General features: G+C 71.6%; 55 protein-coding genes (2 of these 55 only partly in view). 13 read left to right on the forward strand and 42 right to left on the reverse strand.

Translation table 11 applies throughout. The annotated features are described in order from the left end of the window. The 7 genes in view from ABZ478_RS23710 to ABZ478_RS23740 are tightly spaced (at most 15 nt apart) and all read right to left on the reverse strand, a layout consistent with a single transcriptional unit that may run on beyond the window. A protein-coding gene (locus ABZ478_RS23710; protein WP_359552489.1) for an NADH-quinone oxidoreductase subunit G crosses the window boundary here: on the reverse strand, positions 1 to 1986 show its 5' portion. The gene continues 519 nt to the left of window position 1, outside the view; the window shows 1986 of its 2505 coding nt (coding positions 1-1986); it begins with the start codon at positions 1984 to 1986; its stop codon lies beyond the left edge, outside the window. Then, positions 1983 to 3332, reverse strand: coding sequence for an NADH-quinone oxidoreductase subunit NuoF (gene nuoF, locus ABZ478_RS23715; RefSeq protein ID WP_359552491.1), 1350 nt, complete (start codon positions 3330 to 3332; stop codon positions 1983 to 1985). The genes ABZ478_RS23710 and nuoF overlap by 4 nt, the downstream gene beginning before the upstream one ends. Continuing rightward, positions 3329 to 4198, reverse strand: coding sequence for an NADH-quinone oxidoreductase subunit NuoE (gene nuoE, locus ABZ478_RS23720; RefSeq protein ID WP_359552493.1), 870 nt, complete (start codon positions 4196 to 4198; stop codon positions 3329 to 3331). Before nuoE ends, nuoF begins: the two co-directional genes overlap by 4 nt. Then, positions 4195 to 5574 (reverse strand): NADH-quinone oxidoreductase subunit D, encoded by a 1380-nt coding sequence (locus tag ABZ478_RS23725; RefSeq protein ID WP_359552495.1) that lies wholly within the window; start codon positions 5572 to 5574, stop codon positions 4195 to 4197. Before ABZ478_RS23725 ends, nuoE begins: the two co-directional genes overlap by 4 nt. Then, positions 5571 to 6335: an NADH-quinone oxidoreductase subunit C gene (locus tag ABZ478_RS23730; protein WP_359552497.1), complete on the reverse strand. Its 765-nt coding sequence runs from the start codon at positions 6333 to 6335 to the stop codon at positions 5571 to 5573. The genes ABZ478_RS23725 and ABZ478_RS23730 overlap by 4 nt, the downstream gene beginning before the upstream one ends. Then, positions 6332 to 6886: an NADH-quinone oxidoreductase subunit B gene (locus ABZ478_RS23735; protein ID WP_007383964.1), complete on the reverse strand. Its 555-nt coding sequence runs from the start codon at positions 6884 to 6886 to the stop codon at positions 6332 to 6334. Before ABZ478_RS23735 ends, ABZ478_RS23730 begins: the two co-directional genes overlap by 4 nt. A gap of 15 nt (positions 6887 to 6901) precedes the next feature. Next, positions 6902 to 7261 (reverse strand): NADH-quinone oxidoreductase subunit A, encoded by a 360-nt coding sequence (locus ABZ478_RS23740; RefSeq protein WP_003992243.1) that lies wholly within the window; start codon positions 7259 to 7261, stop codon positions 6902 to 6904. 767 nt (positions 7262 to 8028) lie between these two features. Between ABZ478_RS23740 and ABZ478_RS23745 the strand changes: the two genes are divergently transcribed. Beyond that, a complete protein-coding gene (locus ABZ478_RS23745; RefSeq protein WP_359552499.1) occupies positions 8029 to 8850 on the forward strand; it encodes a C40 family peptidase in 822 nt (273 codons plus the stop codon). A gap of 184 nt (positions 8851 to 9034) precedes the next feature. Here the strand turns inward: ABZ478_RS23745 and ABZ478_RS23750 are convergent, their stop codons facing one another. Then, positions 9035 to 10327, reverse strand: coding sequence for a geranylgeranyl reductase family protein (locus ABZ478_RS23750; RefSeq protein ID WP_359552501.1), 1293 nt, complete (start codon positions 10325 to 10327; stop codon positions 9035 to 9037). Positions 10328 to 10424: 97 nt separating this feature from the next. Here ABZ478_RS23750 and ABZ478_RS23755 point away from each other — a divergent pair, with 97 nt between their 5' ends. Both ABZ478_RS23755 and ABZ478_RS23760 read left to right on the forward strand, forming a co-directional pair. Further along, positions 10425 to 10931 (forward strand): GNAT family N-acetyltransferase, encoded by a 507-nt coding sequence (locus tag ABZ478_RS23755; protein WP_359552503.1) that lies wholly within the window; start codon positions 10425 to 10427, stop codon positions 10929 to 10931. Positions 10932 to 11023: 92 nt separating this feature from the next. Then, positions 11024 to 11359, forward strand: a complete 336-nt coding sequence (locus ABZ478_RS23760) for a PASTA domain-containing protein (RefSeq protein ID WP_359552505.1) — start codon at positions 11024 to 11026, stop codon at positions 11357 to 11359. 24 nt (positions 11360 to 11383) lie between these two features. Here ABZ478_RS23760 and ABZ478_RS23765 read toward each other — a convergent pair whose 3' ends face one another. Genes ABZ478_RS23765 through ABZ478_RS23780 form a run of 4 tightly spaced genes read right to left on the reverse strand, consistent with a single transcriptional unit; the run spans position 11384 to position 15890 of the window. Further along, entirely contained in the window at positions 11384 to 12079 is a 696-nt protein-coding gene (locus ABZ478_RS23765) for a demethylmenaquinone methyltransferase (RefSeq protein ID WP_199211538.1), read from the reverse strand. Further along, entirely contained in the window at positions 12076 to 13185 is a 1110-nt protein-coding gene (locus ABZ478_RS23770) for an acyltransferase (protein ID WP_359552506.1), read from the reverse strand. The genes ABZ478_RS23765 and ABZ478_RS23770 overlap by 4 nt, the downstream gene beginning before the upstream one ends. A gap of 31 nt (positions 13186 to 13216) precedes the next feature. Beyond that, entirely contained in the window at positions 13217 to 15472 is a 2256-nt protein-coding gene (locus ABZ478_RS23775) for a glycosyltransferase (RefSeq protein ID WP_359552508.1), read from the reverse strand. Positions 15473 to 15491: 19 nt separating this feature from the next. After that, complete coding sequence (locus ABZ478_RS23780) at positions 15492 to 15890, reverse strand: hypothetical protein (RefSeq protein ID WP_359552510.1); 399 nt, start codon at positions 15888 to 15890, stop codon at positions 15492 to 15494. Between the two features lie 261 nt (positions 15891 to 16151). Here ABZ478_RS23780 and ABZ478_RS23785 point away from each other — a divergent pair, with 261 nt between their 5' ends. Further along, positions 16152 to 17132, forward strand: coding sequence for a chitinase (locus ABZ478_RS23785; protein WP_359552512.1), 981 nt, complete (start codon positions 16152 to 16154; stop codon positions 17130 to 17132). 6 nt (positions 17133 to 17138) lie between these two features. On the opposite strand, the gene ABZ478_RS23790 is transcribed toward ABZ478_RS23785, so the two are convergent. The 5 genes from ABZ478_RS23790 to ABZ478_RS23810 form a co-directional block, all read right to left on the reverse strand. After that, entirely contained in the window at positions 17139 to 17738 is a 600-nt protein-coding gene (locus ABZ478_RS23790) for a hypothetical protein (protein WP_359552514.1), read from the reverse strand. Between the two features lie 7 nt (positions 17739 to 17745). Next, entirely contained in the window at positions 17746 to 18945 is a 1200-nt protein-coding gene (gene mqnC / locus ABZ478_RS23795) for a cyclic dehypoxanthinyl futalosine synthase (RefSeq protein WP_359552516.1), read from the reverse strand. Between the two features lie 70 nt (positions 18946 to 19015). After that, positions 19016 to 19843, reverse strand: coding sequence for an A24 family peptidase (locus ABZ478_RS23800; protein ID WP_359552518.1), 828 nt, complete (start codon positions 19841 to 19843; stop codon positions 19016 to 19018). A 36-nt stretch (positions 19844 to 19879) separates the two neighbouring features. After that, positions 19880 to 21670: a serine/threonine-protein kinase gene (locus tag ABZ478_RS23805; protein WP_359552519.1), complete on the reverse strand. Its 1791-nt coding sequence runs from the start codon at positions 21668 to 21670 to the stop codon at positions 19880 to 19882. A gap of 70 nt (positions 21671 to 21740) precedes the next feature. After that, positions 21741 to 22589 (reverse strand): menaquinone biosynthesis protein, encoded by an 849-nt coding sequence (locus ABZ478_RS23810; protein WP_359552521.1) that lies wholly within the window; start codon positions 22587 to 22589, stop codon positions 21741 to 21743. Between the two features lie 287 nt (positions 22590 to 22876). Between ABZ478_RS23810 and ABZ478_RS23815 the strand changes: the two genes are divergently transcribed. From ABZ478_RS23815 to ABZ478_RS23825, 3 genes are all read left to right on the forward strand, one after another. Further along, entirely contained in the window at positions 22877 to 23080 is a 204-nt protein-coding gene (locus tag ABZ478_RS23815; RefSeq protein WP_003974443.1) for a cold-shock protein, read from the forward strand. Positions 23081 to 23261: 181 nt separating this feature from the next. Further along, the gene (locus ABZ478_RS23820; RefSeq protein ID WP_359552523.1) at positions 23262 to 23648 is read left to right on the forward strand and encodes a hypothetical protein; all 387 of its coding nucleotides are present in this window, start codon (positions 23262 to 23264) and stop codon (positions 23646 to 23648) included. 166 nt (positions 23649 to 23814) lie between these two features. Further along, positions 23815 to 24015: a hypothetical protein gene (locus tag ABZ478_RS23825; protein ID WP_359552525.1), complete on the forward strand. Its 201-nt coding sequence runs from the start codon at positions 23815 to 23817 to the stop codon at positions 24013 to 24015. A 414-nt stretch (positions 24016 to 24429) separates the two neighbouring features. Here the strand turns inward: ABZ478_RS23825 and ABZ478_RS23830 are convergent, their stop codons facing one another. The 5 genes from ABZ478_RS23830 to ABZ478_RS23850 all read right to left on the reverse strand — a co-directional run bounded on the left by ABZ478_RS23830 (position 24430) and on the right by ABZ478_RS23850 (position 33106). Then, a complete protein-coding gene (locus tag ABZ478_RS23830; protein ID WP_359552527.1) occupies positions 24430 to 27477 on the reverse strand; it encodes a BTAD domain-containing putative transcriptional regulator in 3048 nt (1015 codons plus the stop codon). Positions 27478 to 27621: 144 nt separating this feature from the next. Beyond that, positions 27622 to 28416 (reverse strand): AfsR/SARP family transcriptional regulator, encoded by a 795-nt coding sequence (locus tag ABZ478_RS23835; protein WP_359552529.1) that lies wholly within the window; start codon positions 28414 to 28416, stop codon positions 27622 to 27624. 87 nt (positions 28417 to 28503) lie between these two features. Beyond that, positions 28504 to 29340 carry a hypothetical protein gene (locus ABZ478_RS23840; RefSeq protein WP_359552531.1) on the reverse strand — a complete coding sequence of 279 codons (837 nt, stop codon included), beginning with the start codon at positions 29338 to 29340 and terminating at the stop codon, positions 28504 to 28506. A 265-nt stretch (positions 29341 to 29605) separates the two neighbouring features. Further along, the gene (locus ABZ478_RS23845) at positions 29606 to 31549 is read right to left on the reverse strand and encodes an AMP-dependent synthetase/ligase (RefSeq protein ID WP_359552533.1); all 1944 of its coding nucleotides are present in this window, start codon (positions 31547 to 31549) and stop codon (positions 29606 to 29608) included. Between the two features lie 258 nt (positions 31550 to 31807). Beyond that, positions 31808 to 33106 carry an acetyl-CoA C-acetyltransferase gene (locus tag ABZ478_RS23850; RefSeq protein ID WP_359552535.1) on the reverse strand — a complete coding sequence of 433 codons (1299 nt, stop codon included), beginning with the start codon at positions 33104 to 33106 and terminating at the stop codon, positions 31808 to 31810. A 91-nt stretch (positions 33107 to 33197) separates the two neighbouring features. Here ABZ478_RS23850 and ABZ478_RS23855 point away from each other — a divergent pair, with 91 nt between their 5' ends. Together ABZ478_RS23855 and ABZ478_RS23860 are read left to right on the forward strand one after the other, a co-directional pair. Beyond that, positions 33198 to 34499 carry a 3-oxoacyl-ACP reductase gene (locus tag ABZ478_RS23855; RefSeq protein ID WP_359552537.1) on the forward strand — a complete coding sequence of 434 codons (1302 nt, stop codon included), beginning with the start codon at positions 33198 to 33200 and terminating at the stop codon, positions 34497 to 34499. Between the two features lies 1 nt (position 34500). Then, on the forward strand, positions 34501 to 35367 hold the full coding sequence (locus ABZ478_RS23860) for a MaoC/PaaZ C-terminal domain-containing protein (RefSeq protein ID WP_359552539.1): 867 nt from the start codon (positions 34501 to 34503) through the stop codon (positions 35365 to 35367). A 36-nt stretch (positions 35368 to 35403) separates the two neighbouring features. Here the strand turns inward: ABZ478_RS23860 and ABZ478_RS23865 are convergent, their stop codons facing one another. The 9 genes from ABZ478_RS23865 to ABZ478_RS23905 all read right to left on the reverse strand — a co-directional run bounded on the left by ABZ478_RS23865 (position 35404) and on the right by ABZ478_RS23905 (position 42571). Next, positions 35404 to 36054, reverse strand: coding sequence for a TetR/AcrR family transcriptional regulator (locus ABZ478_RS23865; protein WP_358928347.1), 651 nt, complete (start codon positions 36052 to 36054; stop codon positions 35404 to 35406). 58 nt (positions 36055 to 36112) lie between these two features. Continuing rightward, positions 36113 to 36412 (reverse strand): DUF4229 domain-containing protein, encoded by a 300-nt coding sequence (locus tag ABZ478_RS23870; protein ID WP_359552540.1) that lies wholly within the window; start codon positions 36410 to 36412, stop codon positions 36113 to 36115. A 110-nt stretch (positions 36413 to 36522) separates the two neighbouring features. Continuing rightward, positions 36523 to 37047, reverse strand: a complete 525-nt coding sequence (locus ABZ478_RS23875) for a GNAT family N-acetyltransferase (protein WP_359552542.1) — start codon at positions 37045 to 37047, stop codon at positions 36523 to 36525. A 16-nt stretch (positions 37048 to 37063) separates the two neighbouring features. Further along, entirely contained in the window at positions 37064 to 37720 is a 657-nt protein-coding gene (locus ABZ478_RS23880) for a UdgX family uracil-DNA binding protein (protein ID WP_359552544.1), read from the reverse strand. 32 nt (positions 37721 to 37752) lie between these two features. After that, on the reverse strand, positions 37753 to 38916 hold the full coding sequence (gene mqnE / locus ABZ478_RS23885) for an aminofutalosine synthase MqnE (protein ID WP_359552546.1): 1164 nt from the start codon (positions 38914 to 38916) through the stop codon (positions 37753 to 37755). A 38-nt stretch (positions 38917 to 38954) separates the two neighbouring features. Continuing rightward, positions 38955 to 39410, reverse strand: a complete 456-nt coding sequence (locus ABZ478_RS23890) for an Lrp/AsnC family transcriptional regulator (protein ID WP_358928358.1) — start codon at positions 39408 to 39410, stop codon at positions 38955 to 38957. Between the two features lie 61 nt (positions 39411 to 39471). Continuing rightward, on the reverse strand, positions 39472 to 40146 hold the full coding sequence (locus ABZ478_RS23895) for a UbiX family flavin prenyltransferase (protein WP_359552548.1): 675 nt from the start codon (positions 40144 to 40146) through the stop codon (positions 39472 to 39474). 68 nt (positions 40147 to 40214) lie between these two features. Further along, positions 40215 to 41117, reverse strand: coding sequence for a menaquinone biosynthesis prenyltransferase MqnP (gene mqnP, locus ABZ478_RS23900; RefSeq protein WP_359552550.1), 903 nt, complete (start codon positions 41115 to 41117; stop codon positions 40215 to 40217). Next, positions 41114 to 42571 (reverse strand): menaquinone biosynthesis decarboxylase, encoded by a 1458-nt coding sequence (locus tag ABZ478_RS23905; RefSeq protein ID WP_359552551.1) that lies wholly within the window; start codon positions 42569 to 42571, stop codon positions 41114 to 41116. The genes mqnP and ABZ478_RS23905 overlap by 4 nt, the downstream gene beginning before the upstream one ends. Positions 42572 to 42646: 75 nt before the next feature. On the opposite strand from ABZ478_RS23905, the gene ABZ478_RS23910 reads away from it, so the two are divergent. Both ABZ478_RS23910 and ABZ478_RS23915 read left to right on the forward strand, forming a co-directional pair. After that, positions 42647 to 42952: a PLD nuclease N-terminal domain-containing protein gene (locus tag ABZ478_RS23910; RefSeq protein ID WP_359552553.1), complete on the forward strand. Its 306-nt coding sequence runs from the start codon at positions 42647 to 42649 to the stop codon at positions 42950 to 42952. 4 nt (positions 42953 to 42956) lie between these two features. Beyond that, positions 42957 to 43838, forward strand: a complete 882-nt coding sequence (locus ABZ478_RS23915; protein ID WP_359552555.1) for a LysR family transcriptional regulator — start codon at positions 42957 to 42959, stop codon at positions 43836 to 43838. On the opposite strand, the gene ABZ478_RS23920 is transcribed toward ABZ478_RS23915, so the two are convergent. Both ABZ478_RS23920 and ABZ478_RS23925 read right to left on the reverse strand, forming a co-directional pair. Further along, positions 43735 to 44682, reverse strand: coding sequence for a DMT family transporter (locus ABZ478_RS23920; protein ID WP_358928370.1), 948 nt, complete (start codon positions 44680 to 44682; stop codon positions 43735 to 43737). The two genes, ABZ478_RS23915 and ABZ478_RS23920, sit on opposite strands and share 104 nt — an antisense overlap. A 110-nt stretch (positions 44683 to 44792) precedes the next feature. After that, positions 44793 to 45116, reverse strand: coding sequence for a transcriptional regulator (locus ABZ478_RS23925; RefSeq protein WP_359552556.1), 324 nt, complete (start codon positions 45114 to 45116; stop codon positions 44793 to 44795). A gap of 120 nt (positions 45117 to 45236) precedes the next feature. On the opposite strand from ABZ478_RS23925, the gene ABZ478_RS23930 reads away from it, so the two are divergent. Next, positions 45237 to 46211 (forward strand): zinc-binding dehydrogenase, encoded by a 975-nt coding sequence (locus ABZ478_RS23930; protein WP_359552558.1) that lies wholly within the window; start codon positions 45237 to 45239, stop codon positions 46209 to 46211. Positions 46212 to 46250: 39 nt separating this feature from the next. Here ABZ478_RS23930 and ABZ478_RS23935 read toward each other — a convergent pair whose 3' ends face one another. From ABZ478_RS23935 to hemL, 8 genes are all read right to left on the reverse strand, one after another. Beyond that, entirely contained in the window at positions 46251 to 46700 is a 450-nt protein-coding gene (locus ABZ478_RS23935) for a hypothetical protein (RefSeq protein WP_359552559.1), read from the reverse strand. Positions 46701 to 46725: 25 nt separating this feature from the next. Next, on the reverse strand, positions 46726 to 47826 hold the full coding sequence (ccsB, locus tag ABZ478_RS23940; RefSeq protein WP_359552561.1) for a c-type cytochrome biogenesis protein CcsB: 1101 nt from the start codon (positions 47824 to 47826) through the stop codon (positions 46726 to 46728). After that, positions 47823 to 49520 (reverse strand): cytochrome c biogenesis protein ResB, encoded by a 1698-nt coding sequence (locus ABZ478_RS23945; protein WP_359552563.1) that lies wholly within the window; start codon positions 49518 to 49520, stop codon positions 47823 to 47825. Before ABZ478_RS23945 ends, ccsB begins: the two co-directional genes overlap by 4 nt. A 3-nt stretch (positions 49521 to 49523) precedes the next feature. Then, positions 49524 to 50285, reverse strand: a complete 762-nt coding sequence (locus tag ABZ478_RS23950; protein ID WP_359552602.1) for a cytochrome c biogenesis protein CcdA — start codon at positions 50283 to 50285, stop codon at positions 49524 to 49526. A 16-nt stretch (positions 50286 to 50301) separates the two neighbouring features. Next, a complete protein-coding gene (locus ABZ478_RS23955) occupies positions 50302 to 50892 on the reverse strand; it encodes a TlpA disulfide reductase family protein (RefSeq protein WP_359552565.1) in 591 nt (196 codons plus the stop codon). A 103-nt stretch (positions 50893 to 50995) separates the two neighbouring features. Further along, complete coding sequence (locus ABZ478_RS23960) at positions 50996 to 52309, reverse strand: hypothetical protein (RefSeq protein WP_359552567.1); 1314 nt, start codon at positions 52307 to 52309, stop codon at positions 50996 to 50998. 114 nt (positions 52310 to 52423) lie between these two features. Next, on the reverse strand, positions 52424 to 53128 hold the full coding sequence (locus ABZ478_RS23965; RefSeq protein WP_359552569.1) for a histidine phosphatase family protein: 705 nt from the start codon (positions 53126 to 53128) through the stop codon (positions 52424 to 52426). After that, positions 53125 to 54444 (reverse strand): glutamate-1-semialdehyde 2,1-aminomutase, encoded by a 1320-nt coding sequence (gene hemL / locus ABZ478_RS23970; protein ID WP_359552604.1) that lies wholly within the window; start codon positions 54442 to 54444, stop codon positions 53125 to 53127. Before hemL ends, ABZ478_RS23965 begins: the two co-directional genes overlap by 4 nt. A gap of 300 nt (positions 54445 to 54744) precedes the next feature. On the opposite strand from hemL, the gene ABZ478_RS23975 reads away from it, so the two are divergent. Then, positions 54745 to 55386 carry a hypothetical protein gene (locus tag ABZ478_RS23975; protein ID WP_359552570.1) on the forward strand — a complete coding sequence of 214 codons (642 nt, stop codon included), beginning with the start codon at positions 54745 to 54747 and terminating at the stop codon, positions 55384 to 55386. A 74-nt stretch (positions 55387 to 55460) separates the two neighbouring features. On the opposite strand, the gene ABZ478_RS23980 is transcribed toward ABZ478_RS23975, so the two are convergent. Continuing rightward, positions 55461 to 55823, reverse strand: partial view of a site-specific integrase gene (locus tag ABZ478_RS23980; protein ID WP_359552606.1) — the 3' end only. Its footprint extends 942 nt past the window's final position; the window shows 363 of its 1305 coding nt (coding positions 943-1305); its start codon lies beyond the right edge, outside the window; the stop codon is at positions 55461 to 55463.

Raw genomic sequence — 55823 nt, forward strand, 5'->3', positions numbered from 1 at the left:
GCGGCGGGTCATCTGGTCGGGCTTGAGCGCGGCCTCGAAGAAGCGCACCCTGCCCTCCCAGTTCAGGAAGGTGCCCGCCTTCTCGGCGACCGCCGCGACCGGCAGGACCACGTCGGCGTGGCCGGTGACCTCGCTGGGCCGCAGCTCCAGCGACAGCAGGAAGCCGACGTTCGCGAACGCCTCACGCGCGCGTGCCGGGTCGGGCAGGTCGCCGACCTCCACACCGGCGACCACCAGCGCGGACAGTTCGCCGGTGGCGGCCGCCTCGATCATCTGGTGGGTGTCCCGGCCGTGACGGGCGGGGAGTTCGGCGAGCCCCCAGACCGCGGCGACCTCCTCCCGCGCACGCGGGTCGGTCGCCGGGCGGCCGCCCGGCAGCAGCGACGGCAGCGCGCCGGCCTCGACCGCACCGCGTTCGCCCGCCCGCCGCGGGATCCACACCAGCTGGGCGCCGGTGGCGGCGGCGGCGCGTACGGCGGCGGTGAGTCCGCCCGCGACCGAGGCGAGCCTCTCCCCCACGACGATCACCGCGCCGTCGGCGCGCAGGGCCTCGGCGGCCTTCGTGCCGGGCTCCTCCAGGCCGACGCCGCTCGCGAGGGCGTCCAGCCACTCGGTCTCGGTGCCGGGCGCGGCCGCCAGCAGCGTGCCGCCCGCTTTCTCCAGGCCGCGCGTCGCGTGCGTGGCGAGGGAGAACACCCGCTGCTTGTGCTTGCGCCAGGCCTTGCGCAGTCGCAGGAAGACGCCGGGCGCCTCCTCCTCCGACTCGAACCCTGCGAGCAGGACGGCGGGCGCCTTCTCCAGCGCGGCGTAGGTGACGCCGGTGCCGTCGAGGTCACGGCCGCGGCCCGCCACCCGGGCCGCGAGGAAGTCGGCCTCCTCGGCGCTGTGCACGCGCGCGCGGAAGTCGATGTCGTTCGTGCCGAGCGCCACGCGCGCGAACTTGCTGTAGGCGTAGGCGTCCTCGACGGTCAGCCGGCCGCCGGTGAGGACACCGGCCCGGGAACGGGCGGCGGTCAGCCCGCGCGCGGCCGCTTCCAGTGCCTCCGGCCAGGAGGCGGGCTCCAGAACGCCTTCGGCGTTGCGCACCAGCGGGACGTCGAGGCGGTCCTTCGTCTGCGCGTACCGGAACGCGAAGCGTCCCTTGTCGCAGATCCACTCCTCGTTGACCTCGGGGTCGTCGGCGGCGAGCCGCCGCATGACCTTGCCGCGCCGGTGGTCGGTGCGCGTCGCGCAGCCGCCCGAGCAGTGTTCGCACACCGACGGCGAGGAGATGAGGTCGAAGGGCCGGGAGCGGAAGCGGTAGGCCGCCGAGGTGAGCGCGCCCACCGGGCAGATCTGGATGGTGTTGCCGGAGAAGTACGACTCGAACGGGTCGCCCTCACCGGTGCCGACCTGCTGCAGCGCGCCCCGCTCGATCAGCTCGATCATCGGGTCGCCCGCCACCTGGTTGGAGAAGCGGGTGCAGCGGGCGCACAGCACGCACCGCTCGCGGTCCAGGAGCACCTGCGTCGAGATCGGCACGGGCTTCTCGTAGGTCCGCTTGCGGCCCTCGAAGCGGGACTCCGCGTTGCCGTGCGACATGGCCTGGTTCTGCAGGGGGCACTCGCCGCCCTTGTCGCAGACCGGGCAGTCCAGCGGGTGGTTGATGAGCAGCAGCTCCATCACACCGTGCTGCGCCTTCTCGGCGACCGGCGAGGTGAGCTGGGTCTTCACCACCATGCCGTCCGTGCACGTGATGGTGCAGGACGCCATGGGCTTGCGCTGGCCCTCGACCTCGACGATGCACTGGCGGCAGGCGCCGGCCGGGTCCAGCAGGGGGTGGTCGCAGAACCGCGGGATCTCGATGCCGAGCTGCTCGGCGGCCCGGATGACCAGGGTGCCCTTGGGCACGCTGATCTCGACGCCGTCGATCGTCAGCGTGACGAGGTCCTCCGGCGGGACCGCCGCCTCTCCCCCTCCGGAGGGAGCACTGGTGGTCACGGTCATGCGTTCACCTCCGGGCGGTCCGCCCAGGCCGTCGACTTGGCCGGGTCGAAGGGGCAGCCCCGGCCCGTGATGTGCTGCTCGTACTCCTCGCGGAAGTACTTCAGCGAGGAGAAGATCGGTGATGCGGCGCCGTCACCGAGGGCGCAGAAGGACTTGCCGTTGATGTTGTCGGCGATGTCGGCGAGCTTGTCGAGGTCGGACATGGCGCCCTTGCCGGCCTCGATGTCCCGCATCAACTGCACGAGCCAGTACGTTCCCTCGCGGCACGGGGTGCACTTGCCGCAGGACTCGTGGGCGTAGAACTCGGTCCAGCGGGTCACCGCCCGCACCACGCAGGTCGTCTCGTCAAAGCACTGCAGGGCCTTGGTGCCGAGCATGGAACCCGCGGCACCGACCCCTTCGTAGTCGAGGGGGACGTCGAGGTGCTCGTCGGTGAACATCGGGGTGGAGGAGCCGCCCGGGGTCCAGAACTTGAGGCGGTGGCCGGGCCGCATTCCGCCGCTCATGTCGAGGAGCTGGCGGAGTGTGACGCCGAGCGGCGCCTCGTACTGGCCGGGGCTCGCGACGTGGCCGCTGAGCGAGTAGAGCGTGAAGCCCGGGGACTTCTCGCTGCCCATCGACCTGAACCAGTCTTTCCCGTTTTTGAGGATGGCGGGAACCGACGCGATCGACTCGACGTTGTTCACAACAGTCGGGCAGGCATAGAGCCCTTCGACGGCTGGGAAAGGGGGACGGAGCCGCGGTTGACCACGGCGGCCTTCGAGCGAGTCGAGCAGTGCGGTCTCCTCACCGCAGATGTACGCGCCGGCGCCGGCGTGCACGGTGAGGTCGAGGTCGAGTCCGCTGCCCAGGATGTTCTCGCCGAGGTAGCCCGCCGCGTAGGCCTCGCGCACGGCCTCGTGCAACCGCCGCAGAACGGGGACGACCTCACCACGCAGATAGATGAAGGCATGCGAAGACCGGATGGCGTAACACGCGATCACGATGCCCTCGATGAGGCTGTGCGGGTTCGCGAAGAGGAGCGGGATGTCCTTGCAGGTTCCCGGCTCCGACTCGTCGGCGTTGACAACTAGATAGTGCGGTTTTCCATCACCCTGGGGAATGAACTGCCATTTCATTCCCGTCGGGAATCCCGCGCCGCCGCGCCCGCGCAGACCGGACTCCTTGACGTACGCGATCAGGTCGTCCGGTGACATGGCGAGCGCCTTGCGGAGCCCCTCGTACCCCTCGTGCCTCCGGTAGACGTCCAGGGACCAGGACCGGTCCTCGTCCCAGAAGGCCGACAGCACGGGTGCGAGCAGCTTCTCGGGGCTCGTGTCCTTGAGTTCGGGTGCCACGGTCATCACTCCCCCTCCTCGGCGGCGGGCCCTGCCGGGTGGGCCGGGTCGGAGGCCGATGTCTGCTGCGGCGCGTCATGAGAACTGAGGTGCTCGGCCGTCGACGGCCGGTGCGCCCGGTCCTGCGGTTCGTCATGCGGACCGCCGTCGCGCGGATGGACCACGCGCGCGGGTGCGGCCTCTCCCTTTGCCAGGCGAAGGCCCACCAGCGACGCGGGTCCCGCACTGCCGCCCTCCTCGACGGCTCCGGGCCGCTCGTCGGGGAAGCCGGCCAGGATCCGCGCGGTCTCCTTGAAGGTGCACAGGCGCGCCCCGCGCGTGGGCTGTACGGGCCGCCCCTCGCGCAGGTCGTCGACCAGGCGCTTGGCGCTGCCGGGGGTCTGGTTGTCGAAGAACTCCCAGTTGACCATCACGACCGGCGCGAAGTCGCAGGCCGCGTTGCACTCGATGTGCTCCAGGGTGACCTTGCCGTCGCCGGTGGTCTCGCCGTTGCCGACGCCCAGGTGTTCCTGGAGGGTCTCGAAGATCGCGTCGCCGCCCATCACCGCGCACAGGGTGTTGGTGCAGACGCCCACCTGGTAGTCGCCGGAGGGCTTGCGCCGGTACATGGTGTAGAAGGTGGCGACGGCGGTGACCTCGGCCGTGGTCAGGTCCAGCATGTCCGCACAGAACTGCATGCCGGTGCGGGTGACGTGGCCCTCCTCCGACTGCACGAGGTGGAGCAGCGGCAGCAGGGCCGACCGGGAGTCGGGGTAGCGGGCGATCACGTCGCGCGCGTCCGTCTCCAGCCGGGCCCGGACGTCGTCCGGGTACGCGGGTGCGGGCAGTTGGGGCATGCCCAGGCTGACGCCCCGCTCCGAAGAACTGGTGGTCACCGGTCGACGCCTCCCATCACGGGGTCGATGGACGCCACGGCGACGATGACGTCGGCGACCTGGCCGCCCTCGCACATCGCCGCCATGGCCTGCAGGTTGGTGAAGGACGGGTCGCGGAAGTGGACCCGGAAGGGGCGGGTGCCGCCGTCGGAGACGGCGTGGACCCCGAGTTCGCCCTTGGGCGATTCGACGGCCGCGTACGCCTGTCCCGGCGGTACCCGGAAGCCCTCGGTGACGAGCTTGAAGTGGTGGATCAGGGCCTCCATGGAGGTGCCCATGATCTTCCTGATGTGGTCGAGGGAGTTGCCGAGCCCGTCCGGTCCCAGGGCGAGCTGGGCGGGCCAGGCGATCTTCTTGTCGGCGACCATGACCGGGCCGGGCTGGAGCCGGTCCAGGCACTGCTCGACGATGCCGAGCGACTGGCGCATCTCCTCCAGGCGGATCAGGAAGCGCCCGTAGGAGTCGCAGGAGTCGGCGGTCGGGACGTCGAAGTCGTACGTCTCGTAGCCGCAGTACGGCTGGGTCTTGCGCAGGTCGTGCGGCAGGCCGGTGGAGCGCAGGATCGGGCCGGTGGCGCCGAGGGCCATGCAGCCGGCCAGGTCGAGGTGGCCGACGTTCTGCATGCGGGCCTTGAAGATGGGGTTCCCAGTGGCGAGCTTGTCGTACTCCGGGAGGTTCTTCTTCATCTTCTTCACGAACTCGCGGATCTGGTCCACCGCGCCGGGCGGCAGGTCCTGGGCGAGTCCGCCGGGGCGGATGTACGCGTGGTTCATCCGCAGGCCCGTGATGAGCTCGTAGATGTCGAGAATCATTTCACGATCACGGAATCCGTAGATCATGATCGTGGTGGCGCCGAGCTCCATGCCACCGGTGGCGATGCACACCAGGTGGGAGGAGAGCCGGTTCAGCTCCATCAGGAGGACCCGGATGATCTTGGCGCGCTCGGTGATCTCGTCCTCGATGCCGAGGAGCTTCTCGACGGCGAGACAGTAGGCGGTCTCGTTGAAGAAGGACGTCAGGTAGTCCATGCGCGTCACGAACGTGGTGCCCTGCGTCCAGGTCCGGTACTCGAGGTTCTTCTCGATGCCGGTGTGGAGGTAGCCGATGCCGCAGCGGGCCTCGGTGACCGTCTCGCCCTCGATCTCGAGGATCAGACGGAGCACCCCATGGGTGGACGGGTGCTGGGGACCCATGTTGACGACGATGCGCTCGTCGTCGGCGCGGGCCGCGGACTGGACGATCTCGTCCCAGTCGCCGCCGGTGACCGTGTAGACGGTGCCCTCGGTGGTCTCTCGAGAAGAACTCTCCGTCCCGGAGGGACCCGATGAGGGGTGGTGGCCGGGCGACGGGCGGGCTGATGCTGACTGCGTGCTCACGAGTACGACCTCCGCTGGTCCGGAGCCGGGATCTGGGCGCCCTTGTACTCGACGGCGATGCCGCCGAGGGGGTAGTCCTTGCGCTGCGGGTGGCCCTGCCAGTCGTCCGGCATCATGATCCGGGTCAGGGCCGGGTGGCCGTCGAAGACGATCCCGAAGAAGTCCCAGGTCTCGCGCTCGTGCCAGTCGTTGGTCGGATACACGGAGACCAGGGACGGGATGCGCGGCTCGCTGTCGGGGGCGCTCACCTCCAGCCGGATCAGCCGGTTGTGGGTGATCGAGCGCAGGTGGTAGACGGCGTGCAGCTCGCGGCCCTTGTCTTGCGGGTAGTGGACGCCGCTGACGCCGGTGCACAGCTCGAAGCGCAGGGCGGGGTCGTCGCGCAGGGTGCGGGCGACGCGGACCAGGTGCTCGCGTTCGATGTGGAAGGTCAGTTCGCCGCGGTCGACGACCGTCTTCTCGATGGCGTTCTCCGGCAGGAGCCCCTGTTCCTCCAGGGCACCCTCGAGTTCGTCGGCCACCTCGTCGAACCAGCCGCCGTAGGGCCGGTTCGCCGGTCCCGGGAGGCGGACCGAGCGGACGAGGCCGCCGTAGCCGGAGGTGTCGCCGCCGTTGTTGGCGCCGAACATGCCGCGCTGGACGCGGATCTCCTCGCCGCCCTGGGCGCGCTGGCCGGGGAGGTTGGAGGCGGCGAGGTCCTTCTCGGGGTTCACCCCGTCCGAGGACCCGTTGACGCCGTTGGTGCCGTGTCCGTCGCTCACCGCAGCAGCCCCTTCATCTCGATCGTGGGCAGGGCCTTGAGCGCCGCCTCCTCCGCCTCACGGGCGGCTTCCTCGGCGTTCACGCCGAGCTTGGAGGACTGGATCTTCTGGTGGAGCTTGAGGATCGCGTCCATCAGCATCTCGGGCCGCGGCGGGCAGCCGGGGAGGTAGATGTCGACCGGGACGATGTGGTCGACGCCCTGGACGATCGCGTAGTTGTTGAACATGCCGCCCGAGGAGGCGCAGACGCCCATGGAGATCACCCACTTGGGGTTGGGCATCTGGTCGTAGACCTGCCTGAGGACCGGCGCCATCTTCTGGCTGACCCGGCCGGCGACGATCATCAGGTCCGCCTGGCGCGGTGAGCCGCGGAAGACCTCCATGCCGAAGCGCGCGAGGTCGTAGCGTCCGGCGCCGGTGGTCATCATCTCGATGGCGCAGCAGGCGAGGCCGAAGGTGGCCGGGAAGACGGACGCCTTGCGCACCCAGCCCGCGGCCTGCTCGACGGTGGTCAGCAGGAAACCGCTCGGCAGTTTTTCTTCGAGTCCCATGTCGTTAAAGGCCCCTCAGTCCCATTCCAGGCCGCCGCGCCGCCATACGTACGCGTACGCCACGAAGACGGTGAGCACGAAGAGCAGCATCTCCACGAGCCCGAAGATCCCCAGGGCGTCGAAGGTGACGGCCCAGGGGTAGAGGAAGACGATCTCGATGTCGAAGACGATGAAGAGCATCGCCGTCAGGTAGTACTTGATGGGGAAGCGCCCGCCGCCGGCCGGCGTGGGGGTCGGCTCGATACCGCACTCGTAGGCCTCGAGCTTGGCGCGGTTGTACCGCTTCGGACCGATCAGCGTGGCCATGACCACGGAGAAGATCGCAAAGCCTGCCCCGAGGGCTCCCAGTACGAGGATGGGCGCATACGCGTTCACCGCTCCTCGCTCCTCTCAGTCGGCACTGACTGCTGGCGGTTGCACCGGGCTCACGTCCGCCCCACCGGTCCCACGAACCCCGCTCGTCCCGGGCGAAGATCGAGAACATGTGAAGCAGGTCACAAGCCCAACTGCCTCGCATCTTATGCCTGCCGCTCTGTGATCTGCGACACGGGGTATTACACAACCTTTGTGATCTCCACCACCTGACGAAGGATCATGAAGTCGGATGATCGGTGATCTTCGTACGCGAAGCGTCCAGCTGATCACCAGAAGTGACATTTTCGCTCGTCGCCGCAGGTGAAAGAGGTCGTCTCAATATCAAGAGAGTTCCGCTGCATGCAAATTGGCTCTGGACTGGGCGCCCTGATAGAGGACCGCGTTCACACATCAGAGGGAGGTCCGGGGCGAGGTGTGGACGCGGCGGGGGCGCGTGCACGCGTTCACGAACTCCCCTCCGCCTTTCACTCACCCCCCACCCGCGCGGGACGCCGTCCTTCCGATGACCGTTCCGTGACCTCCGCCACATTGATGAGAGGTGTCTGAGAGCGGGGCTTGGCCAACGACCCGAACGAGTGGTAGGTGCAGGGCAATTCGGACGTAATGATCAAAGACCGTGATCAAGGGCTTGATCGCGGGCGTCCGCAATGTCCGTTACGGCGTCAATAAAGGGTGACGCGCCGGGCTTTTGAGGCCCCCGTTGAACAACTGTGGCGCACCACACGTTTCTTGAAGATATGAAGGAGCCCCTGGTACCGGTTGTTCCCATGTCCCACACCGCTCACATACGCAGCCACCGGAAGCCCCGCCGCAGCGCGTCGACCCTCGCGATGCGGGCCGGAGTCGCCGGTGGCGTCCTCAGCACCCTGGCAGTAGCCGGGGCGTCCGGATCGGCGAACGCTGCCGAGCCGGTGACGCAGACCCTCGAACTGCCCACGCTCACGGCCGACCTGGCCGCTCAGGTCGCCCAGTCCGCGGACGCCACTCAGCAGGCCGCGGCCAACTACGAACTGCAGGCCGAGCGCGACGCGGCCGCCGCGAACGCCGCGAAGCAGGCCAAGTCGGACCTCGCCGAGGCCAAGCAGAAGGCGGCCGAGGCCAAGAAGAAGGCTCAGGAGGCCGCCCGCAAGGCCGCCGCCGCCCGCGCCGCCCGCAGCGCCGAGCGCACGACGCTCTCCACCACGGCGAGCACCGGCGTCTCCGCCGGCACGAGCACGAGCACGTCCACCGCCACCGGTTCGGCGGCGTCCATCGTCTCCTTCGTGAAGGCTCAGGTCGGCAAGGCCTACGTCTCCGGCGCCACCGGCCCCTCCGCGTACGACTGCTCCGGCCTGGTGCAGACGGCGTTCAAGCAGGTCGGCATCAGCCTGCCGCGTGTCTCCCAGGACCAGTCGACGGCCGGCACCCAGGTGTCGCTGAGCAACCTGCAGCCCGGCGACATCCTCTACTGGGGCAGCGCGGGCAGCGCGTACCACGTGGCGGTGTACGTCGGCGACGGCATGTTCGTCGGCGCCCAGAACCCCTCCAGCGGCGTCCAGGAGAAGCCGCTGTCGTACGACCCGCCCACCGGCGCGGTGCGGGTGCTCTGAGCGCTCCACACGCCTTCAGGGACGTCAGGGGCCGCAGCCGCTCGGGGGCAGCGGCCCTCACGTCCGCTCCTGTCCAGGGGCACGACGGCAACGGCGGCGGCCCGGCGGACGAGTTCCTCGTCCGCCGGGCCGCCGCCGTCCGCGTCTGCGCTCACGCGCCCCGGTCACGTCCCGGGCGCGGTCCTCACGCCTTCGGCGCGACCCTGCTCAGGCCGTTGATGATGCGGTCCATCGCGTCGCCGCCCGTGGGGTCGGTGAGGTTCGCCAGGAGCTTCAGCGTGAACTTCATCAGGACGGGGTGGGTCAGACCGCGCTGGGCGGCGATCTGCATGACCTTCGGGTTGCCGATGAGCTTCACGAAGGCGCGGCCCAGGCTGTAGTAGCCGCCGTAGGTGTCCTTGAGGACGCGCGGGTAGCGCTGCAGGGCGATCTCGCGCTGGGCGGGTGTCGCGCGCGCGTGGGCCTGCACGATGACGTCGGCGGCGATCTGGCCGGACTCCATGGCGTAGGCGATGCCTTCACCGTTGAAGGGGTTCACCAGGCCGCCCGCGTCGCCGACGAGCAGCAGCCCCTTGGTGTAGTGCGGCTGGCGGTTGAAGGCCATGGGCAGGGCGGCGCCGCGGATCGGGCCGGTCATGTTCTCGGGGGTGTAGCCCCAGTCCTCGGGCATGGACGCGCACCAGGCCTTGAGGATCTCGCGCCAGTCCAGCTCCTTGAAGGCGGCCGAGGTGTTCAGCACGCCGAGGCCGACGTTGGAGGTGCCGTCGCCCATGCCGAAGATCCAGCCGTAGCCGGGCAGCAGACGCTCCTGGGCGCCGCGCCGGTCCCACAGCTCCAGCCAGGACTCCAGGTAGTCGTCGTCGTGGCGGGGGGAGGTGAAGTAGGTGCGCACCGCGACGCCCATCGGGCGGTCCTCTCGGCGGTGCAGGCCCATCGCGAGGGACAGGCGGGTGGAGTTGCCGTCGGCGGCGACGACGAGCGGCGCGTGGAAGGTGACCTCACGCTTCTCCTCGCCGAGCTTGGCGGTCACACCGGTGATGCGGCCGGTGCGGTCGTCGACGACGGGACCGGAGACGTTGCAGCGCTCGAAGAGGCGGGCGCCGGCCTTCTGGGCGTTGCGGGCGAGCTGCTCGTCGAAGTCGTCGCGCTTGCGGACGAGGCCGTAGTCCGGGAACGAGGCGAGATCGGGCCAGTCGAGCTGGAGACGGCTGCCGCCGCCGATGATGCGCAGGCCCTTGTTGCGCAGCCAGCCGGCCTCTTCGGAGACGTCGATGCCCATCGCCACGAGCTGCTTGACCGCGCGCGGGGTGAGGCCGTCGCCGCAGACCTTCTCGCGCGGGAACTCGGTCTTCTCCAGCAGGAGGACGTCGAGCCCGGCCTTGGCGAGGTGGTACGCGGTGGTGGAGCCGGCCGGCCCCGCGCCGACGACGATCACATCGGCGGTGTTCTCGGAGAGGGGCTCAGTCACGACTGTCACGGCGGGATCTCCCCAAGTTCGAAATCTGCGTGCCGACCGGCACTGGACATGGGCAGTCTATTCAGCAGTACTGATCACCCGGCTGAAGGGCTGCCCCGTGAACCGAGCTCTCCCCGCTGTACGGCTGCGTGTGCCCACCGACGAGGACGCGTTCTCCTGGCACCGGGTCTTCGACGACCCGGAGGTCATGGAGTTCCACGGGGGCCGGTCCGCCGAGGTGTCGGTGTACGAGGAGCTGACCGCGCGCCAGCGCCGGCACGACGCGGAGCGGGGGTTCTGCCTGTGGTCGGTGCTGGACGACGAGGACGGCATGGTCGGCTTCACCGGGGCCCAGCCGTGGCCGCACGCCTGGGGACCCGCGGGCGAGATCGAGATCGGCTGGCGGCTGGGCCGGGCGCACTGGGGACGGGGGTATGCCACGGCCGCCGCCGAGGAGACGCTGGACCGGCTGCGGGCGGCCGGGGTGGACCGGGTGGTGGCGATGGTCGACGCGCGCAACGAACGCTCCATCGCGGTCACCCGGCGCCTCGGCATGCGGCTCGCGGAGACGTTCACGACGCCGGCCTCGGCACGGCAGGGGCACTGCTACCGACTTGATCTGTGACTCGGAGTAACCAACTGTCACAGAAAGCCACATGTCGCTTCCGGGTGGCCCGGGCCCGCGTTACCCTTCCAGTACCGCTGGGGGTGACATCTGTGCGTATAACACCCAAAACACCCGAAGCGCGCGTTCCTCGTCTGGTCGGCCTCATGGCCATGGACGCGCGCGAAACGGCCCGGGCCCGAGGGCTGTTCCTCAACGCGCCGGACCGCCCGGACTTCGCGCACACGGTGGTCGAGTACGTCGTACGCCAGTATCCGCAGCCCGGGGCCGAGGTGCCGCCGGACTCCGTGGTGTACGTGTGGTTCGACTTCGGTGAGGGCGAGGGCGGCGGGGGCGTGCGCGAGCCACGCATCCCGCGGCCGCCCACGGGCGGGATGCGACGCGAACTCGGCGAGACCGGCGACGCCTTCGAGATGATCAACCGGTGAGCGGCGGTCACCCGCCGGCGGGACTCAGCTCTCCTTGAAGCCCCGGTGCAGCGCGACCACACCGCCGGTGAGGTTGCGCCAGGCCACCTTCGACCAGCCCGCCTTGCGCAGCCGCTCGGCGAGGCCGGGCTGGTCGGGCCAGGCGCGGATGGACTCGGCGAGGTAGACGTAGGCGTCCGGGTTGGAGGAGACCGACCGGGCGACCGGCGGAAGCGCCCGCATCAGGTACTCGGTGTAGACCGTCCGGAAGGGCGCCCAGGTCGGGTGCGAGAACTCGCAGATCACCACGCGCCCCCCGGGCCGGGTCACCCGGTACATCTCGCGCAGCGCCGCGTCCGTGTCCTGCACGTTGCGCAGCCCGAAGGAGATCGTCACGGCGTCGAAGGTGTCGTCCTTGAACGGCAGCCTGGTCGCGTCGCCCGCCGTGAACGGCAGCCAGGTGTGCTTCCTCTTGCCGACCTGGAGCATCCCGAGGGAGAAGTCGCACGGGACGACGTAGGCGCCGGTGCGCGCGAAGGGGAGCGAGGAGGTCGCCGTGCCGGCCGCGAGGTCGAGGACCTTCTGCGCGGGACGCGCGTCGACCGCCTTCGCCACCTCCTTGCGCCAGCGCCGGTCCTGGCCGAGCGACAGCACATCGTTCGTCAGGTCGTACCGTTCCGCCACGTCGTCGAACATCGAGGCGACTTCGTGCGGCTGCTTGTTCAGAGAGGCGCGGGTCACCCGCCCATTGTTGCAGCACGCCCTCCCGGGATCAGTCGCGGCTTCTTCCCGGCGGCCACGTCCTCCACCCAGCCGCACGCCGGCACGGCCACGGCGATCAGGACCCAGCCGACCCCGAACATGAACCACTGGCTGTCGAGCGGCAGGTACCGCTCGAAGGCGGGCACGTCCCAGAAGCGGTCGATCAGCGGGACCGCCAGGATCAGCGCGATCTCGTGCCAGAGGTAGATCGTCACCGCGCGCGCGTTGAAGACCGTGACCGTCCGGTCCAGGCGCCTGAACCGGGTGAGCGGGGCGAAGTCGATCCGGAAGCGCGCCTTCGCCCACATCAGCGGAGTCACGAACCCGGCCGACCAGAAGGCCTGCGCGAGCGGGTTCTCGTCGAGGTCGTACGTGCCGGACTCCGCCCGGTGCGCGAGGGCGTACCAGCCGCCGTAGCCGAGGGCGGCGAGCGCGAGGACGCCGACCAGGGCCGGCCGCATCCGCTGGAGCACGCCGTCGCGGTGGGCGAAGCCGAGGATCCAGCAGAAGAGGTAGGTCGCCAGGTCCCACAGGGCGCTGCCGAAGCGGTTGTCCGGGACCGCCCGGACGGAGTTCAGCACCAGGACGGGGGCGAGGGACAGCAGCAGTACGGGGACGGGAGCCTTGCGGAAGATCCACAGCAGGGCCGGGGACAGCAGGACGAACCAGAGGTACGTGCGCAGGTACCAGAGGATCTCCCAGGCCTGCTCGCCCCAGGCGTTGCCCGGGGGATCGCCGAGCGGCACGACCCAGTAGACGATCTGCCAGCCGGGCATCCAGCCGTGGACCAGCATCGCGAGGACGACGAAGACGCCCCAGAACCAGAAGGGGGGCAGCAGGCGTCTGAGGCGGCTGCGCAGCACCGTGCGGGCGGGCCGTCGCAGGGACTTCGCCATGAGGGTGCCGGCCAGGGCGAACATGATGCCCATCGAGGGGAAGGCCATGCCGCACCAGGGCCAGCCGAAGGTGTGGTAGGTGACGACCCGGATCAGGGCAAGGGCCCTGAGAGTGTCGAAGTAGCGGTCCCTCGACGGTGCCAGTGCCGCTGTCCGCGGCGGCCGGCCGGTACCCGGCGTCGCGGGCACCGCACCGGCCGTTCTGCTGTGCGCTCCCACCTCAGCTCACCCCCGCCGGGGTTCCGACCTCGCCGGTGCGCTTCAGCTTCTGCCAGCGGAGGCGGCCGCCGGTGAGGGCGGTGACGCAGGAGTGGATGAGGACGAGGTACATCATCTGGCGGTAGGCCAGTTGCTGCAGGGGCATCATCAGCAGGTAGCGGTACTTCTCGCGGTCGAGGCGGAACGCGTAGGCGGCGCAGACCAGTTGGATGCCGAGGACCGCCAGCCAGGCGAGCAGGGCGGCTCGGAAGGCGACAAAGACCATCGAGTAGACGGTGAAGACGTCGATGAGCGGGGCGAAGACGGGCGTGACGATCTGGAAGATCACCACCAGCGGCATGCCGACCCGCCCGAAGCGCCCCGAGGGGCCCCTGTCCGTCAGGGATCCTCGGTGCTTCCACAGGGCCTGCATGGTGCCGTACGACCAGCGGTAGCGCTGGGACCAGAGTTGCCTGAGCGATCCGGGCGCCTCCGTCCAGGCCCGGGCGTGCTCCTGGTAGACGACGCGCCAGCCGGCCCGGTGCATGGCGATGGTGATGTCGGTGTCCTCGGCGAGGGTGTCCTCGCTCATCCCGCCGGCCCCCAGCACGGCGTCCCCGCGGAACGCGCCGATGGCGCCGGGGATCGTCGGCATGCAGCGCAGCAGGTCGTACATGCGCCGGTCGAGGTTGAAGCCCATCACGTACTCGATGTGCTGCCAGGCGCCGATGACCGTGTTCCGGTTGCCCACCTTGGCGTTGCCGGCGACCGCGCCGACCCCGGGATCGGCGAACGGCTGGACCAGTCGCCGCACGGTGTCGGGCTCGAAGACGGTGTCTCCGTCCATCATCACGACGATGGGGTGCCGGGCGCTGCGGACACCGTTGTTCAGTGCCGCCGGTTTGCCCGCGTTCTCCTGGCGGATGACCCGGACGTTCGTCATGCCGAGCGAGTCGGCCGCGGCGCGCGCGATCTGGGACGTGCCGTCGGTCGAGCCGTCGTCGACCACGATGATCTCGATGGGGTGGGTGCTCCTCGCCAGTGACGCCAGGGTGTTGGCGATGCACTCCTTCTCGTTGTACGCGGGAACGATCACGCTCACCGGTTCGGTGACCGGCGGCCCCCAGCCGAACCCGCGTCTGTTGCGCTGTCTGTAGTGGCGCCGGGCGAGCAGCAGCATCATGCCGAAGCGGCCCATGACGGCCACGCCCACGACGACCAGCCCGGCCGAGAGCGCGGGCACCGTCCACTCGGCGACCGCGACGGCCGCGACGAGGGCCTTGCCCTCGTAGAGGGGCGTGCCGGTGGCGGTGCGGTGGGCAGCCTGGAGACCGGCGGCGGAGGCGTCGTCCTGCCGCACCGGAGCGGTGCCGGTGCCGGGCTGGGCGCCGGCCGCGCGCTGCTTCGCCAGGACCCCGCTGATGGTGGTGAAGGTGTAGCCCTTCGCCTTCATCCTCTCGATGTACGTGGGGAGAGCCGCGATCGTCTGCGAACGCTCGCCGCCCGCGTCGTGGAAGAGCACGGAGGCGCCCTTGGTGCCCTTGGGCGTCGCCCACTTCACGATGTCGGACACGCCCGGCTTCTTCCAGTCGTCGCTGTCGGTGTCGACGAACACGCTGGTGTAGCCGTCCCGGCCGAGCTTCTTGTAGACCGGCCAGCTGTAGTCGTCGATGGCGTCCGTCTCGGAGGAGTACGGCGCGCGGAACAGGGTCGTGGTGATGCCCGCCGCGCCGGCCAGGGCGAGCTGCGTCTGCTCCATCTCCCGCCGGACGCGCGAGGCGCTCTGGTACGACAGGTCGACGTGCGTGAAGGTGTGGACGCCGACCTCGTTGCCCTGCTGGACCATCGTCCGCACGATGTCCGGGTAGCGCGACACCATGGAGCCGACCAGGAAGAACGTGCCCGGCACGTCGTAGTGGCGCAGGATTTTCAGGACCTGCGGGGTCCAGGTCGGGTTCGGGCCGTCGTCGAAGGTGAGCGCGATGGTCCTGGACGGGACCGAGACCGTGGTGGCCTGTCCGCCGCGGAAGGTGAGGATCGGGCCGCCGTCGAGGACGCTGTCGGGGACGTCGCCGGAGCCGGCGCCGGTGCGCACCCGCTGGTCGCCGCCGACCTCGGCGCGCAGATAGCCGTCGAGCAGCATCACGCAGGTCAGGGCGAGCAGGAGCAGCAGGGCGAGGATGACGCGCGGGCGCTGGAGCGCCGCGGCCCTGCCGGCCGCCCGCTCGATGCGGGTGGGCGCGCGCCGGCGTCCGCGGGAGGGGGTTCGGGTCGTCATGACTGCCGCCCGCGCCCGCTCAGTTCGCGTCCGCGTCGGCGGACACGGACGCGGAAGCGGAAGCGGACGAGGTGGTGGCGCCCGGGGGCGGTGCCGACGGGGTGCCGCTCGGGAGGACCGCCTGGCGGCCGACACCGCCCTGCGGGCGGACGCCGCCGGGCGCCCGGTCGCCCTGGGCGGAGCCGAAGGGGATCAGCGAGGACGGGTTGAGGGAGGTGCCCCAGCCCATGAAGGCGGCGCCGAGCACGCCCGTGTACGCGAGGCAGACGACGCCGACGAGCGTTCCGATCCGGCGCAGCACCTTGGACCGGCGTCCGGTGGAATCGACGAACACGGGTCCCTCGGCGGACCCGTTGCCATGTTTGCGGCGGCGACCACGCCCGGTGGCGCGACTTTCGACGGCGGGTTCGGATTGCATTCCTCGGATATTAGGGAGGCTTTATATGACCCTTTCTCGGGAATTCTTGTGAGCCGCCCATGAAACCGCCCCCAGCCTGTCGGTTTCCTGAGGAACCCAAGGAGCCTATTTTTACCCCTTCGGACAAAAGGTGCCCACCAAGCGGGCAATCAACGCATAAAGCCCTGCGGAGTCGAACGGGAACGTGTGAGAGATTTCCCCTGGGAAACAGGAATCCGTTTCCGCCCTGAGACGGAGATCACGAGAGCGGGTGCGTATGCGATGAGGCGTTTCCGGAAACGCATGACTGGGTTCACCTGCCTGTTTGCACTCGCTGCCACAGGCTGCTCCGGGCACTCCGGGAGCACGTCGTACACCCCCGCCTACGCCCCCGCGTACGCCCCCTACGTCAGCGCCACGGCGAGCTCCGCCACCGACTCCGCCGGTTCCCCGGCGACATACAACCTCGCCTTCGTGATCTCCGGTGACGACGACTGCGTCCCGGAGTGGAACGGCACCGAGGCGGTCGGCGCCGCCTCGGTGAAGTCCCGGATCGCCGGGCTGAAGCAGGACGGCGCCACGGTCCGGGTGTCCTTCGGCGGGGCCTCGGGCAAGGAACTGGCCGCCACCTGCGACAGCGCCGCCGCCCTGGCCACCGCCTACGCGAAGGCGCTGGACGCGGCCGGCGCCACCCGGGCCGACTTCGACATCGAGGGCGACGAGCCGGCCGACTCCGCTTCGGTGGACCTGCGTTCACGGGCGATAGCCCGGCTGCAGCGCGAACGGCCGGACCTGAAGGTCTCGTTCACCCTTCCGGTCATGCCCTCGGGACTGGACGCGGACGGCCTCGCCCTGCTGGAGTCCGCGAACAGCCACGACGTCCAGGTCTCCACCGTCAACCTCATGACGATGAACTACGGCGAGTCGTACGCCGGTGACATGGGCGACTACGCCCTCACCTCCGCCAGGGCCGCGCACGCCCAGCTGAAGAAGGTGTTCGGGCTGTCCGACGCGGGCGCCTGGCGGGGCATGGCGCTCACCTCGATGATCGGCGTCAACGACGTGGCCGGGGAGACGTTCACGCTCTCCGACGCGGCCCAGGTGCGGGCGTTCGCCGAGAAGAAGGAGATCGCCTGGGTGTCGATGTGGTCCACCTTCCGCGACCGGCGGTGCGAGGAGGGTTCCGCCACGGACGACGCGGCGACCGACTGCAGCGGGGTGAACCAGGGTTCAGGAGCGTTCGGGAGGCGCTTCTCCGGTTGAGACCGGTCAGCGGCCGCGGTACACCAGCCGCCCGCCGATCACGGTCGCCACGCAGGTCCCGGCGCCGCGCCGGACCAGTTCGGCGCGGTCCGCGACGTCGAACACGGCGAACCGGGCGGGGCCGCCCGGCACCGGCCCCGGCAGCAGGATCAGCGGGGTCGGGGACAGCGCCGCCGGGCCCGGGAGCCGGTCCGGCCGCTGTCCCACCGCGAGTCCGGCCCTGCGCACCGCGTCCACCGCGGCCCGCGACCGCAGCTCCCCGGCCACCGCCACCGTGCCGTGCGCCAGCATCCGCTGCACCCCGCGCCGCGCGCTCGCACCGAGTCGTGCGGGGTCGGCGCGGAAGATCTCCCGCGCCCGCGCTCCGGCGATGGGCTCGGTGCCGAGCACATCGGCCTCGCGCGGGTCGGGGTGGTAGGTGGCCTCCAGCAGCTCCGGGCCGTACGGGTTCAGCAGCCCCGGGGTGAGGATGCCGGGCCAGCGCCGGACCCTCGCCCGGGGTTCGGCGGCGGCCAGTTCCTCGTACGGGCCGACGGCGGCGATGGACGCCCCGTCGACCAGGACAGCCGTCTCCGGGGACCGTTCGGCGAGGTGGAGTGTCAGCACGGCAGGGTCAGTTGGACGCCAGCAGCTTCAGTTCCGGGTGTGCCGTGCCGCCGTCGATCGCCGTGGAGGAGATGTGGGAGACCACGCGGTCGTCGACCGGGTCGTTCGCCGGGTCGTCGTGCACGACGAGGTGCTCGTACGTCGTGGCGCGCTGGGCCGGGACGCGGCCCGCCTTGCGGATGAGGTCGATGATCTCGAGCCGGTTGGAGCGGTGCTTGGCGCCCGCCGAGGAGACCACGTTCTCCTCCAGCATGATCGAGCCGAGGTCGTCCGCGCCGTAGTGCAGGGAGAGCTGGCCGACCTCCTTGCCGGTGGTCAGCCACGAACCCTGGATGTGCCGGACGTTGTCCAGGAAGAGCCGCGCGATGGCGATCATCCGCAGGTACTCGAAGAGAGTGGCCTGGGTGCGGCCCTTCAGGTGGTTGTTCTCGGGCTGGTAGGTGTACGGGATGAAGGCGCGGAAGCCGCCCGTGCGGTCCTGCACGTCGCGGATCATGCGCAGGTGCTCGATGCGCTCGGCGTTGGTCTCGCCCGTGCCCATGAGCATGGTGGACGTCGACTCCACGCCCAGTCCGTGCGCGATCTCCATGATCTCCAGCCAGCGCTCGCCGCTCTCCTTCAGCGGGGCGATGGCCTTGCGCGGCCGCTCGGGCAGGAGTTCGGCGCCGGCGCCCGCGAAGGAGTCCAGGCCCGCCTCGTGGATCCGGGTGATGGCCTCCTCCACCGGGACCCCGCTGATCCGGGCCATGTGCTCGACCTCCGAGGCGCCCAGCGAGTGGATCACGAGCTGGGGGAAGGCGTCCTTGATGGCCTTGAAGTGCTTCTCGTAGTACTCGACGCCGTAGTCCGGGTGGTGGCCGCCCTGGAACATGATCTGGGTGCCGCCCAGCTCCACGGTCTCCGCGCAGCGGCGCAGGATGTCGTCGAGGTCGCGGGTCCAGCCCTTGTCGGTGTCCTTGGGAGCCGCGTAGAACGCGCAGAACCTGCACGCCGTGACGCACACGTTCGTGTAGTTGATGTTGCGCTCGATGATGTACGTGGCGATGTGCTCGATGCCCGCGTACTCGCGGCGGCGTACGGCGTCGGCGGCGGCGCCCAGCGCGTGCAGCGGGGCGTCGCGGTAGAGGACGAGCGCCTCTTCGGGGGTGATCCGCCCACCGGCGGCGGCACGGTCGAGGACGGACTGGAGGTCGGTCTTCTCGGACACCGGGGTCCCTTTCGTCAGGGCTTGTGGGCGGACCGGACCAGCCTACGCCAGCACCTTCGGCCGTCCGCTGTCAGGCCGCGTAGGCGCCGATCAGCAGTCCGGTGAAGGCGCCGGCGATGAGGAACGGCCCGAAGGGGACTGCCGTCTTGCGGCCCGCCCGCCGGGCGACGACGAGCGCTCCGCCGTAGAGCGCTCCGAACAGGAAGCCGGCGAAGGTGCCGAGCAGCAGGGTCGGCCAGCCGTACCAGCCGAGCACGGCGCCCATGCCGAGCGCGAGCTTCACGTCGCCGAAGCCCATGCCGGACGGGTTGATCAGGAACAGCGCCAGGTAGCCGCCGCCGAGCGCGAGCGCGCCGTACAGCGCGGTGAGCCAGTCACCGGCGTGTTCCGGCAACAGGGCGGCGAGGGCGAGCAGGCCGGGCCCGGCCGCCGCGAGCGGCAGGGTCAGCGGGTCGGGCAGCCGCCGCACCCGTACGTCCACGGCGGCCAGCAGCACCCACACGGGCGCGAGCAGCAGCCAGACACCCAGCTCGGGGCGGGTGCCGGTGGCGACGGCGAGGGCGGCGCAGACCAGGGCGGTGACGACGGCGAGGAGCGCGGCGGACGGCGCGTACGGCGCCAGCGCCGCTTCCTGTTCCCGGGCCTTCGCCCCGGCCCGCACGGCCCTTCGTTCCCGCATGGCCCTTTGTTCCCGCACCGCCTCCTGGGCGCACCGCCCGCACCGCGTCCGCCCGATCCAGCCGCGGATCGGGTGGCCCCGCCCGCACCGCTCCCGCCAGGGCTCGCCGGCCGGGACCGCGAAGCGGTAGGCGGCCCTGGGCAGCAGCGCCCCGGCCACCGCGCCCCACAGCGCGGCGGCGAGGACCAGCGCCTCCGTGCTCACCCCTGCGGCACTCATCTGCCCCTCCCCTTCCGGCGCGTGACCCCGTGCACCTCAGTCGGCCTTCGACATCCGGGCCACCGGATCGCCCTCGGCCGCGCTCTGCGAGGTGTAACGAAGGTCGTCGCCGACCGGCGTCAGCTCCACGGGATGCGGCGCCGGGTCGCAGCCGGCGTGGTTGGACTTCGCGCCGGTCGAGGTCGCCACGATCCGGGACGGCGTCACCTGCTTCAGGGTGAGGATGTCGACGCAGACTCCGCCGAGCTGGTCGGTCTGCCGCAGCCGGCCCAGTTCCTTGCCTACGGCCGCCTCGTGCACGGTGAGCCGGAAGGTGCCCATGGGCAGGCTGCCGCCCAGTCCGCTGGCCTGGCCCTCCCAGGTGCCGAGGTAGCGGGCCGGGATCGCGCCCCGCGTTCCGCCGCTCGCGTCGGGTGCCCCGGTGGCCGAGTGGGAGCCCCGCGGTGCGCTGCCCGCCGTGTCGTGGTCGCCGCCGGCCCACGGCCGGAGCAGCGCCCCGAGCCCCACCGCCGCGGCGGCCGCCGCTGCGGCCACGGCCAGCGCGACGGTGCAGCTCACCCGCCGTCCGCGTCCCTTCCCATCCGGTGTCGACGTCGCCGCCACGCTCACGGTGACCCTGCCGGGAGCCGGTCGCTCGTCGCGCGGCCCGGATCCGGTGGACGGCTCCCCGCCCCCGGAGCCCGGCCGCGCGACGGGAGTTGCCGGGGAGGTGTACGGAGCCTCGGACGGCGGAGCCGGGACACCGGGCGGCGGGGGCGGGGTCATCGACGGGGCCGGCCCGAACACGCCCGCGACGGGGGCCGGGCGACCCCCGGACGGCGCCTGTCCGGGCTGCGCCGTCCGGTCCGTCCCCCGCGTGCGGTGCGCGGCGTCCGAAGTCCCGGCCACCGAGGGGCTGCTGAAGCCCACCGGGCCGGACGGGGCGGTCTCGGCCGTCTCCAGGTTGAGCAGGCTCACCGCGCTCCGGCTGACCCGTTCCACCAGCGCGCCGGGCAGCCAGCCGCCGGCGACCAGGCGGGCGGTGCCCTCGGGGGCGAGCCGGCGGGCCAGTTCCGCGGGGGCCGGGCGGGCCGCCGGGTCCTTCGCCAGACAGGCGGCCGCCGCCTCGCGCAACTCGCCCGTCAGACCGTTGAGTTCGGGTTCCTCGTGGACGACCTTGTACAGCAGGGCGGCCGAGGAGTCGCCCGGGAACGGGGGTTCACCGGTCGCCGCGTAGGCCAGCACCGCGCCGAGGGAGAAGACGTCGGCCGCTCCGGTGACGCCCTTGCCGAGGATCTGCTCGGGGGACATGTAGCCGGGCGAGCCGACGGAGACGCCGGTCGAGGTCAGGGACGCCGTACCGTCCGTGGCGCGGGCGATGCCGAAGTCGATGAGCAGCGGGCCGTCCAGGGTCAGCAGCACGTTGGACGGCTTCACGTCCCGGTGCACCAGGCCCAGTTCGTGGACGGCGGTGAGCGCCTCGGCGAGGCCCGCGCCCAGGGCCCGTACGGTCCGCGCGGGCAGCGGACCGCCGTCCGTGACGGCCGCGGCGAGGGAGGGGCCCGCCGCGTAGGCGGTGGCGACCCAGGGCACGGCGGCCTCCGGGTCCGCGTCCAGGACGGGCGCGGTCCAGGCACCGCCGACCCGGCGGGCGGCCTCGACCTCCCGCCGGAAGCGGGCCCGGAACTCCTCGTCCAGCGCGAAGTGCGGGTGCACGATCTTCACAGCGACCGTGCGGCCGCCCGCGCTGCGGCCCAGATAGACCCGGCCCATGCCGCCGGAACCGAGCCGGCCGAGCAGCCGGTAGGGCCCGACGGCGGCCGGTTCGTCGGCTCCGAGCGGCTGCATGGCGTGCACCTCTCCCCCGTAACGCCTCTCCCCCGGGCGCCTCACTGCCCGCAGCGTAGTGCCGCGGCGATTACGGCTGAAGCAGATCCACCTTCACGTCCGCCGGGAATCCGGTCGTCGGGCCGACCCGGCGGGCGAACTCGGCGACCGCCTTCAGCTGCGGTCCGCCGAAGCTGAAGTCCAGGGTGGTGAAGTACTGCTCCAGGGTGGCCTCGTCGAAGGACTCCCAGCGGGCGGCCTGTTCGGCGACCTTGCCGACCTCCTCCAGCGAGAGGTTGCGGGAGGCGAGGAAGGCCTCGTGCACCTTGCGGGTGATGAACGGCTCGCGCTGGGCGTAGTCGCGGCGGGCCGCCCAGACCGCGAAGACGAACGGCAGCCCGGTCCACTCCTTCCACAGCGCGCCCAGGTCGTGCACCTCCAGGCCGAAGCGGGGGCCGTCGATCAGGTTGGCGCGCAGGGCGGCGTCGCCGATCAGGACGGCGGCGTCCGCCTCCTGCATCATCAGGCTGAGGTCGGGCGGACAGGTGTAGTAGTCCGGCTGGACGCCGAAGCGTTCCGCCAGCAGCAGCTGGGCCAGTCTGACCGACGTGCGCGAGGTCGAACCGAGGGCGACCCGGGCGCCGTCCAGCCGGTCGAGCGGGACCTGGGAGACGATCACGCAGGACATCACCGGGCCGTCGCAGCCGACGGCGATGTCCGGGAAGGCCACGAGGTCGTCCGCGTTGCGCAGGAACTCCACGAGGGTGACCGGCCCGATGTCGAGGTCGCCGCGCACGATCTGCTCGCTGAGCTTTTCCGGGGTGTCCTTCGTCAGCTCGAAATCGAGGAGCGTGCCGGTTCTCGCGAGCCCCCAGTAGAGGGGCAGGCAGTTCAGGAACTGGATGTGGCCGACGCGCGGCCGGGTGCGAGAATTGTCCACATCGCGAGACTAGACCCCTTGCGGTACGGTGCTGAGACCGGCCCCACCGTCAACCCACTCGAGTGGGCGTTCAAACATTCGGGTGAAGTGATCTTGACCTCTATTGCTTCCGGCTGCCTGCGTGCTAGGCTCGCCGCAAGTTGCAGTTTGGTTTCCCTTGCAGTACAGAGCCTGCGGAGCATGTGACCGCGGGCTCTCGTCGTTTTCAGACGAATGCAGTTGTGCAGCACCGTTTCGCACGTGCAGGTTCTGGAGCAGGGCAACCCTTTTGAGCCCAAGGAGGGCTTATGGCTACCGGAACCGTTAAGTGGTTCAACGCCGAAAAGGGCTTTGGCTTCATCGCCCAGGAGGGCGGCGGCCCCGACGTCTTCGTTCACTACTCCGCGATCAACGCGCAGGGCTTCCGCTCGCTCGAGGAGAACCAGCAGGTCTCCTTCGACGTGACGCAGGGCCCGAAGGGTCCGCAGGCGGAGAACGTCACCCCCGTCTGATCACTACCTGATCGCAGAACCTGAGTGCAGTACCCAAGGAGCCCCACGCCGTACGGCGACGGGGCTCCTGCCTTTTCCCGGCCGGCGCTTTCCTGAATTCCCGGCGAATTCCCGGCGCGTCCGCCCCTCGTCTGCGCCTCGCACCGGCCCCCTCGGGCGGGCGCCGAGGGGAACGGGTCGCGTGACCGGTATCGCGGGCCTGCCAGTGGTCACGGCTACATTCCCGTTCCTGGCCGGGGCCTACTGCCCGACCATCCACACCCCGGCCGACGAGCTGCCCGCCCTGCTGTCCGGGCTCCACCGGGTACTGGCCCCCGGCGGGCAGTTGCCGCTCGCCTTCCAGGCCGGGGAGCGGCCGCTCCGGATCGAGCGCCCCTGGGGTCATCCGGTGACTCCGGGCTTCCACCGGCGCCGCCCCGAGGACATGACGCGGCTGCTCCGGGAAGCGGGATCCGCCCTCACCTCGCGCACGGTGCGCGAACCGGAGGAGCGCCTCGGTGAATCGGTGTCGCGGGCCTACCTCCTCGCCCGGAAGTCCGCCCAGGTCACTACGCATGTTCGAGGGTGACTCGGGGGCCCCGTGAGCGGTTGAAACCGGGAGTACCGGGAGCGCGACCTGTGCCGGTAACCGGCGGGGACGGCATGGGGATCGGCTCCCCCCAGCATCGGTTGCGGCGCCGGGGAGAGAGACCGGCGACCAGGTCCCGATCCGTATACCCAGGGGGAGTCACGACATGCGCACCATCGCACTGCGTACGAAGACGGTTCTGGCCGCGCTCACCGGCGCCGGTGTCCTCGCACTCGGTACCGCCGCGGCCGTTCCGGCGACCGGTGTGCAGGACGCCCTGGTGCACGTCGCCGCCGGCTTCACGGGCCACCAGGCGGACGCCCCGGCCCTGGCCAACGGACACGGCCCCGGCTTCACCCAGGGCTGACCCCCACCGCGCCCCGCGGCGCACACCCCATCAGCGAACGGCACCGGCCGGGCCCCACCCCACCGGTGCCGTTTCACATGAACGGCCCCCGCGGGGGCCACTGTCCGGCCACCGGTCCTACCGGCCGGGTCCGGGTGGCCGGCCGGGTCCGGGTGGCCGGCCGGGTCCGGGTGGCCGGCGGACCGCGAGCCACCGGCGGGTCCCGATACCTACCGGCCGGCCACCGCGGGGTCCATCGGTACCGCGGAGCCGATCGGCCGCCCCGTGACCGCCGGCGAACCGCGGGGCCGGCCGGCCGCGTGGGGGCCACCGGGCAGCCGCGGGGTCTGCCGGGGGCCGGGGCATCGGTTCGGCCACGGGCACCCGGTCGGCCGCGGGCCCGCTGTCCGGCCATGTGGCCGTGTGCGGCCACGGCTACAGCCGGCGGCCCTCCCGGGTCACGCCCATCGCGTCGTAGAGGTCTTCCGCCGCCTGCTGGTGGGTGCGGGCCGCCGGGTCGTCGCCCAGTTCGTGGGCGGCTTCCGCGAGGCCGAGCAGGGCGCGGGCCATCTCGATGCGGTAGCCGAGGCGGGACGCCAGCTCGTAGGCGTGGCGGTGCAGTTCCATCGCCCGCTCGGGCGCGCCGCGCCGCAGGTGAACCAGTGCGACGACGTTGACCACGGACGCCTGCCGCAGCGCCGTGCCCTCGGCGGAGACCAGTTCCAGGGCCCGCTCGGCGTGTTCGGCGGCCGAGCGCACCTCGCCGAGCCGCTGGCAGACCTGCGCCCAGTGGGCCAGCACGACGGCCACGTTGGCGGGCTTGCGGGACTCGTCGCACAGTTCGAGGGCCTGTGCGAGACAGGCGCGGGCCCGCTCGTCCTCGTCGGTGCCCAGGTGGGCCAGGGCCAGCCAGGTGAGCGAGGCGATCTCGTTGCTGCGGTCGCCGAGGCTGCGGTTCAGCTCGGTGGCCCGGGCCGCGTACCGGGCGCCCTCGGCGTAGTGGCCCGACCAGGTCTCCACCGTGCTGAGGTTGTCCAGGGCCTGCGCCTCCATCCGGGCCGAGCCCAGCTCCTGGTGCAGGGCGATGCCCTGGACGAGGTAGGTGCGGGCCTCGTCGAAGTTGCCGAGCGCCCCGTGCAGCAGGCCGAGGACGTCGATGCACATCGCCTCGCCCCGCCGGTCGTCGGCGGAGGCCAGCTCCAGGGCCTCCTGGGCGGTGGTGATGCCGTCCTGGAAGTCGCCGAGCCACCAGTGGCCCACGGCCAGGTTGCCCAGGCTGATGCTGAGCAGCGCCGGGTCGTCGAGCTGCCGGCAGGCGCCGACGCCGATGCGGCCGACCACCCGGAACTCCTCGTAGTCACCGCGCAGATCGAGGTAGAAGAGCAGGTTGCGGGCGAGCAGCGCCGCATAGCGGTGCAGCCCCCGGGTGCCCGCCTGGGTGGCGACCGCGAGCAGTGCGTCGTACTCGCGGTCGAACCAGCGCAGCGCCCCCTCGTCACCGTCCAGCCGGGGCAGCTCGGGGCCGCCGGAGGCGGGCGGGTCGCCGTAGCGGCTGCGGCCGGGGAAAAGCGTCTCGCAGGCCACGTCGGTGGCGAGCGTGTAGTACGACACCAGCCGCTCGACCGCGGCCTCCTCGTCGTCCTCGGCCTCCCGCACGCTCATCGCGTAGGTGCGCACCAGGTCGTGGAAGCCGTACAGCCCCGCCTCGTGCTGCTCCAGCAGATGGGCATCGAGCAGCAGTTCGAGGGCGTCCTCGGCGTCATGGACGCCGGTGCCGAGCAGCGCGGCGGCGGAGTGGACGTCGATGGTGCTCCCCGGATGCAGCCCGAGCAGCCGGAACGCGACGCGCTGGTCCTCCTCCATCGCCTGGTACGACAGCCTGAGCGTGGCCTCGACGCTGCGTTCCCCGGCGCTCAGCTCGCGCAGCCGCCGGGTCTCGTCGGCGAGCCGGTCGACCAGGTACCGGACGGTCCAGCGGGGCCGGTTGCGCAGCCGGGCGGTGGTGATGCGCAGGGCGAGGGGCAGACCGCCGCACAGGTCGGCCAGCAGGGCGACGGCGTCGGGTTCGGCGGCGGTGCGCTCGTCGCCGAGCATCCGGTTGAGCAGCGTGGTGCTGTCGTCGGCGGAGAGCTGCCCGAGGGAGAGCCACTCGGCGGCGTCGAGATCGAGCATGCGCACCCGGCCGGTGAGGATCGCCAGGGAGTCCTCGGAGGCAGGCAGCAGTGGCCGGATCTGTGCGGCGTCGGCGGCGTTGTCCAGCAGGAGCAGCAGCTTCCGCTGCGCGGAAACGCTTCGCCACAGGGCGGTGCGTCTCTCCAGGTCGTCGGGAATGCGGTCGTCCGGTACGCCGAGGGTGCGCAGCAGCGAGTGCAGCACGGCGCCCGGCTCCTGGGCCTTCTCGCCGGGGCTGAATCCGCGCAGGTCGACGAAGAGCTGACCGTCCGGGTAATCGGCGGCGAGCTGGTGGGCGGCGTGCACCGCGAGCGCGGTCTTGCCGCTGCCGCCCATGCCGTCCACGCCGACGATCCGGGTGCGCTCGGCGGCCGACGCCCGGCCCGCCTTCAGCAACCGGGCCAGTTCCGCGTCCCGGCCGGTGAAGTCCGGCAGGTCGTAGGGCAGGGTGCAGGGCGCCGGCTCGGACCCGGACGGCTGGGCCGGCGGTGCGGGCACGAGCAGGGCGGCGCGGTCGGCCACCGACTGGGGCACCCGGGGGGCCACTTCGGGGCTGTCGCGCAGGATGGCCTCGTACAGCCGGGTCAGTTCGGCGCCCGGGTCGATGCCCAGTTCCTCCACCAGGAGTTCGCGCATCCGGCCGAACTCCTCCAGCGCCTCCGCCTGCCGGCCGGCCCGGTACAGGGCGAGCATCAGGCGTCCGCGCAGCGTCTCCCGGAGCGGGTGCGCGGTGACCAGCTCGCGCAGCGGCCCGACGAGGTCACCGGACTCGCCGAGTTCGAGCTGCAGCTCGAAGTACTGCTCGGCGACCGCCATGTGCCGTTCCTCGAGGGCGGCGGAGGCCGCGGAGATCACCGGGCCGCCCGCGCCCGCCATGACCGGGCCGCGCCACAGGTCCAGGCAGGCCCGTAGATGACCGACCGCCTCGGCGGGCCGTCCGGCGGCCACCGCCTGCCGCGCCTCGCGCGCGCGCCGGCCGAACTCGTGCAGGTCCAGTTGCTCCTCTTCGAGCACGGCCCGGTACCCGGCGCCGTCGGTGACGATCAGCGAGGAGCCGCCGGGGATGCGGGTGCGCAGCGCGGCGACGGCCTTGCGGATCTGGTGGCCGGCGGTCTGCGGCGGCTCGTCCTCCCAGGCGGCGGTCACCAGCCGGGGCATGGGCACCATGCGTCCCGGCTCCAGTAACAGCGTGACCAGCACCCTTTCCTGGGTGGGGCTGCCGAGTCTCAGCCGCCGGTCGCCGTGCCACCCTTCCAGCGAACCGAGGATGTTGAAGCGCACGAGAGGCAGACCGGATGCCGCCGACTCCACGTAACCCGTCCCCCCACCCCGTCGTACTGCTCAGCCCCCGCATGTTCGGGACAATCCTAGGTTGTACCCCGAACCTGTCACGTCGGAAGACGACTTCACGTTACAAGGGTTATCCCTTGGTCTGCGCCAAAAGCCAGACCATCTTCAGGCGAGCTGCGGGATAACGGTCCGCGTATCGCCGGCCAACGCCGGGTCGTGGCACAGGATGGCGCTCTCCACATGGCGCAGGGCGGGCGACGGCTGGATGCCGAGTTCATCGTCCAGGTGGCGGCGCATGCGGCGGAAGACGTCGAGGGCGTCGGCCTGCCGTCCCGAGCAGTACAGGGCGATCATGAGCTGCTCGCAGAACCGCTCCCGCAGCGGGTGGTTGGTGTGCGCCTCGGTCAGCTCGGCGAGGACCGCCGCGTGCCGGCCGAGCCGCAGCTCGGCGTCGAAGCGCAGTTCCATGGCGCGCATCCGGTACTCGTCGTAGCGGGCGCCCGCCAGCTGGCACAGGGTTCCGCAGGCGAACCCGCCGAAGACCGGGCCGCGCCACAGCGCGAGCGCGTCGCCGAGCAGCCGGGCGGTGTACGCCGGGTCGCCCCCGCGGGACGACTCGGCGTGCCGTACGGCCCGGACGAACTCGGCGGCGTCCAGTTCGCCGTCCCCCACGACGAGCCGGTAGCCCGAGGGGTGGATGGTCACCCTGGAACCCGCCCGGCCCGGCTCCAGGCCGCGCAGCTTGCGGCGCAGCCGGCTGACGTGCGCCTGCAGGGCGTTGGCCTGGTTGTCGGGTACCGCGTCCCCCCACATCTCCTCGACCAGGCTCTCCCCGGAAACCGGCTGGCCCTCGCTGATCAGCAGAGTCTGCACCAGGGTGCGCTGCAGGTCGCCGGAGATCTCCGCGGGGCCGGACACGGTACGGATCTGCAGGGCCCCGAGGATCGAGAACTTCAGCATCCTGACTCCGCCTCCCGTTGATGTCGCTGGCGTCGTCGTCCTTCTTCCGGCGACGTATCAACAGTGCGCGGCGCGGCTACCGGATCGTTACCGGTCCGTTCCCGGCCGGGTGTCGTCACCGACGACCAGCGCCCGTAGTGAGGCCACCCGCCGGGCCGCCACATCGGGCGAGTCGGCGCCGACGACGAGGTGGCCGGGGTGCGGCGCCGCGGGCGGTGAGACGTAGCGGACGTGCGGCAGGCCGCCCACCTCCGCCTCCGCCAGCCGCCACGGCGGGCTGATCAGCGCGGCGGCGGCGAAGCGGTTGGGCCGCACCGTGTCGACCAGTCGCCCGGCCAGCACCTCCACCGCCCCGGCCGCCAGGTCCAGCCCGCCGGCCGCCTTGACCAGTTCCGGCACCGGGTCGTCGCCGAGACCCGCCCGGCAGCCGGTGATCACCGGGCCGCGCGAGGTGAGGGCGACGCTGGAGTGGGCCGGACCGAACTGGTATCCGGTCAGGTCCAGCAGTGCGGTGACCACCGCGCGTACCTCGGCGGCGGTGTCGGCCGTGAGGGGCGCGGGGTGGAGCAGGCCGTAGGGCGTGCGGGCGACGATCGCGACGGCCTGGTGCATGCCGTGCACGCTCAGCGTCTCCACGGTCAGCCGCAGGTCGCCGGGGGCCACCTCGGTGCCGCCGGGCGAGAGCCGGTTGTCGCGGACGAGGCGCTGCACGGCGGCCGGGTCGGACAGCATGACGAGGGCACGGGCCGGGTTGACGCACAGCCCGGCCTCGGCGGCCTCGGCGAGGGGTTCGCGCAGTGCGGCCTCGTCCGTGGCGTCGGCTCGTATGGAGCGCACTTGGACTCCCGCGCGCGCGGCCTGGCGGACGAGGCGCTGGTCCGGGTTCAGCAGGAAGATCCGGCGTACGTCGTTGTGTTCTTTCATGCCTCTGCTCGGGGGGACGGAGTAGGCGGGGGTGGAAAGGCAGGCTACGAGCGGCCGATACCGATCCGGTCCCGGCCGGTTCCCGAGGTGGTGCGAGTGCCCGGAACGTGTACTTCTGAGGGGGGTTGACGAACCGTGGGCACCACAGGACCCGCCTTGTACGCTACCGGTACCCGGGCACTTGCCGGGGGCGGTTTCCCGGCAAGGACAGAGCAGCCGGTCAGCGCCCTGTCCGGCCGTTTCCCCGCTTCTCGCGCCGAACGCGTCAGCGTGCGTAGAGGCCTTCGACCTCCCCGGCGAAGTCCTGCGTGATCCGTTCCCTGCGCAGCTTCATCGAGGGGGTCAGCTGGCCCGCCTCCTCGGTGAAGTCCACGGGCAGCACGGCGAACCTGCGGATCGACTCGGGGCGGGACACCAGCTTGTTGGCCTCGTCCAGGGCACGCTGCAGCACGGCTTCCAGCTCGGCGTCACCGACCAGGAGTTCCGGCGGCACCGGATGCCTGCCGTTCATCTGGCGCCAGTGGGTGATGCCGTCGGGGTCGAGGGTGATGAGCGCGGCGACGTACGGCCGGCCGTCGCCGACGAGCATGACCTGCGAGATCAGCGGGTGCTGGCGCAGCCAGTTCTCCAGCGGCGCCGGGGCCACCGACTTGCCGCCGGCCGTGATCAGCAGTTCCTTCTTGCGGCCGGTGATGGTCAGGTAGCCCTCGTCGTCCAGCTCGCCTATGTCGCCGGTGGGCAGCCAGCCGTCCCGGGTGGCGGGAACGACTCCGCCGGCCTGCGGATCCCAGTAGCCGCGCAGCACATGGTCACCGGCGAGCAGGATCTCCCCGTCCGCCGCGATCCGCACCCGGGTGCCGGGCAGCGGCCAGCCGACCGTGCCCAGCCGGGGCTTGAGCGGCGGGGTGACCGTGGAGGCGCCGGCGGTCTCGGTCAGGCCGTACCCCTCGAAGACCTCGATCCCGGCGCCGGCGTAGAACGCGGCCAGACGGCGGCCGAGCGGTGAGCCGCCGCAGATGACGTACTTGACCCGGCCGCCCATGGCGTTGCGGATGCGCCGGTAGACGAGCGGGTCGTAGAAGGAACGGGTCGTGCGCAGCGCCCGGTTGGGGCCGCTTCCGGTGCCGGTCTGCCGGGCCTCGAGCGCCTCGCCGTACCGCACGGCCACCGTGGTCGCCCGGTCGAAGGCGGCGGCCCGGCCGCCCTCCTCCGCCTTGGCCCGCGCGGAGTTGAAGATCTTCTCCAGCATGTACGGGATGGTCAGCAGGCAGGTCGGCCGGAAGGCGGCGAGGTCGGGCAGCAGGTCCTCGGCCTTCAGGCTCGGCGCGTGCCCGAGCCGGACCCGGGCGCGTACGCAGGCGATCGCCACCATCCGCCCGAAGACGTGGGACATCGGCAGGAACAGCAGGACCGACGCCTCCTCGGCCGAGCCGGTCCGGAAGACCGGGTGGAGGAGCTGGACGGCGTTGTCGACCTCGGCGAAGAAGTTTCCGTGCGAGAGGGCGCAGCCCTTGGGCCGGCCGGTGGTGCCGGAGGTGTAGATGAGCGTGGCGAGGGTGTCGGGGCTCAGCATGCCGCGCCGTACGGCCACTTCGCCGTCCGGCACCTCGGCGCCCAGCTCCGCGAGCCGGTCCACGTGGCCCTGCTCCATCACCCACAGGTGCCCGAGGTCCGGCAGCCGTTCCAGTTCGGGGCCCATCGCGGCGGCCTGGGCGCCGGTCTCGGTGATCAGGGCGACCGCACCGGAGTCGTGCAGGATCCAGCGGGTCTGGAAGACGGAGGACGTGGGGTAGACCGGGACCGTGACCAGGCCGGCCGCCCAGGCGGCGAAGTCGAGCAGCGTCCACTCGTACCGGGTGCGGGCCATCACGGCGATCCGGTCGCCCGGCGTCAGCCCCGACGCGATCAGGCCCTTGGCCACCGCGAGCACCTGCGCGGCGAACTGCGCCGCCGTCACGTCCGTCCAGCGGCCGCCGTCCGTCCTGCGGCTGAGCACGACGGCGCCGGGGTCGGCCTCGGCGTTCTCGAACGGCAGTTCCGCGAGCGAGCCGTGCCGCACCGGCGGCGCGAACGGCGGGACGTACGCCTCCCGTACGGCACCGTCCAGCCTCCGGGTCTCGGGTTCCACCAGGACCGGCAGGCCGTCGTAGTCGGTGGCCTGGACGGGGGCGCCGGAGGAGACAGGGGGGCTCGGGTACGGGGTGGACACGGGGCGGCTCCTCGGGCGTGCAGCGGAGAACTGCTTGCTGCCTGACGTACGTGCCTCGGGCGGCGAGGCGTTCACCGGCGGCTGTCCCGCGGTAAGGGGTTACCGGCGGTCAGGCTCGTGATCGTACGGCTCGGCTGTGGGGGGCTTGTGCGGGTTCCGGGATGGTCCGGGAACGGGGGTGTGCATCCTCGGAGATCATGTGAGAGACGTTCATGTTCCCTGGCTCACACTCGCCCCCCACCCCATCGACCGGTGATCTCAGGGGCGTTCCAGGATCGCCGTCACGCCCTGGCCGCCCGCCGCGCAGACCGAGATCAGTCCCCTGCCGGGACCGCCCCGCTCCGCGAGCAGCTTCGCCAGGGTGGCGACGATCCTCGCCCCGGTCGCCGCGAACGGATGCCCGGTGGCCAGCGACGACCCGGCCACGTTCAGCCGGGCCCGGTCCACCGCGGGCAGCCCCCGCTCCTCCCAGGCGGCGAGCGTGGCCAGCACCTGGGAGGCGAAGGCCTCGTGGACCTCGATCAGGTCGAAGTCGTCCAGGCCGAGACCGGTGCGCTCCAGCAGGCGCGGCACCGCGTACGCCGGGGCCATCAGCAGGCCGTCCTCGCCGCCCGCCACGTCACCGTGCGCGAAGTCGACGGCGGCCGTCTCGTACGCGGCGAGGAAGGCGAGGGGCTGGAAACCGCGCGCCTCGGCCCACTCCTCGCTCGCCAGCAGGACGAGCGCCGCGCCGTCGGTGAGCGGGGTCGAGTTGCCGGCGGTCATGGTGGGCCCGGGGCCGCTCAGGCCGAACACCGGCTTCAGAGCGGCGAGTTTCTCCGGGGTGGAGCCCGGACGCAGGTTCTGGTCGCGGTCCAGGCCGCGGAAGGGGACGACCAGGTCGTCGAAGAAGCCCCGGTCGTACGACGCCGCCAGCCGCCGGTGACTGGTGGCGGCCAGTTCGTCCTGCGCCTCCCGGGTGATGCCGAAGGCGCGTGCGGTCACCGCCGCGTGTTCGCCCATCGAGAGCCCGGTGCGCGGCTCGGCGTTGCGCGGGATGTCGGGGACCAGGTGTCCCGGGCGGATCCCGGCGAGGGCTTTCAGCCGGGCGCCCGCGGTCCTCGCCCGGCGGGCCTCCAGCAGGATGCGGCGCAGCCGGTCGTTGACGCCGAGGGGCGCGTCGCTCGCGGTGTCGGCGCCGCCCGCGACCGCCGACTCGGTCTGGCCGAGGGCGATCTTGTTGGCGGCGGCGATGACGGCCTGGAGTCCGGTGCCGCAGGCCTGCTGGATGTCGTAGGCGGGGGTGCGCGGGTCCAGCCGGGAGCCGAGCACGGTCTCGCGGGCCAGGTTGAAGTCCCGGCTGTGCTTGAGGACGGCGCCGGCCACGAACTCGCCCACGGCGCCCGGCCGGTCGAGGCCGTACCGCTCGGCCAGCCCGTCGAGGGCCGCGGTGAGCATCCGCTGGTTGGAGGCGGTGGCGTAGGGGCCGTCGGAGCGGGCGAAGGGCAGGCGGGTGCCGCCGATCACCGCGACGCGTCGCGCCCGGGGCTGTTCGGACGGGGTTGCGGGGGGACTCATCTCGACCTGCTCCTCAGCCGTGACGTAGGCTTACCTCCGGTAACCTTACTCCAGAGTAAGCAATTCTGACCGAGTCCCACGGGAGTTGGACATGGCCGACCGCTACCTGAGCTTCACCGGCACGGCACCGGGCCGCTTCCTCGCCCGGCGCCTGGGTCTGCCCCAGCCGGCCGAGCTGCGCCGCTGGTCGGCCGAACACCCGTCGCTGGACGGCCCGTTGCTGCATCTGGCGGCCGGGGACTCCAGCCTCGACCCGGCCCCCGTCCTCGCCCGCACCGGCCTCACCGCCGGTGACCGGGACCCGGCCGCCGTCGTCCTGGACGCCACCGGCGTACGGGACGTCGGGGCGCTCGCCGAGGTGCACGCGGCCCTGCATCCCGTCGTACGGTCCGTCGCGCCGAGCGGCCGGGTCCTGGTCCTCGGCGCCCCGCTCGACCCCGCCGACCACCACCAGGCCGCCGCCCAGCAGGCGCTGGAGGGTCTCACCCGCTCGCTCGGCAAGGAGATCGGCCGGGGCAGGACCGTCAACCTGGTCCGGCTGACCGACGCTGCCGCCGCCGAGTCGACCCTGCGCTTCCTGCTCTCGCCCAAGTCGGCCTACGTCAGCGGCCAGGTGGTCGAGGTCGGCGCCGGGCCGGCCACCGCCCCGGCCGACTGGGCGAAGCCGCTCGCCGGGCGGACCGCGCTGGTCACCGGTGCCGCGCGCGGGATCGGCGAGGCCGTCGCCGGGACGCTGGCCCGGGACGGCGCCCATGTCGTCGTGCTCGACGTGCCCGCCGCCGAGGCGGACGCCCGCCGGGTCGCCGAGCGGCTCGGCGGCACCGCCCTCACCCTCGACATCACCGCCGACGACGCGGGCGAGCGCATCGCCGACGCCCTCCCCGGCGGACTGGACGCCCTGATCCACAACGCGGGCATCACCCGGGACCGCCGGCTGGTCAACATGCCTGCGGACCGCTGGAGTTCGGTGCTGGAGGTGAACCTGGCCGGCGTGCTGCGGATCACCGACGCCCTGCTCGCCAAGGGCGCGCTGCGCTCCGGCGGCCGGATCGTGGCCACCGCCTCCATCGCCGGGCTCGCGGGCAACGCCGGGCAGACCAACTACGGCGCGAGCAAGGCGGGTGTCGTGGGCCTCGTGCGGTCCCTCGCGCCGCGCGCGCGGGCGGAGCACGGGGTGACCGTGAACGCGGTCGCGCCCGGGTTCGTCGAGACCCGGATGACGGCCGCGATCCCGCTGTTCATCCGGGAGGCCGGCCGCCGGATGAACTCCCTCGCGCAAGGGGGCCTGCCGGCCGACGTCGCCGAGACCACCGCCTGGCTCGCCCACCCGTCCTCCGGCGCGGTCAACGGCCAGGTCGTCCGCGTGTGCGGCCAGAGCCTGCTGGGAGCCTGAGATGACCGCCGTGACCCTGTCCGCCGCCCCCGCGCTGGCCCCGCTGCTGGCCCGCGGCGCGCTGCGCTCGCCCTTCAAACGCCCGTCCCCGGAGGCGGACTTCCCGCGGGACCGGCTGGTCCTGCCCGGCCTGCGCGTCGACCTGGCCCGGCTGGCCGCTTACGAACGGGTCTGCGGCTTCGCCCCCGGCGCCGACGACGCGGACGCGCTGCCCGTCACCTACCCGCACGTCCTCGGCTTCCCGCTGGCCATGCGGCTGATGAGCGGCCGGGACTTCCCGCTGCCGCTGCTCGGCCTGGTGCACACCTCGATCGGGATCGTCCGCCGCACCGGCTTGCCGGCCACCGGGGAGTACGAACTCACCGTCCACATCGCCGGTCTCGCCCCGCACCGGCGCGGCACCGAGGCCACGGTGGTCACCGAGCTGCGGGCGGGCGGGGACGCCGTATGGGAGTCGCGGAGCACCTATCTCGCCCGGCACCGGGCCGGCGCCGGGTCGGGTGCGGCGCCGGGGCCCGACGAGGAGCGGCGGCCACCGCTTCCGGCGGCCGCCGAGTGGCGGCTCCCCGACGACCTCGGCCGTCGGTACGGCGCCGCCTCCGGGGACCGCAACCCCATCCATCTGCACCCGCTGACCGCGCGCCTCTTCGGCTTCCCGCGCGCCATCGCGCACGGCATGTGGACGGTGGCCCGCTGCCTGGCCGCCCACGGCACGCCCGAGGCGGCCCGGATCGAGGCCCGTTTCCGGGCGCCGGTGCCGCTGCCGGGAACGGTGACCTACGGCACGGACGGCACCGGCCGTTTCGAACTGCGCGGGGCCGGGGACCGGCAGCACCTGACCGGTGAGGTGCGGACGCTGACGCCGTAACCGAAGCCGCAGGGTCCACCGTCCGGGCTCAGTGCCTCAGTCCTCGAAGCGCGGCGGGCTCCAGGGCCGGCCCTGCATCAGGTCGCCCAGACCCGCCCAGGCGAAGTTCATCAGGGTGGCCGCCGCCTGCCGTGCCGTGGTGCCCGGGGTGGCGTTGGCCCAGGCGGCGAGGGACTCGGCGGCGCCGACCAGGGCTTCGGCGAGCCCGGCGACCTCACGCTCGGCGAGGTCCGGATCACGGTGGGCCTCGCGGGCCGCGACGGCGATCAGCCGGGTCACGAACGCGACGATCTCCTCGCGCATCGCGGTGACCTCGGCGGCGAACAGCTCGCCGTGGGTACGGGCCTGAAGATGCAGCACGGCCCAGCCGTCGGGGTGCTCGGCGGTGTGCGCGAAGAACGCCCGGAGCCCGTCCCAGAGCCGGCGGTCGGCGGGCAGGTCGGCGCGCACGCCGGTGCGGACCGCCTCCGACAGGGCCCGGGCCTCCCGGCGGATGCACGCCGTGAAGAGGTCTTCCTTGGAGTTCAGATAGAGGTACACCAGCGGCTTCGAGACGCCCGCCAGTTCGGCGATCTCGTCCATCGACGCGGCCATGTACCCGCGCCGGCCGAAGATCCGTACGGCGGCGTCGAGCATCTGCTGCTCCCGCACCGCACGCGGCATCCGCTTGGTCTTCACGGCACCCATGGGGAGAAGCCTAGTTGTGCCGCCGGGGCGGCCGGCGCGTATCGGCCGGCCGAGGGGGTCAGGAGGCCTGGCTCCGCGCCCGGGTGATGTCGTCCGCCCCGTCCTCCTGGTTGCGGTTGGAGTCCAGGTTGGCCTTCATCCGGTCCACCCGGTCCACGATCCGCACCGAGGCCCGCTCCCGCTCGCGGCGCAGCACCACCCAGCTGATCGGCGCCGACAGCACCAGCGCGAGCAGCAGTACCCACAGAAGGTTCGAGTTGCCGAAGCCGCGCGGGAAGATGCCGGAGTAGACGGCTCCCCAGACGACCACGAGGCAGCCGGCGAAGATGCCGAGGCGCATCAGCGTGTAGCGGAGCATCTCAATCCACTCTTCCGTGTCGTACGGTCCGAAATCCCATCGGGTGCATCGTCCAGTGAAGCACGCCCGACGGGCGATCTTCGCGGGGGGTCGCGGGGGCCACCGGCGCCTCAGGTCAGCGGGAGCAGCATGGTGATGTCGTCGCGGTGGTCGTCGGGGGCGACGCGGATGGCGCCGGGCACCCGGCCGACCTCCTTGTAGCCGCAGGAGGCGTAGAAGTGCTCCAGGCCGTGGCCGCCCCGGCAGCCGAGCCGGATCGCGTCGATGCCGCCGAAGCCGCGGACCGCGTCCTCGGCGGCCGCCATCAGCTCGCGTCCGTACCCCTTGCCCTGGTGTGCCGGGTGGACCATCACCGTGTAGAGCCAGACCCAGTGCGTCTGCAGCCGGTGCGTGTTGAAGGAGACGAAGGCGGTGGCGGCCACCCCGCCCGCCTCGTCGTGCCCGACGAGCAGCCGCATGCCGCCGCCGGCCAGCGCCGCGAGCTGCTTGACCAGTGCCGGGCGTATGTCCTCCCGTGTCACCGGGGGCACGAACCCGACGGCCCCGCCCGCGTTGGTCACGTCCGTCCACAGCGTGAGGACGCCCTTGTGGAGGGCAGGGGTGATCGCCGGGTCGAATGTGAAGGTAAGGGGCATAGGGCGAGTGTATCTATTACCCGAGTACGTGTGCGGCGATTCTCAGATCGGCCACCAGGCCCTCGTACGCCGCCTCGCGGTCCTCGTTCCGCGCCCGCAGCACCGACGACGGATGCACCGTCGGGACCAGCCGTTCCGGCCGCCCGCGGATCTCCCGCTCCAGCACGGTGCCGCGCACCTCGCCCACCCGGAACGACGATCCGAGCAGCGCCTTGCCGGCCGTGGCGCCGAGCACCACGATCAGCTCGGGCTGCACGAGGGCCGGCTCGGCCGCGAGCCAGGGCCCGCACGCCGTTGTCTCCCGCCGGCTGGGCGCCTTGTGGATCCGCCGCTTGCGCGGTTCGGCCCGGGCGAACTTGAAGTGCTCGACGGCGTTGGTGACGTAGGCGTCCGCCGGGTCGAGGCCGGCTTCCGCCGGCGCGCGGTCCAGCAGCCGCCCGGCGGGCCCGACGAACGGCCTGCCCTCCCGGTCCTCCTGGTCGCCCGGCTGCTCCCCGACGAGCATCACCCGGGCATCGGCACTGCCGGCCCCGAAGACGGTCCGGGTGGCGTCCCGGTGCAGGGGGCAGCCCCGGCAGTCGGCCGCGGCCCGGCGCAGCCCGTCAAGGCCGGCCCCTCCGACGAAGGGGGCGGCGGTGTACCGCTCCTCGGGGCCGCTGCCGCTCGGGCTCATGGCCCCCGGGTACCCCGGGGGCCGCAGGTGCTTCAGACCCGCATCGGCTGCGGGGACTCCCGGCGCAGGGGGTCGGGGCCGTCGTACTCGCGGATGATCTCGTAGCGGGTGTTGCGCTCCACCGGGCGGAAGCCGGCGTCCCGGATCAGGTCCAGCAGGTCCTCGCGGGTCAGCTTGTTCGGGGTGCCGTAGTTGTCGGCGTCGTGGGTGATCTTGTACTCGACCACCGAGCCGTCCATGTCGTCGGCGCCGTGCTGGAGGGCGAGCTGGGCGGTCTGCACCCCGTGCATCACCCAGAACACCTTCACGTGCGGGACGTTGTCGAACAGCAGCCGGGAGACGGCGAACGTCTTCAGCGCCTCGGCGCCGGTCGCCATCTGCGTGCGCGCCTGGAGCCGGTTGCGGACCTTGCCGTCCTTCATGTCCACGAAGTCGTGCTGGTAGCGCAGCGGGATGAAGACCTGGAACCCGCCGGTCTCGTCCTGCAGTTCACGCAGCCGCAGCACGTGGTCGACGCGGTGCCGGGGCTCCTCGATGTGGCCGTAGAGCATGGTGCACGGGGTCTTCAGGCCCTTCTCGTGCGCCAGCCGGTGGATGCGGGACCAGTCCTCCCAGTGGGTGCGGTGGTCCACGATGTGCTGCCGGACCTCCCAGTCGAAGATCTCGGCGCCGCCGCCGGTGAGGGACTCCAGGCCGGCGTCGATCAGCTCGTCGAGGATCTCGGAGGCGCTCAGCCCGGAGATGGTCTCGAAGTGGTGGATCTCCGTCGCCGTGAAGGCCTTCAGCGACACATGCGGCAGGGCGGCCTTCAGCTCGCGCAGCGAACGCGGGTAGTACCGCCACGGCAGGTTCGGGTGCAGGCCGTTGACGATGTGCAGCTCGGTGAGGTTCTCCGACTCCATCGCCTTGGCGAGCTTGACGGCCTCCTCGATGCGCATCGTGTACGCGTCCTTCTCCCCCGGCTTGCGCTGGAAGGAGCAGTAGGCACAGGAGGCCGTGCACACGTTGGTCATGTTGAGGTGCCGGTTGACGTTGAAGTGGACCACGTCACCGTTCTTGCGGGTGCGCACCTCGTGCGCGAGCCCGCCCAGCCAGGCCAGGTCGTCCGACTCGTACAGCGCGATGCCGTCCTCGCGGGACAGGCGGACGCCCGCCCGCACCTTCTCCTCCAGCTCGCGCTTGAGCCCGACGTCCATGCCAACACCTTTCTCCGACAGCCCGACCAACGGTATCCCTAGACCTCTTCGGGCAGCTCCCCGACCCGGTTCTCCCACTTCGTGGACAGCACGACCGTGGTACGGGTCCGGGAGACGCCCTTGGTGCCGCTCAGCCGCCGGATCGTCTTCTCCAGGCCGTCCACGTCCGTGGAGCGCACCTTGAGCATGAACGAGTCGTCGCCGGCGATGAACCAGCAGTCCTCGATCTCCGTCAGGTCCCGCAGCCGCTGGGCCACGTCCTCGTGGTCGGCGGCGTCGGACAGCGAGATGCCGATCAGCGCGATCACGCCGAGGCCGAGGGAGGCCGAGTCCACGGTGGCGCGGTACCCGGTGATGACACCGGCCGCCTCCAGCCGGTTGATGCGGTCGGTGACGCTGGGTCCCGACAGGCCGACGAGGCGCCCCAGCTCCGCGTAGGAGGCCCGGCCGTTCTCCCTCAGGGCCTGGATGAGCTGCCTGTCCACCGCGTCCATGCGATCGAAGCCTTCCGCTGAAGATTTCCCGAAGTGATGAGAGGTACTGCGACTTGCCCCGCTAGCGGCCCGCTGCGCCGCCGCCCAGTTCGCCCTTCCAGCGCCGGTACAGGCCGTGCCCGACGCCCGCCGCGTCCAGCACCCGCCCGGCGACGAAGTCCACCAGATCCTGGATGTGGGTGGCGCCCGCGTAGAAGGCGGGCGAGGCCGGCACCACGCTCGCGCCGGCGTCGTCCAGCGCGACCATGTGCCGCAGGGTCTGGCCGTTCAGCGGGGTCTCCCGTACGGCCACGACCAGCGGCCTGCGCTCCTTCAGTGTGACGCTCGCCGCGCGCTGCAGCAGGTCCTTGGAGAGGCCGAGGGCGACACCGGCGACACAGGCCGTGGACGCCGGGACGATCAGCATCCCCCGCGCCGGGTACGACCCCGAGGACGGTCCCGCCGCGAGGTCCCCCGCGCCCCAGTACCGCACCCCGCTGACGTCCACCTCGAACGTCCCGGGCTTGCCGTCGGCCCCCCTGGCCAGCCATTCCCGCAGGTCCTCCTGCCAGTGCGCGTCCCGGAACGAGATCCCCGTCTCGTCCAGCAGCGTCAGCCGCGAGGCCCGGCTGACCACCAGGTCGACCGCCTCGCCGGCGTCCAGCAGCGCCCGCAGCACGGCTGCCGCATACGGCGTACCGGAAGCTCCGGACACCCCCACGATCCAAGGCGCGCGCTGCGTTTCTCCTGCGTTCACACCTTGAGCGTACCGGCGGACCGAACCGTGTTCAGGACGGGTCGGCCCGACCGCGGCGACGTCCCCGCTCAGACCGTCAGACCCCGCACCAGCAGGTCCAGCAGCGCGCACACGAACAGGGCGATACCGATGAAACCGTTGACGCTGAAGAACGCCCTGTTCACGCGGGACAGGTCGTGCGGGCGGACGATGGTGTGCTCGTAACCGAAGGCGCCCGCGACGACGACCAGGCCCAGCCAGAAGAACGCGCCGGCGTGGGTGGCGAGGCCGTACCAGACGAACAGGGCCGTGGTGACGGTGTGGCAGAAACGGGCGCCCCAGATGGCGGCCGGGATGCCGAAACGGGCCGGGACCGACCTGACGCCGATCCGGCGGTCGGTCTCGACGTCCTGGCAGGCGTAGATCAGGTCGAAGCCGCCGATCCAGACGCCGACGGCGAGGCCGAGGACCACCGCGTTCCAGGACCACTCGCCGGTGATCGCCAGCCAGCCGCCGACCGGGCCCATCGCCTGGGCCAGGCCCAGGATGGCCTGCGGGAAGTTCGTGAACCGCTTGCCGTAGGGGTAGACCACCATCGGGATCACCGCGATGGGGGCCAGGGCCAGGCACAGCGGGTTCAGCAGGGCCGCAGCGCCCAGGAAGACCACGAGCGCGACCAGCGCGCCGGTCCAGGCGTGCCGCACCGACATCGCGCCGGTGACCAGCTCACGCTGGGCCGTGCGCGGGTTGCGGGCGTCGATCTCGCGGTCGATGATCCGGTTGACCGCCATCGCGAAGGTGCGCAGGCCCACCATGCAGACCGTGACGAGCAGGAGCCGGACCCAGTGGATGTTCCGGTCGAGCTGGAACATCGCGGTGAGGGCCGCGATGTAGGCGAAGGGGAGCGCGAAGACCGAGTGCTCGATCATCACCAGGCGCAGGAACGCCTTGGTGCGTCCCGGCCGCGGTAGTGCCGCGGAGGCGCTGCTCACAGGCCGTACTCCTTCCAGCGGCGGTCCACCAGGGCCGCCGTATCCGGGTCCGACAGGACCATCTCCGGCCATCCGCCGTCCCTCGTGTAGCCCTCCTCGGGCCACTTCCTCGTCGCGTCGATGCCCGCCTTGCCGCCCCAGAACTGCTGGTAGGAGGCGTGGTCCAGGTGGTCGACGGGGCCCTCCACGACGGTGAGGTCGCGGGCGTAGTCCGTGTTGCCGAGGGCGCGCCAGGCGACCTCGTGCAGGTCGTGCACGTCGCAGTCGGCGTCCACGACCACGATCAGTTTGGTCAGGGACATCATGTGTGCCCCCCAGACCGCGTGCATCACCTTCTGCGCGTGCTTGGGGTACTTCTTGTCGATCGAGACGATCGCGCAGTTGTGGAAGCCGCCGGCCTCGGGCAGGTGGTAGTCCACGATGTCCGGGACGATGATCTTCAGCAGCGGCAGGAAGAAGCGCTCCGTGGCGCGGCCGAGGGGGCCGTCCTCGGTGGGCGGCCTGCCGACCACGATCGACTGCAGCAGCGGCCGCTTGCGCATCGTCACGCAGTCGATGGTCAGCGCCGGGAACGGCTCCTGCGGGGTGTAGAAGCCGGTGTGGTCGCCGAACGGGCCCTCCGGGAGCATCTGGCCGGGCTCCAGCCAGCCCTCCAGCACGACCTCGGCGCCCGCGGGAACCTGGAGCGGGACCGTCTTGCAGTCGACCATCTCGATTCGCTTGCCCGCCACGAACCCGGCGAACAGGTATTCGTCGATGTCACCGGGGAGCGGGGCGGTGGAGGCGTAGGTCACGGCGGGCGGGCAGCCGAAGGCGATGGCTACGGGCAGCCGTTCGCCGCGCCGGGCCGCCACCTGGTAGTGGTTCCGGCTGTCCTTGTGGATCTGCCAGTGCATGCCGATGGTGCGCTTGTCGTGTCGCTGCAGGCGGTACAGGCCGAGGTTGCGGATGCCGCTCTCGGGGTCCTTGGTGTGGGTCAGGCCCAGGTTGAAGAAGGACCCGCCGTCCTCCGGCCAGGTGAACAGCGCCGGGAGCCGGTCGAGGTCCACCTCGTCGCCGTGCAGCACGACCTCCTGCACCGGCGCGTGGTCGGGCTTCACCTTCTTCGGCGGCACGTGCGCCATCGCGCCGAGCTTCCCGAACGCCTCGCGCACGCCCACGAACCCGTGCGGCAGCTCGGGCCGCAGCAGCCCGCCGATCTTCTCGGAGATCTCGCCGTACGACTTCAGGCCCAGCGCCTTCAGCAGCCGCCGGTCGGTGCCGAAGACGTTCATCGCGAGGGGCATCGCGGAGCCCTTCACGTTCTCGAACAGCAGCGCGGGGCCGCCCGCCTTCTGGACCCGGTCGACGATCTCCCCGACCTCCAGGTACGGGTCGACCTCGGCCTTGATGCGCTTGAGGTCTCCCTCGCGCTCCAGCGCCCTGAGCAGGGAGCGAAGATCGTCGTAAGCCATGCCTCTCAGTATCGGTCACCCGATAGCCTGGGTTCGTCACCGGGGCCGTCCCACACCTTCGGGAGATCGCACGACATGCTCAGGTATCTGCCCGTCCTGCTGGTGCTGGCGCTGTGGATCTACGCCTTCGTCGACTGCCTCAACACCCCCGAGGAAGAGGTGCGCCACCTGCCGAAGGGCGTGTGGCTGCTCATCGTCCTGGTCTTCGGCTGGGTGCTGGTGGGCCCGGTCGCCTGGCTGATCACCGGCAGGGTCCGGCAGCCGGCCGCCGCGAACAGCGGCACGCCCGCCGAGCGGCACCCGGACTCGGGCTGGGTCGCGCCCGACGACAACCCCGAGTTCCTGAAGTCCCTCGAGCGGGACGATCCCGGGAACGACTGATCCCGTGGAACTGAGGCTGCTCGTCACCTTCGAGAAGGTCGCCACGGTCCTGAGCTTCACCCGGGCCGCGGCCGAGCTGTCGTACGCGCAGTCCAGTGTGACCAGTCAGATCCGGGCCCTGGAGTCCTCGCTGGGTACCGAGCTGTTCGACCGGCTCGGCGGCCGGATCCGGCTCACCGAGGCGGGCGAGCGGCTGCTGCCCTACGCCCGGCGCATCATCGAACTGGCCGAGGAGGCACGGGCCGCGGTCACCGGCGCCGGGGAGCCGGCCGGCACCCTCACCGTCGGCACCATGGAGTCCCTGACCTCCTACCGGCTGCCCCCGCTGCTGGAGTTCTTCCACCACCGCCACCCCGCGGTGCGGCTCGCGCTGCGCACCACCATCGGCGACGAGACCCGGCAGGCGCTGCGTCAGGGCACCTACGACGTCGGGTTCCTGATGGAGGCGGAGACCGAACACCCGGGCCTTGAGAGCACGGTACTGGCGGTGGAGCCGCTGGCGCTGGTGGCGGCACCGGGGCACGAACTGGCCGGGAAGCCCGTCGCGACCGCCGACCTCACCGGCCGGCCCCTGCTGGCCACCGAGCCGGGCTGCGCCTACCGGGACCTGTTCGAGCGGGAGCTGGCGGCGCTGGGGCCGGTGGAGTTCATGGAGTTCGGCACCATCGAGGCCACCAAGCGCGCGGCGGCGGCCGGCCTCGGGACGGCGCTGCTGCCCGAGGTGACGGTCGCCGCCGAACTCGCGGCGGGCACGCTTGTGCGGCTGGCCTGGGAGCCGCCGTTCACGCTTCGCACGCAGCTGGCGTGGCGGTCCGGGAAGCGGCTTCCGGCGCATGCCCGGCTGTTCGTGGAGCAGGCGCGGAGGCTGGTTTCCGAGCAAGGGTGACCTTGAGGCTCGCGGTGACGATGAGCGGGACGCCGAGGGCCTGCACCAGTCCGATGTGGTGGCCGTACACCGCCCAGTCCATGACCATCGCGACGGCCGGGTAGACGAAGGCGAGTACGGCGATCTTGGCCGTGGGCAGCTTCGCGTAGGCGGCGTACATGAGGACGTACATCACACCGGTGTGCAGCAGTCCGAGGCCGGCCAGCCACCCCCAGTCCCAGCCGGTGCCCCGCATGGCGCCGAAGTCGGCGAAGGGCAGCAGCAGGGGGATGCCGACCAGGACCTGGACGAGGGCGATCAGGTGCGGGCGCACGCCGGTGATCCGCTTGGTGACCAGGGTGGACAGCCCGTACAGCAGGGCGGCGAGCAGGGCCTGGCCGATGCCGGTGAGGTACGCGCCGCCGCCGGTGAAGTCGGCGGGGGTCACCCCGGAGACGAGGACGAGTCCGGCGAAGGCGGCGCCGATCCAGCCGACCCGGGCGGCGGTGAGCCGTTCGCGGAACAGCAGGGCGCCGAGCAGCACCACGTAGAACGGCTGCGTGTGGTAGACCACGGTGGCTACCGAGATGGACGTGTTCTCGTACGACTGGAACAGCAGCACCCAGTTGAAGACGATGAACACGCCGCCGAGGACCGCGAGGCCGAGGGTGCGCGGGGTGAAGCCGTGGCCGCGCAGCCATCCGCGGGCCAGCACGTAGCCGCCGAGGGCCAGGGCGCCGAACAGGACGCGGAAGAAGACGACGTCGAAGGGCGGGGCACCGGACTCGACGACGAAGACGCCGAGGGTGCCGGACAGCATCATCGCGGTGGTCAGCTGGGCAGTGCCCGTGTGCTCTGAGGTCATGGCGCCGACGCTACGGACGGCCACCGGGACCGGTCCACGAGCCGCTGGGGCGTCCTGCCGATGGGGCCATCGCCGCCGCCGATGCGCGCAGGCCGCCGGGGGTGCGGCGGTCAGTCGCCGCGGAGCACCAGGCCGAGCAGTCCGGGGAAGCGGGCGTCGAACTCCGTCCGCCGCAGCCGGTTCACCCGCTTAGGGCCCTCGTCGCGCTGCTCCACCAGGCCGGCGCCGCGCAGCACCGCGAAGTGGTGGCTCAGGGCCGCCTTGCCGACCGGTACGTCGAAACTGCCGCAGCTGCGGGACCAGTCGGCGGAGCCGGCCAGTTCCCGGACGAGCGTGAGGCGCACCGGGTCGGCCAGCGCGGCGAGCGCGGTGAGCACGGGCACCTCGTCGGGGTGGGTGTGCTCCGGGGCGGCCCGGTGACTGCTCGTGGCCATGCCGTCCTCCTCGCCGCGGTGCCGGCCCGCGCTGATCCCGCTTGCCGAGTGTTCGATGAAAACCATACACTCGCGAGTGTTCGCTTTTCATTGAACACTGAGTCGAACGGGGAGTCCGGCATGCGTGCGATCGAGTTCCAGCGGTACGGCGGTCCCGAGGTGCTGACGGCGGTGACGGCCGAGGCGCCCGAACCGGGGCCCGGGCAGGTGAGCGTCGACGTGGCCTGGGCGGGCGTCAACTTCGCGGACCTGAAGGCGCGTTCGGAGGGCTACCGGGTGCCGCGGCTGCCGTTCGTCCCCGGCCTTGAGGTCTCGGGCCGGATCCGGGCGCTCGGCGCGGGCGTCACGGGGCTGGCCGTCGGCCAGGAGGTCGCGGCCCTGACCGAGCACGGGGCGTACGCGGAGGTGGCGGTGGCCGAGGCGGCGACCGTCTTCCCGCTCCCGGCCGGCGTGGACCTGCGCACGGCGGCGGCCCTCCCGACGGTCGTGCCGACGGCCTACGCCCTGCTGCACTCCGTGGGCCGGCTCCAGCCCGGCGAGACGGTGCTCGTCCAGGGCGCGGCCGGCGGAGTCGGCACGGCGGTGGGGCAGTTGGCGCGGGCGGCGGGCGCCGGCGCGGTGTACGGGGTGGTGTCCTCGGCGGCGAAGGCGGCCCACGCCCGGGAGCACGGCTACGACGAGGTGTTCACCGGCGACTTCCGGCGGCGGGTGCGGGAGGCGACCGGCGGCCGGGGCGCCGACCTGGTACTGGACCCGGTCGGTGGTGACACCCTGCGCGAGGGCCTGGCCTCCCTGGCCGTCTTCGGCCGCCTGGTCTCCTTCGGCAACGCGAGCTCGGCCGAGCCGTGGTCCGTCGGCCGGCCCGAGCTGTACCCGCTCGGCGTCTCCGTCTCCGGGTTCTCGATCCTGAGCCTCGCGAGCACCGCACCGGCCGAACTGCGCCGCCTGACCGAAGCGGCCTTCGCGAAGGTGGCCGACGGCACGGTGTCCCTGCCGGTGACGGCCGAATTCGCACTGGAGGGCGCGGCGGACGCGCACCGCCTGATGGGCACCCGCACGAGCACGGGCAAGCTGCTGCTGCGCGTGGGGGCGTAACCGGGCGCGGCCGGGCGCCGGTCCGGGCGCCCGGCGGTGTCAGGTGTACTGCCCCGGAAGCGGCTCCGACGCCTCCTGATCGGGCGGCGGGGACGGGGAACCCAGATTTTCGATCAACCGTTCGAACCTGGTGCGCCAGGCCGTCTCCGACTCGCCCTCGCCCTGGAACTCGTGGGTGAAGCGCAGCACGCACCCGCCCTGCCGTTCACGCTCCAGATGGAACCGCATCCGGCCGTCCGCCACGGCGTACTCGGCGACCCGGTCCACGTCCCAGGCGGTGACCCGGCCGGCGCCCAGGTCCCGGAAGGCGACCTGGCCGTCGAGTCTGGGCTCGAGAACGTCGACGGCGGTGAACCAGCCCGCGAGTCCCGCGGGCGTGGCCACCGCCGTCCAGACCTCTTCCATGGTTCTCGGGAGCCGCACCAGGAAGTGGAGTATGTGCGTGTTCCCGTGCGTCTGGCTGATGCCCTGTTCGATGGAACCGCTCATGGCACCAGTGTCACCGACCGGGCGGTCACACGCCCGCGTACGAGTGCTTGCCGGTGACGAAGATGTTGACGCCGTAATAGTTGAACAGCCAGCAGCCGAACGCGATCAGGGCCAGGTAGGCGGCCTTGCGGCCCTTCCAGCCGGCCGTGGCCCGCGCGTGCAGGTAGCAGGCGTAGGCGATCCAGGTGATGAAGGACCAGGTCTCCTTGGGGTCCCAGTTCCAGTAGCGGCCCCAGGCGTCGCCCGCCCAGATCGCGCCCGCGATGATCGTGAACGTCCACAGCGGGAAGACGGCCGCGTTGACGCGGTAGGCGAACTTGTCCAGCGAGGCCGAGGCGGGCAGCCGCTCCAGCACCGAGCGCGCGAAGCCGCCCGGCTTGCCGCCGGACTCCAGCTTGCTCTCGTAGGAGTCCTTGAACAGGTAGAGGATCGTGGCGACCGCGCCGACGTAGAACACCGCGCCGCAGAAGATCGCGGTGGAGACGTGGATGTACAGCCAGTACGAGTGCAGCGCCGGGACGAGCTGGTCGCTGGCGGTGTAGAGCACGGTCACGGCCAGACCGAGGTCGAGCAGGACCGTGGTGACCAGGAACAGGCCGAGCCAGCGCACGTTCTTCCGCAGCGCCAGCAGAGCGAGGTACACGCCGACGGCGACCGTGGAGAAGGTGATGTTGAACTCGTACATGTTGCCCCACGGCGCCCGCTCCACGGAGGCCGCGCGCGCGACGACGCCGACGAGCTCCACGAGGAAGGCGAGCACGGTGAGCGAGATGGCGATCCGGCCGTACATGTCGCCCTGCTCGTCACCGCCGTGCGCGCCGGGGCCGTCCGGCACGTCCCGCGCGCCGGACGCGGAGCGCACGACGACCTTCGGCCGCTCCAGTACGGCGGTCCCGCCGGCGCTCCTGACGGTGACGGCGGGCGCGCCCGCCCGGCTCTCGGCGCCGGCGGTCAGCGCGGCGGCCGTACGGCCGACCTTGCTGCGGCTGCCGAACAGCCACTCGGCGATGTACGCGAAGAAGGCCAGCGTGTAGACGGCCATGCACGAGTAGATCAGCGTGTTGCTGATGCTCGCCAGGTGTTCGTTGGTCGCGGCGGCGAGCTCGGTTGCGGCGGCGAGAGTCACTTCTCGGCCCCTTCGGCAGGTCCAGCGGGGGATGGGGTGGAGTCGTCGTCGGGGTCGGGTGCCCCCGGCGCCTGGTCGTAGAGGGTCGCGGCGAGGTCACCCAGCTCCTCGGGCACCTTGGCCGACTCGCTGCGGCCGAGCCCGGCCATCTCGACCACGGTGACACCGTCGGCGCCGCGCACCGCGCGCACCCAGACGCGGCGGCGCTGGATGAACAGGGAGGCGGCCAGGCCGAAGATCGCGCCGAGCGCGCCGACGAGCGCCCAGCCGCCGCCCGGCTCCTGGACGATCTCGAAGCCGGCCCACTCCTTGATGTCCTTCTCGAGCGTGATCGAGCCGGCGCCGTCCGGGAGCTTCAGGGTCTGCCCCGGCTTGAGGTTCCCCCTGAGCTGCTGCCCCTTGGCGTCCTTGAAGCCCTTCATGTGGGTCTTGTCGAGCTGGTACACGCTCTGCGGGATGCCCGAGTCGACGCCGAGGTCGCCGTGGTACGGCTCCAGGTTCAGCACGGGGTTCAGCAGCGCCGGGAACTGGGAGAGCACCGAAGAGCCGCCGCCGTAGGTCGGCAGGAAGAAGGCCCGGACGCCGAGCTGGTCCTTGCCCCCCTTGGCGTCGCGGTAGCCGTCCATCACCTTGATCACGCCCTGTGAGGTGACGTTGCCGTCGAGCGGCAGCAGCGGCACGGCGTCCTGGTAGACGACCTTCCCCCTGCCGTCGCGGACGGTGATGACGGGCGCGTAGCCGTGGCTGACGAGGTAGACCTTGGCGTCGCCGATCTTCAACGGCTCGTTGACCTTGATCTCGGTCGTCCGGCCCTTGCCGTCCGCGCCCTCGCTGTAGGTGACCTTCGCCTGGTAGGTGCGCGGGGTGCCGCGGTTGGGGCCGGTCAGCTCGTAGGTGCCCGTGAAGTCCTTCAGGCCGAAGCTGAACGGCGACAGGTCGTCGGTGGTGAACATGCTGCCGGACTTGAAGTCGTCGTACAGCGGCAGGGCGTTGGAGAAGCCGTCGCCCTCGACCATCAGCTTGGTGCCGTCCGACTTGTACATCTGGCCGGAGGCGAAGGCGACCAGCAGCACGATCAGCGCGATGTGGAAGACCAGGTTGCCCACCTCGCGCACGTAGCCCTTCTCGGCGGCGACGGCGTCACCGACGGCATGGGCCCGGAAGCGGCGCCTGCGCATGAGCGCGAGCGCGGCCTCGCGGACCTGCTCGGGCTCGGCCTCGGTGCGCCAGGTGGTGTAGGCGGGCAGCCGGTCCAGACGCCTGGGCGCGCTCGGCGGACGGCCGCGGAGCTGGCCGACGAACTGCCAGGTGCGCGGGACGATGCAGCCGATGAGGGAAACGAACAGCAGGATGTAGATCGCGGAGAACCACACCGAGCTGTAGACGTGGAAGAGGCCGAGCCGGTCGTAGACCGGCGCGAGCGTGGTGTGGGCCGCGCGGAAGTCGTCGACCTTGGTGGCGTCGGCGCCGGTCTGCGGGATCAGCGAGCCGGGGATCGCGCCGAGCGAGAGCAGCAGGAGCAGCAGCAGCGCCACCCGCATGGAGGTGAGCTGCCGCCAGAACCAGCGGGCCCAGCCGATGACGCCGAGGCCCGGCAGGCTCACGGCCTCTTCCTGCGGGGCGGTGGACAGCCGGGAGCCGGCGGCTCCCAGCTCGTCCTGCTCGCGGGCCTTGTCGGTTTCGGTTGTGCTCATCGATCAGATCCCCACAGTGAAGCCGTCGGACCAGCTCTGCATCTCGTTCACCAGGTGGTCCCAGGCCCCGGTCAGCAGCAGCACACCGGTCACGATCATCATCGTGCCGCCGGCGCGCATCACCCAGACATAGTGGCGCTTGACCCAGCCGAAGGCACCGAGCGCCTTGCGGAAGGCGACCGCGGTGAGGACGAAGGGGACACCGAGGCCCAGGCAGTAGGCGATCATCAGCACCGCCCCGCGTCCGGCGCTCGACTCGTGCCAGGAGAGGAAGTTCACCGCGGCGAGGGTCGGCCCGATGCAGGGCGTCCAGCCGACACCGAACAGGGCGCCCAGCAGGGGCGCGCCGACCAGGCCCGCGGTCGGCCGCTTGTGGAAGCGGAACTCGCGCTGGGTGAACCAGGGCATCAGCCCCATGAAGAAGACGCCCAGCAGGATCATGAGCACGCCGAGCACGCGGGACAGGGTGCCCTTGTTGTCCTGGAGGGTCCAGCCGAAGTAGCCGAACAGCGCCCCGCTGGAGATGAACACGGCGCTGAAGCCGAGGACGAACAGCGAGGCGCCGGCGACCATGCGGCCCCGTCTGGCCTCGGCGAGGTCGGTGCCGGCGATACCGGTGACGTAGGAGAGGTAGCCGGGGACGAGCGGCAGCACGCAGGGCGAGAAGAAGGACACGAGGCCGCCGAGCAGGGCGATCGGCAGGGCGACCAGCAGGGCGCCGTTCAGCACGGTGTCGTTCGGGCCCGTTCCGGCGGCCGCCAGCAGGAGAGTCGCGCTCACGTCACTTCTCCGCGAGGACGGGCTTGAGCATCTTCAGCAGCGCCGTGTCGTCGAGCGCCTCCAGCGCCCGCGCGGCGACCTTGCCGTCCTTGTCGATGACGAGCGTGGAGGGGATCAGCTGCGGGTTGAGCGTGCCCTTCTTGAAGCGGAGCATCAGCTTGCCCGTCGGGTCGTACAAACTCGGGTAGCCGATCCCGTGCTCCTGCTCGAAGGCGAGCGCCGGGGTGGTGCTGGTGTCCCGGGTGTTGATGCCGACGAACTGCACGCCCTTGCCCTCGTACGCCTTGGAGACCTTGGCGAAGTACTGGGCCTCCTCCCGGCACGGTCCGCACCAGGAGCCCCAGACGTTGACGACCACGACCTTGCCCTTGTAGTCGGCGATGTCGAGGCTCTTGCCGTCGATGGTCCTGCCGGCCAGGTCGGGCGCGGGGGCGCGCTCGCCCTTGCCGGCGGTGTCGATGCCGTTGTTGCCGGTGACGAAGTTGGTGTTGCCGCCTCCGCCGGAGGTGCCGCCGTTGCCGCACGCGGACAGGGTCAGGGCCGTGACGGCGGCCATGGCGCTGAGCAGGACGGCGCGGCTACGGGTACTCATGTGAAAAGTTTCGCATGCCTGTTCCGAGGATCTCGCGCACCCCCCTGGCGGGCGGAAAACCGCATTTCAGGAGCTATTTACACGGGACATTCCGGACAAATCCTCACGCGGCGTTCCCCGCGGCCGACTTGGCGTCCCGCAGGAACCCCTTCCAGCCCCCGGCCGGCCGCTGCCCCACGTCCAGGGTCCGCAGCCGGGCGAGCACCTCGGGCTTCTGCGCGTCCATCCAGTCCACGAACTGCCGGAAGGAGACCAGCCGCACGTCCCCGCCCTTCTCCTTCTCGCGCGCGATGTGCTTGAAGGCCTGCTCGACGGCGTCCATGTAGATGCCGCCGTTCCACTGCTCGAAGTGGTTGCCGATGAAGAAGGGCGCCCGGTTCGTCTCGTAGGCCCGCTGGAATCCCTGGATGTAGGCCTGCGCGGACTGGGTCCGCCAGCCCGGGCGGCGGTACGCGGGCGCGTTGGTCGAGTTGACGGACTGGTTGGCCAGCATGTTGTAGTCCATGGACAGGACCTCGAAGGAACGTCCGGGGAAAGGTATCTGCTGAAGCGGCAGGTCCCAGATCCCCATCCGCTTCAGCGGCCACACCTGGCGGCCGCCCGGCGAGGAGGCGTCGTAGCGCCAGCCCAGCTCGCGGGCGGTGGGCAGCAGGTTGTTCTGGCCGAGCAGGCAGGGGGTGCGGCCGCCGACCAGCTCCTTGTCGTAGTCGAACGGCAGCGACGGCAGGTCGGTCCAGCCGGTGTTGGTCCGCCACTCCTTCACGAAGGCCTTGGCCTGCCGTATCTCGCTCCGCCACTGCTGCGGGGTCCAGTTGCCGACCGAGCCGGAACCGGCGCAGAAGTGCCCGTTGAAGTGGGTGCCGATCTCGTGCCCCTCCAGCCAGGCCCGGCGCACGTTGGTCAGGGTCGACCTGACGTGGGGGTCGCTGAGGTAGCCGATGTCGGAGGCGCCGCGCGGGTTGTTCGGGGGCTCGTACAGCCGCTTCTTCGACTCGGGCAGCAGATACAGCCCCGAGAGGAAGAAGGTCATGCTCGCGCCGTGCTCCTTGGCCAGGTCGAGGAAGCGCGGGAAGAGGCCGTTGCCGACCTCGCCGGCGCCGTCCCAGGAGAAGATCACGAACTGCGGAGGGGTCTGGCCCGGCTCCAGCGGCTCGGGCTTCGCGGGCTGGTGCGGCTGCCGGCCGGTGAACGAGGTGGAGCCGTCCCCGATGGGCCGGGCCGGACTCGCCGTGCCCCCGCCCTTGCCCGCCTGGCCCTTCCCGCCGGCCCCGTGGCCGGAACCGGACGGGCGCCCGCTCTCGTCCGAGGACTTGAGGGTCCCGCAGCCGGCGAGCGAGGCGGCGGCCGCCGCGCCCGCGCCGAGACCCAGCGCTCCCCTGCGGGAGAGCATCCGGTCGGTCCGGGAGAAGGTGCGCATGGATATCCCCGATTCATCACGCGTGCTGGTGGTCACCCACTCAGAGGGCGTGACGATCGGGGAGGTTCCGATACTTCTTTATGCTTTACGTAACAGGCCAGGCAAAAGGGTGGATCAGGCTCCGAAGGCCTTGCCCTGAGCCGTCCCCTTGCCCTTCTGGGGCTTGGCACCGGCCCGGAGATGGACCGGGACCAGGTCGATGGCGGGCTCGGAGTAGCCGACGGAGACGATCCCGTCGCCCTGGAAGGTGAAGGTCGTCAGCGAGGCGAGCGTGCACTGGCGCTTGCGCGGGTCGTGCCACAGCCGCCGCTTCTCGACGTACGACCGCAGCGTCCAGATCGGGAGCTGGTGGCTGACCAGCACCGCCTCGTGCCCGCGGGCCCGGTCCCTGGCCGCGTGCAGCGCGCCCATCATGCGCACGACCTGGTCGATGTACGGCTCGCCCCAGGACGGCCGGAACGGGTTGAAGAGGTGCTTCCAGTTGTCGGGCTTGCGCAGCGCGCCGTCCCCGACCCCGAAGGTCTTGCCCTGGAAGACGTTGCCGGCCTCGATGAGCCGTGCGTCGGTGGCCAGGTCGAGACCGTGCGCCTTGGCGATCGGGGTGGCGGTCTCCTGCGCGCGCTCCAGCGGGGAGGCGCAGACGTGGGTGACGTCCCGGGTGGAGAGGTGCTCGGCGACCCGGTCGGCCATCTTCCGGCCCAGCTCGGACAGGTGGTAGCCGGGCAGCCGCCCGTAGAGGATACCGTCCGGGTTCTCGACCTCGCCGTGCCGCATGACGTGGACGACGGTGATGTCCTTCTCGCTGCCGTTGCTGCTCATGCTGCCGTGGCCTCCGCGGCCGCTCGGGCCGCCGCCGGGAGGGCGTCGGCGATCTTCTGGATGGCCCGCTCGTCGTGGGCCGTGGACACGAACCAGGACTCGAAGGACGACGGCGGCAGGTAGACGCCGTTCGACAGCAGCGAGTGGAAGAAGGCGGTGAAGCGGAACGACTCCTGCCGCTTGGCGTCCTCGTAGTCCCGCACCTGCCGGTCGGTGAAGAACACGGAGAACATGTTGGAGGCGGTCTGCAGCCGGTGCGCGACGCCCTCCTTGCCCAGCGCCTCGGTGACGAGGTTCTGGATCTGCGCGGAGACCGCGTCGACCGTCTCGTACGCCGCGTCGTCGAGCAGCCGGAGCTGGGCGAGCCCGGCGGCGGTGGCGACGGGGTTACCGGAGAGGGTGCCGGCCTGGTAGACGGGCCCGGCGGGCGCGAGGTGGGCCATGACGTCGGCCCGGCCGCCGAACGCGGCGGCGGGGAAGCCGCCGCCCATGACCTTCCCGAAGGTCATCAGGTCGGGCTTGACCCCGTCGACGCCGTACCACCCGGCGCGGCTGGTCCGGAAGCCCGTCATCACCTCGTCGGAGATGTAGAGGGCGCCGTGCCTGCGGCACGCGTCCTTGAGCCCCTGGTTGAAGCCGGGGGCCGGCGGGACGACGCCCATGTTGCCCGGCGAGGCCTCGGTGATGACACAGGCGATCTCGCCCGGGTGCCGGTGGAAGGCCTCCTGCACGGCCTCCAGGTCGTTGTACGGCAGCACGATCGTGTCACCGGCCTGGGCGCCGGTGACGCCGGGCGTGTCGGGCAGCGCGAAGGTGGCGACACCGGACCCGGCGGCGGCCAGCAGGGAGTCCACGTGGCCGTGGTAGCAGCCGGCGAACTTGATGACCTTGGCCCGCCGGGTGAAGCCCCGGGCGAGCCGGATCGCCGACATGGTCGCCTCGGTGCCGCTGCTGACCAGCCGCACCTCCTCCACGGGCTCCACGCGCGCGACGATCTCCTCGGCGAGGGCGACCTCGCCCTCGCCCGGGGTGCCGAACGACGTGCCGCGGGCGACGGCCTCCTGCACGGCGGCGATCACCTCGGGGTGCGCGTGGCCGAGGATCATCGGCCCCCAGGAGCACACCAGGTCGACGTACTCCCGCCCGTCGGCGTCGGTCAGGTACGGCCCCTTGCCGGAGACCATGAACCGGGGCGTGCCGCCCACGGCGCGGAAGGCGCGCACCGGGGAGTTCACGCCGCCCGGCGTGACGGCCGACGCACGGTCGAAGAGCGCCTGCGACACGGGCGCTTCGTAGGGATAGGGCAGTTCGCTCATGGCACTCATGACGTGCGGCTTCTCCGGCCTCTCGGACTCCGGTTCGGGTGGTGACCCCCTCAGGGTAGGCCGCGGCCCGCGCATCGAGCGGCCGACCTCCGGGTCACGGCCGCGCCATCTGCGAGACTGAGAGCTGATACACACAGCTCATACGGCACGTAGTGATCAGTGACCGGGTTGATCCCGCGGACTGGTGTTTCACCGCACGTTTCGGCGGGCGGCCGTGGGGGAGGTCACTGACACGATGATCGGGTTGCGCGGCGGGGGCCACGCGTCCTAGAAAAGCAGTCGGGTGGAGATATGCATCGCGGTGGCGGACTGGGCGAGGGGACTGACGACCTGGGTCCTCGGCGCGCCCGGCGGGGAAGGCACCGGCGCGAGGTGGAGGAGACGACCGAGGCACGTCAGGCCGACGCACGTCAGACACAGGATGTTCCGGGTGAGTCCGAGCGGAACGACCGGCGGATCGACCGGTCGTCGGCGGGAAGCAGAAATGGTGGTCGGGTGGGGGTGACGTACAAATACTTCGGCGCGCCGGACGGCGCGACGGCGGCCCGCGTCCCCATCTCGATGCGTCCCGAGGAACTCGGCGGCGACGAGCTGGGGATGAACGGCATGTTCACCAAGATCAAGCCGGAGACGATGGCCGCCATGGTGCTGACCGGCATCGAGGGCGTCCCCCTGCACAAGGTGCCGCCGCTCGAGCTGGTCGTCCTGCACCCCGACTACGCCGTCGTCAAGCTCCCCATGACGGTCGTCGACCCGCTCCGCGGCATCGGCGAGGAGGCGGTGGGCGCGGCGGCGTTCATCTGGTCGACGGTCCCGGACCGCGGCGGCCCCCGGGACGCGTTCAACGTGTACCAGCTGCTGCACGAGTGGCAGGACTTCAGCCACCGGCTGCATGAGGCGGGGCATCAGCCCTATTGCCTCGTGTGGCCCTGATCGGCTCTGAGCTGGGGTTTCTTGCGGTTGGGCGGGGTCTTCGGGCCTCGCCCTTTTGGTGGCGGAGGGGGCCGTCAGGCGGCCAGGGCACATTGAGGGCACATTGGTTTTGCTGGGGGTGCTGATGTGCCCTGGGCGGCGGGCGGGCCGCCGTCGTCTTCCGTTTCCGCCTCGGCTTCCGTTTCCGTGAAGGCGTCGTCGATCGCCTTGCGGGTGCGGGTCTCGCTGGACGGCAGCAGGAGCGTGTACGTCCGCAGCGTGAAGCCCGGGTCCGAGTGGCCGAGGTACTCGGAGAGCGCCTTGATGCTCTCCCCCGCGTCCAGGAGTACGGAGGCATAGGCGTGCCGGAGGGCGTGCATGCCGTCTTCGGGGGCCGCCTGGAGGTAGCGCGCGCCTCGTTCACGGGGAGGGATCACGCCGGCGGCGGCCAGGGCACG

This window comes from Streptomyces sp. NPDC005706 (assembly GCF_040631045.1).
Lineage (GTDB): Bacteria > Actinomycetota > Actinomycetes > Streptomycetales > Streptomycetaceae > Streptomyces.

What these genes read in the sequence shown, in the direction of transcription:
- ABZ478_RS23880 (WP_359552544.1), bottom strand. Translation starts at nt 37,720, where the DNA reads ATGAGCCCGAGCGGCAGCGGCCCCGAGGAGCGGTACACCGCCGCCCCC.
- ABZ478_RS23870 (WP_359552540.1), bottom strand. Translation starts at nt 36,412, where the DNA reads ATGCTCCGCTACACGCTGATGCGCCTCGGCATCTTCGCCGGCTGCCTC.
- ABZ478_RS23800 (WP_359552518.1), bottom strand. Translation starts at nt 19,843, where the DNA reads ATGAGTGCCGCAGGGGTGAGCACGGAGGCGCTGGTCCTCGCCGCCGCG.
- ABZ478_RS23785 (WP_359552512.1), top strand. Translation starts at nt 16,152, where the DNA reads ATGAGGCGTTTCCGGAAACGCATGACTGGGTTCACCTGCCTGTTTGCA.
- ABZ478_RS23910 (WP_359552553.1), top strand. Translation starts at nt 42,647, where the DNA reads ATGCTCAGGTATCTGCCCGTCCTGCTGGTGCTGGCGCTGTGGATCTAC.
- ABZ478_RS23855 (WP_359552537.1), top strand. Translation starts at nt 33,198, where the DNA reads ATGGCCGACCGCTACCTGAGCTTCACCGGCACGGCACCGGGCCGCTTC.
- ABZ478_RS23775 (WP_359552508.1), bottom strand. Translation starts at nt 15,472, where the DNA reads ATGACGACCCGAACCCCCTCCCGCGGACGCCGGCGCGCGCCCACCCGC.
- ABZ478_RS23850 (WP_359552535.1), bottom strand. Translation starts at nt 33,106, where the DNA reads ATGAGTCCCCCCGCAACCCCGTCCGAACAGCCCCGGGCGCGACGCGTC.
- ABZ478_RS23920 (WP_358928370.1), bottom strand. Translation starts at nt 44,682, where the DNA reads ATGACCTCAGAGCACACGGGCACTGCCCAGCTGACCACCGCGATGATG.
- ABZ478_RS23780 (WP_359552510.1), bottom strand. Translation starts at nt 15,890, where the DNA reads ATGCAATCCGAACCCGCCGTCGAAAGTCGCGCCACCGGGCGTGGTCGC.
- ABZ478_RS23735 (WP_007383964.1), bottom strand. Translation starts at nt 6,886, where the DNA reads ATGGGACTCGAAGAAAAACTGCCGAGCGGTTTCCTGCTGACCACCGTC.
- ABZ478_RS23945 (WP_359552563.1), bottom strand. Translation starts at nt 49,520, where the DNA reads ATGAGCACAACCGAAACCGACAAGGCCCGCGAGCAGGACGAGCTGGGA.
- ABZ478_RS23890 (WP_358928358.1), bottom strand. Translation starts at nt 39,410, where the DNA reads ATGGACGCGGTGGACAGGCAGCTCATCCAGGCCCTGAGGGAGAACGGC.
- ABZ478_RS23925 (WP_359552556.1), bottom strand. Translation starts at nt 45,116, where the DNA reads ATGGCCACGAGCAGTCACCGGGCCGCCCCGGAGCACACCCACCCCGAC.
- ABZ478_RS23865 (WP_358928347.1), bottom strand. Translation starts at nt 36,054, where the DNA reads ATGGGTGCCGTGAAGACCAAGCGGATGCCGCGTGCGGTGCGGGAGCAG.
- ABZ478_RS23745 (WP_359552499.1), top strand. Translation starts at nt 8,029, where the DNA reads ATGTCCCACACCGCTCACATACGCAGCCACCGGAAGCCCCGCCGCAGC.
- ABZ478_RS23955 (WP_359552565.1), bottom strand. Translation starts at nt 50,892, where the DNA reads ATGAGTACCCGTAGCCGCGCCGTCCTGCTCAGCGCCATGGCCGCCGTC.
- ABZ478_RS23930 (WP_359552558.1), top strand. Translation starts at nt 45,237, where the DNA reads ATGCGTGCGATCGAGTTCCAGCGGTACGGCGGTCCCGAGGTGCTGACG.
- hemL (WP_359552604.1), bottom strand. Translation starts at nt 54,444, where the DNA reads ATGAGCGAACTGCCCTATCCCTACGAAGCGCCCGTGTCGCAGGCGCTC.
- ABZ478_RS23815 (WP_003974443.1), top strand. Translation starts at nt 22,877, where the DNA reads ATGGCTACCGGAACCGTTAAGTGGTTCAACGCCGAAAAGGGCTTTGGC.
- ABZ478_RS23875 (WP_359552542.1), bottom strand. Translation starts at nt 37,047, where the DNA reads ATGCCCCTTACCTTCACATTCGACCCGGCGATCACCCCTGCCCTCCAC.
- ABZ478_RS23965 (WP_359552569.1), bottom strand. Translation starts at nt 53,128, where the DNA reads ATGAGCAGCAACGGCAGCGAGAAGGACATCACCGTCGTCCACGTCATG.
- mqnE (WP_359552546.1), bottom strand. Translation starts at nt 38,916, where the DNA reads ATGGACGTCGGGCTCAAGCGCGAGCTGGAGGAGAAGGTGCGGGCGGGC.
- ABZ478_RS23835 (WP_359552529.1), bottom strand. Translation starts at nt 28,416, where the DNA reads ATGCTGAAGTTCTCGATCCTCGGGGCCCTGCAGATCCGTACCGTGTCC.
- ABZ478_RS23860 (WP_359552539.1), top strand. Translation starts at nt 34,501, where the DNA reads ATGACCGCCGTGACCCTGTCCGCCGCCCCCGCGCTGGCCCCGCTGCTG.
- ABZ478_RS23825 (WP_359552525.1), top strand. Translation starts at nt 23,815, where the DNA reads ATGCGCACCATCGCACTGCGTACGAAGACGGTTCTGGCCGCGCTCACC.
- ABZ478_RS23960 (WP_359552567.1), bottom strand. Translation starts at nt 52,309, where the DNA reads ATGCGCACCTTCTCCCGGACCGACCGGATGCTCTCCCGCAGGGGAGCG.
- ABZ478_RS23975 (WP_359552570.1), top strand. Translation starts at nt 54,745, where the DNA reads ATGCATCGCGGTGGCGGACTGGGCGAGGGGACTGACGACCTGGGTCCT.
- ABZ478_RS23805 (WP_359552519.1), bottom strand. Translation starts at nt 21,670, where the DNA reads ATGCAGCCGCTCGGAGCCGACGAACCGGCCGCCGTCGGGCCCTACCGG.
- ABZ478_RS23840 (WP_359552531.1), bottom strand. Translation starts at nt 29,340, where the DNA reads ATGAAAGAACACAACGACGTACGCCGGATCTTCCTGCTGAACCCGGAC.
- ABZ478_RS23935 (WP_359552559.1), bottom strand. Translation starts at nt 46,700, where the DNA reads ATGAGCGGTTCCATCGAACAGGGCATCAGCCAGACGCACGGGAACACG.
- ABZ478_RS23905 (WP_359552551.1), bottom strand. Translation starts at nt 42,571, where the DNA reads ATGGCTTACGACGATCTTCGCTCCCTGCTCAGGGCGCTGGAGCGCGAG.